The 55,612-nt window shown below is 58.1% G+C and carries 54 protein-coding genes, 4 tRNA genes and 1 pseudogene (1 of these 59 cut by a window edge); 26 read left to right on the forward strand and 33 right to left on the reverse strand.

Going from position 1 to position 55,612, the window contains the following annotated elements; translation table 11 throughout:
* The 3 genes and pseudogenes from ACMXYI_RS14930 to rdgC all read right to left on the reverse strand — a co-directional run.
* On the reverse strand, positions 1-534 hold the 5' portion of the coding sequence (locus ACMXYI_RS14930) for a bile acid:sodium symporter family protein (RefSeq protein WP_415773757.1). The gene continues 432 nt to the left of window position 1, outside the view; the window shows 534 of its 966 coding nt (coding positions 1-534); the start codon lies at positions 532-534; its stop codon lies beyond the left edge, outside the window.
* Positions 535-572: 38 nt separating this feature from the next.
* Positions 573-659 (reverse strand): annotated as a pseudogene (locus tag ACMXYI_RS14935) (metal ABC transporter ATP-binding protein); the annotation flags it as partial.
* Between the two features lie 19 nt (positions 660-678).
* A complete protein-coding gene (gene rdgC, locus ACMXYI_RS14940; protein WP_046049133.1) occupies positions 679-1,599 on the reverse strand; it encodes a recombination-associated protein RdgC in 921 nt (306 codons plus the stop codon).
* Between the two features lie 160 nt (positions 1,600-1,759).
* Between rdgC and ACMXYI_RS14945 the strand changes: the two genes are divergently transcribed.
* The 4 genes from ACMXYI_RS14945 to ACMXYI_RS14960 all read left to right on the forward strand — a co-directional run bounded on the left by ACMXYI_RS14945 (position 1,760) and on the right by ACMXYI_RS14960 (position 2,303).
* Positions 1,760-1,835, forward strand: a tRNA-Val gene (locus ACMXYI_RS14945).
* Between the two features lie 19 nt (positions 1,836-1,854).
* Positions 1,855-1,931 (forward strand) — tRNA-Asp (locus ACMXYI_RS14950).
* Between the two features lie 200 nt (positions 1,932-2,131).
* Positions 2,132-2,207, forward strand: a tRNA-Val gene (locus ACMXYI_RS14955).
* A 19-nt stretch (positions 2,208-2,226) separates the two neighbouring features.
* Positions 2,227-2,303: transfer RNA gene (locus ACMXYI_RS14960), tRNA-Asp, on the forward strand.
* A 141-nt stretch (positions 2,304-2,444) separates the two neighbouring features.
* Here ACMXYI_RS14960 and ACMXYI_RS14965 read toward each other — a convergent pair.
* On the reverse strand, positions 2,445-3,578 hold the full coding sequence (locus tag ACMXYI_RS14965) for a catalase family protein (protein WP_415773758.1): 1,134 nt from the start codon (positions 3,576-3,578) through the stop codon (positions 2,445-2,447).
* Positions 3,575-5,383, reverse strand: coding sequence for a di-heme-cytochrome C peroxidase (locus tag ACMXYI_RS14970; protein WP_415773759.1), 1,809 nt, complete (start codon positions 5,381-5,383; stop codon positions 3,575-3,577). Before ACMXYI_RS14970 ends, ACMXYI_RS14965 begins: the two co-directional genes overlap by 4 nt.
* Before the next feature lie 268 nt (positions 5,384-5,651).
* On the opposite strand from ACMXYI_RS14970, the gene ACMXYI_RS14975 reads away from it, so the two are divergent.
* From ACMXYI_RS14975 to ACMXYI_RS14995, 5 genes are all read left to right on the forward strand, one after another.
* Complete coding sequence (locus ACMXYI_RS14975; protein ID WP_415773760.1) at positions 5,652-6,368, forward strand: FKBP-type peptidyl-prolyl cis-trans isomerase; 717 nt, start codon at positions 5,652-5,654, stop codon at positions 6,366-6,368.
* 294 nt (positions 6,369-6,662) lie between these two features.
* Entirely contained in the window at positions 6,663-7,118 is a 456-nt protein-coding gene (locus ACMXYI_RS14980; protein WP_415773761.1) for a YkvA family protein, read from the forward strand.
* Between the two features lie 113 nt (positions 7,119-7,231).
* Positions 7,232-7,573 carry a helix-turn-helix domain-containing protein gene (locus ACMXYI_RS14985; protein ID WP_033059241.1) on the forward strand — a complete coding sequence of 114 codons (342 nt, stop codon included), beginning with the start codon at positions 7,232-7,234 and terminating at the stop codon, positions 7,571-7,573.
* Positions 7,570-7,941 (forward strand): hypothetical protein, encoded by a 372-nt coding sequence (locus tag ACMXYI_RS14990; protein ID WP_003223109.1) that lies wholly within the window; start codon positions 7,570-7,572, stop codon positions 7,939-7,941. The genes ACMXYI_RS14985 and ACMXYI_RS14990 overlap by 4 nt, the downstream gene beginning before the upstream one ends.
* Positions 7,942-8,361: a sel1 repeat family protein gene (locus ACMXYI_RS14995; RefSeq protein WP_415773762.1), complete on the forward strand. Its 420-nt coding sequence runs from the start codon at positions 7,942-7,944 to the stop codon at positions 8,359-8,361.
* A 49-nt stretch (positions 8,362-8,410) separates the two neighbouring features.
* Here ACMXYI_RS14995 and ACMXYI_RS15000 read toward each other — a convergent pair whose 3' ends face one another.
* Both ACMXYI_RS15000 and ACMXYI_RS15005 read right to left on the reverse strand, forming a co-directional pair.
* A complete protein-coding gene (locus ACMXYI_RS15000) occupies positions 8,411-10,201 on the reverse strand; it encodes a bifunctional diguanylate cyclase/phosphodiesterase (RefSeq protein WP_415773763.1) in 1,791 nt (596 codons plus the stop codon).
* Between the two features lie 147 nt (positions 10,202-10,348).
* Positions 10,349-12,430 (reverse strand): carboxy terminal-processing peptidase, encoded by a 2,082-nt coding sequence (locus ACMXYI_RS15005; RefSeq protein WP_415773764.1) that lies wholly within the window; start codon positions 12,428-12,430, stop codon positions 10,349-10,351.
* A gap of 182 nt (positions 12,431-12,612) precedes the next feature.
* Here ACMXYI_RS15005 and ACMXYI_RS15010 point away from each other — a divergent pair, with 182 nt between their 5' ends.
* On the forward strand, positions 12,613-13,575 hold the full coding sequence (locus tag ACMXYI_RS15010) for a zinc-binding dehydrogenase (protein WP_415773765.1): 963 nt from the start codon (positions 12,613-12,615) through the stop codon (positions 13,573-13,575).
* Positions 13,576-13,622: 47 nt separating this feature from the next.
* Here the strand turns inward: ACMXYI_RS15010 and ACMXYI_RS15015 are convergent, their stop codons facing one another.
* From ACMXYI_RS15015 to ACMXYI_RS15040, 6 genes are all read right to left on the reverse strand, one after another.
* Positions 13,623-14,276: an HAD family hydrolase gene (locus tag ACMXYI_RS15015; RefSeq protein WP_046056551.1), complete on the reverse strand. Its 654-nt coding sequence runs from the start codon at positions 14,274-14,276 to the stop codon at positions 13,623-13,625.
* Between the two features lie 34 nt (positions 14,277-14,310).
* Positions 14,311-15,300 (reverse strand): ABC transporter ATP-binding protein, encoded by a 990-nt coding sequence (locus ACMXYI_RS15020; protein ID WP_415773766.1) that lies wholly within the window; start codon positions 15,298-15,300, stop codon positions 14,311-14,313.
* Positions 15,297-16,097, reverse strand: coding sequence for an ABC transporter permease (locus tag ACMXYI_RS15025; RefSeq protein WP_415773767.1), 801 nt, complete (start codon positions 16,095-16,097; stop codon positions 15,297-15,299). Before ACMXYI_RS15025 ends, ACMXYI_RS15020 begins: the two co-directional genes overlap by 4 nt.
* On the reverse strand, positions 16,084-16,920 hold the full coding sequence (locus ACMXYI_RS15030) for an ABC transporter permease (protein WP_415773902.1): 837 nt from the start codon (positions 16,918-16,920) through the stop codon (positions 16,084-16,086). The genes ACMXYI_RS15025 and ACMXYI_RS15030 overlap by 14 nt, the downstream gene beginning before the upstream one ends.
* Before the next feature lie 5 nt (positions 16,921-16,925).
* Entirely contained in the window at positions 16,926-17,732 is an 807-nt protein-coding gene (locus ACMXYI_RS15035; protein ID WP_415773768.1) for an alkaline phosphatase family protein, read from the reverse strand.
* A gap of 121 nt (positions 17,733-17,853) precedes the next feature.
* Positions 17,854-18,918: an ABC transporter substrate-binding protein gene (locus ACMXYI_RS15040; protein WP_415773769.1), complete on the reverse strand. Its 1,065-nt coding sequence runs from the start codon at positions 18,916-18,918 to the stop codon at positions 17,854-17,856.
* 349 nt (positions 18,919-19,267) lie between these two features.
* Here ACMXYI_RS15040 and ACMXYI_RS15045 point away from each other — a divergent pair, with 349 nt between their 5' ends.
* Entirely contained in the window at positions 19,268-19,981 is a 714-nt protein-coding gene (locus ACMXYI_RS15045; RefSeq protein ID WP_415773771.1) for a UTRA domain-containing protein, read from the forward strand.
* 31 nt (positions 19,982-20,012) lie between these two features.
* Here the strand turns inward: ACMXYI_RS15045 and ACMXYI_RS15050 are convergent, their stop codons facing one another.
* Positions 20,013-20,780 (reverse strand): DODA-type extradiol aromatic ring-opening family dioxygenase, encoded by a 768-nt coding sequence (locus ACMXYI_RS15050; RefSeq protein ID WP_415773773.1) that lies wholly within the window; start codon positions 20,778-20,780, stop codon positions 20,013-20,015.
* Positions 20,781-20,883: 103 nt separating this feature from the next.
* On the opposite strand from ACMXYI_RS15050, the gene ACMXYI_RS15055 reads away from it, so the two are divergent.
* A complete protein-coding gene (locus ACMXYI_RS15055; RefSeq protein WP_415773774.1) occupies positions 20,884-21,537 on the forward strand; it encodes a thiopurine S-methyltransferase in 654 nt (217 codons plus the stop codon).
* A gap of 66 nt (positions 21,538-21,603) precedes the next feature.
* Here ACMXYI_RS15055 and htpX read toward each other — a convergent pair whose 3' ends face one another.
* Entirely contained in the window at positions 21,604-22,491 is an 888-nt protein-coding gene (gene htpX / locus ACMXYI_RS15060; RefSeq protein ID WP_008145865.1) for a protease HtpX, read from the reverse strand.
* 316 nt (positions 22,492-22,807) lie between these two features.
* Positions 22,808-24,019: a pyridoxal phosphate-dependent aminotransferase gene (locus ACMXYI_RS15065; RefSeq protein ID WP_415760804.1), complete on the reverse strand. Its 1,212-nt coding sequence runs from the start codon at positions 24,017-24,019 to the stop codon at positions 22,808-22,810.
* Positions 24,020-24,245: 226 nt separating this feature from the next.
* Between ACMXYI_RS15065 and msrB the strand changes: the two genes are divergently transcribed.
* The 3 genes from msrB to ACMXYI_RS15080 all read left to right on the forward strand — a co-directional run bounded on the left by msrB (position 24,246) and on the right by ACMXYI_RS15080 (position 25,689).
* Positions 24,246-24,641: a peptide-methionine (R)-S-oxide reductase MsrB gene (gene msrB, locus ACMXYI_RS15070; protein ID WP_046049240.1), complete on the forward strand. Its 396-nt coding sequence runs from the start codon at positions 24,246-24,248 to the stop codon at positions 24,639-24,641.
* A 104-nt stretch (positions 24,642-24,745) separates the two neighbouring features.
* A complete protein-coding gene (locus ACMXYI_RS15075) occupies positions 24,746-25,231 on the forward strand; it encodes a glutathione peroxidase (protein ID WP_415773777.1) in 486 nt (161 codons plus the stop codon).
* Positions 25,228-25,689, forward strand: a complete 462-nt coding sequence (locus tag ACMXYI_RS15080) for a MarR family winged helix-turn-helix transcriptional regulator (protein WP_008145868.1) — start codon at positions 25,228-25,230, stop codon at positions 25,687-25,689. Before ACMXYI_RS15075 ends, ACMXYI_RS15080 begins: the two co-directional genes overlap by 4 nt.
* On the opposite strand, the gene ACMXYI_RS15085 is transcribed toward ACMXYI_RS15080, so the two are convergent.
* On the reverse strand, positions 25,673-27,994 hold the full coding sequence (locus ACMXYI_RS15085) for a hybrid sensor histidine kinase/response regulator (protein WP_415773779.1): 2,322 nt from the start codon (positions 27,992-27,994) through the stop codon (positions 25,673-25,675). The genes ACMXYI_RS15080 and ACMXYI_RS15085 overlap by 17 nt on opposite strands.
* Before the next feature lie 166 nt (positions 27,995-28,160).
* Here ACMXYI_RS15085 and ACMXYI_RS15090 point away from each other — a divergent pair, with 166 nt between their 5' ends.
* On the forward strand, positions 28,161-29,051 hold the full coding sequence (locus ACMXYI_RS15090; protein ID WP_415773780.1) for an ATP-binding protein: 891 nt from the start codon (positions 28,161-28,163) through the stop codon (positions 29,049-29,051).
* Complete coding sequence (locus ACMXYI_RS15095; protein ID WP_415773781.1) at positions 29,048-29,530, forward strand: GAF domain-containing protein; 483 nt, start codon at positions 29,048-29,050, stop codon at positions 29,528-29,530. The genes ACMXYI_RS15090 and ACMXYI_RS15095 overlap by 4 nt, the downstream gene beginning before the upstream one ends.
* Here ACMXYI_RS15095 and ACMXYI_RS15100 read toward each other — a convergent pair whose 3' ends face one another.
* The 9 genes from ACMXYI_RS15100 to ACMXYI_RS15140 all read right to left on the reverse strand — a co-directional run bounded on the left by ACMXYI_RS15100 (position 29,531) and on the right by ACMXYI_RS15140 (position 41,467).
* Complete coding sequence (locus tag ACMXYI_RS15100; RefSeq protein WP_415773782.1) at positions 29,531-32,479, reverse strand: HD domain-containing phosphohydrolase; 2,949 nt, start codon at positions 32,477-32,479, stop codon at positions 29,531-29,533. It lies immediately after the preceding gene.
* Between the two features lie 49 nt (positions 32,480-32,528).
* The gene (locus ACMXYI_RS15105; protein WP_415773783.1) at positions 32,529-36,173 is read right to left on the reverse strand and encodes a transporter substrate-binding domain-containing protein; all 3,645 of its coding nucleotides are present in this window, start codon (positions 36,171-36,173) and stop codon (positions 32,529-32,531) included.
* 8 nt (positions 36,174-36,181) lie between these two features.
* The gene (locus tag ACMXYI_RS15110) at positions 36,182-36,808 is read right to left on the reverse strand and encodes a response regulator (RefSeq protein WP_415773784.1); all 627 of its coding nucleotides are present in this window, start codon (positions 36,806-36,808) and stop codon (positions 36,182-36,184) included.
* 255 nt (positions 36,809-37,063) lie between these two features.
* A complete protein-coding gene (locus ACMXYI_RS15115; RefSeq protein WP_095131946.1) occupies positions 37,064-37,456 on the reverse strand; it encodes a response regulator in 393 nt (130 codons plus the stop codon).
* 183 nt (positions 37,457-37,639) lie between these two features.
* Positions 37,640-38,968: a deoxyguanosinetriphosphate triphosphohydrolase gene (locus ACMXYI_RS15120; RefSeq protein ID WP_415773785.1), complete on the reverse strand. Its 1,329-nt coding sequence runs from the start codon at positions 38,966-38,968 to the stop codon at positions 37,640-37,642.
* A gap of 168 nt (positions 38,969-39,136) precedes the next feature.
* The gene (locus ACMXYI_RS15125; RefSeq protein ID WP_415773786.1) at positions 39,137-40,300 is read right to left on the reverse strand and encodes an EAL domain-containing protein; all 1,164 of its coding nucleotides are present in this window, start codon (positions 40,298-40,300) and stop codon (positions 39,137-39,139) included.
* Positions 40,301-40,423: 123 nt separating this feature from the next.
* Positions 40,424-40,765: a hypothetical protein gene (locus ACMXYI_RS15130; RefSeq protein ID WP_415773787.1), complete on the reverse strand. Its 342-nt coding sequence runs from the start codon at positions 40,763-40,765 to the stop codon at positions 40,424-40,426.
* On the reverse strand, positions 40,762-41,151 hold the full coding sequence (locus ACMXYI_RS15135; RefSeq protein ID WP_201182589.1) for a phage holin family protein: 390 nt from the start codon (positions 41,149-41,151) through the stop codon (positions 40,762-40,764). The genes ACMXYI_RS15130 and ACMXYI_RS15135 overlap by 4 nt, the downstream gene beginning before the upstream one ends.
* Before the next feature lies 1 nt (position 41,152).
* The gene (locus ACMXYI_RS15140) at positions 41,153-41,467 is read right to left on the reverse strand and encodes a DUF883 family protein (RefSeq protein ID WP_046049174.1); all 315 of its coding nucleotides are present in this window, start codon (positions 41,465-41,467) and stop codon (positions 41,153-41,155) included.
* Between the two features lie 306 nt (positions 41,468-41,773).
* Between ACMXYI_RS15140 and ACMXYI_RS15145 the strand changes: the two genes are divergently transcribed.
* A complete protein-coding gene (locus ACMXYI_RS15145) occupies positions 41,774-42,982 on the forward strand; it encodes an ammonium transporter (protein WP_415773788.1) in 1,209 nt (402 codons plus the stop codon).
* On the opposite strand, the gene ACMXYI_RS15150 is transcribed toward ACMXYI_RS15145, so the two are convergent.
* A complete protein-coding gene (locus ACMXYI_RS15150; protein WP_415773789.1) occupies positions 42,979-44,691 on the reverse strand; it encodes a cation:proton antiporter in 1,713 nt (570 codons plus the stop codon). The genes ACMXYI_RS15145 and ACMXYI_RS15150 overlap by 4 nt on opposite strands.
* A gap of 208 nt (positions 44,692-44,899) precedes the next feature.
* On the opposite strand from ACMXYI_RS15150, the gene ACMXYI_RS15155 reads away from it, so the two are divergent.
* The 3 genes from ACMXYI_RS15155 to ACMXYI_RS15165 all read left to right on the forward strand — a co-directional run bounded on the left by ACMXYI_RS15155 (position 44,900) and on the right by ACMXYI_RS15165 (position 46,584).
* Positions 44,900-45,136 (forward strand): glutaredoxin family protein, encoded by a 237-nt coding sequence (locus ACMXYI_RS15155; RefSeq protein WP_111452360.1) that lies wholly within the window; start codon positions 44,900-44,902, stop codon positions 45,134-45,136.
* A 168-nt stretch (positions 45,137-45,304) separates the two neighbouring features.
* On the forward strand, positions 45,305-45,622 hold the full coding sequence (locus ACMXYI_RS15160; RefSeq protein WP_008145883.1) for a hypothetical protein: 318 nt from the start codon (positions 45,305-45,307) through the stop codon (positions 45,620-45,622).
* Between the two features lie 71 nt (positions 45,623-45,693).
* Positions 45,694-46,584 (forward strand): pseudouridine synthase, encoded by an 891-nt coding sequence (locus tag ACMXYI_RS15165; protein WP_415773790.1) that lies wholly within the window; start codon positions 45,694-45,696, stop codon positions 46,582-46,584.
* An 88-nt stretch (positions 46,585-46,672) separates the two neighbouring features.
* Here the strand turns inward: ACMXYI_RS15165 and ACMXYI_RS15170 are convergent, their stop codons facing one another.
* Positions 46,673-46,894 carry a YgdI/YgdR family lipoprotein gene (locus tag ACMXYI_RS15170; RefSeq protein WP_033059146.1) on the reverse strand — a complete coding sequence of 74 codons (222 nt, stop codon included), beginning with the start codon at positions 46,892-46,894 and terminating at the stop codon, positions 46,673-46,675.
* Positions 46,895-46,970: 76 nt separating this feature from the next.
* Positions 46,971-47,573, reverse strand: a complete 603-nt coding sequence (gene mobA / locus ACMXYI_RS15175) for a molybdenum cofactor guanylyltransferase MobA (protein WP_046054415.1) — start codon at positions 47,571-47,573, stop codon at positions 46,971-46,973.
* 81 nt (positions 47,574-47,654) lie between these two features.
* Between mobA and moaB the strand changes: the two genes are divergently transcribed.
* Both moaB and ACMXYI_RS15185 read left to right on the forward strand, forming a co-directional pair.
* Positions 47,655-48,194: a molybdenum cofactor biosynthesis protein B gene (moaB, locus tag ACMXYI_RS15180; protein ID WP_415757372.1), complete on the forward strand. Its 540-nt coding sequence runs from the start codon at positions 47,655-47,657 to the stop codon at positions 48,192-48,194.
* The gene (locus tag ACMXYI_RS15185; RefSeq protein ID WP_415773791.1) at positions 48,178-49,404 is read left to right on the forward strand and encodes a molybdopterin molybdotransferase MoeA; all 1,227 of its coding nucleotides are present in this window, start codon (positions 48,178-48,180) and stop codon (positions 49,402-49,404) included. Before moaB ends, ACMXYI_RS15185 begins: the two co-directional genes overlap by 17 nt.
* A 60-nt stretch (positions 49,405-49,464) precedes the next feature.
* On the opposite strand, the gene ACMXYI_RS15190 is transcribed toward ACMXYI_RS15185, so the two are convergent.
* On the reverse strand, positions 49,465-49,779 hold the full coding sequence (locus ACMXYI_RS15190; RefSeq protein ID WP_415773792.1) for a hypothetical protein: 315 nt from the start codon (positions 49,777-49,779) through the stop codon (positions 49,465-49,467).
* Positions 49,780-50,008: 229 nt separating this feature from the next.
* Between ACMXYI_RS15190 and yegS the strand changes: the two genes are divergently transcribed.
* Positions 50,009-50,926, forward strand: coding sequence for a lipid kinase YegS (yegS, locus tag ACMXYI_RS15195; protein WP_415773793.1), 918 nt, complete (start codon positions 50,009-50,011; stop codon positions 50,924-50,926).
* On the opposite strand, the gene ACMXYI_RS15200 is transcribed toward yegS, so the two are convergent.
* From ACMXYI_RS15200 to ACMXYI_RS15210, 3 genes are all read right to left on the reverse strand, one after another.
* Positions 50,910-51,569 (reverse strand): response regulator, encoded by a 660-nt coding sequence (locus ACMXYI_RS15200; protein ID WP_033059158.1) that lies wholly within the window; start codon positions 51,567-51,569, stop codon positions 50,910-50,912. The genes yegS and ACMXYI_RS15200 overlap by 17 nt on opposite strands.
* The gene (locus ACMXYI_RS15205; protein ID WP_415773903.1) at positions 51,566-52,459 is read right to left on the reverse strand and encodes a sensor histidine kinase; all 894 of its coding nucleotides are present in this window, start codon (positions 52,457-52,459) and stop codon (positions 51,566-51,568) included. Before ACMXYI_RS15205 ends, ACMXYI_RS15200 begins: the two co-directional genes overlap by 4 nt.
* A 341-nt stretch (positions 52,460-52,800) precedes the next feature.
* Complete coding sequence (locus tag ACMXYI_RS15210; protein ID WP_415773794.1) at positions 52,801-53,271, reverse strand: hypothetical protein; 471 nt, start codon at positions 53,269-53,271, stop codon at positions 52,801-52,803.
* 462 nt (positions 53,272-53,733) lie between these two features.
* Between ACMXYI_RS15210 and ACMXYI_RS15215 the strand changes: the two genes are divergently transcribed.
* The gene (locus ACMXYI_RS15215; RefSeq protein WP_415773795.1) at positions 53,734-54,669 is read left to right on the forward strand and encodes a chemotaxis protein CheV; all 936 of its coding nucleotides are present in this window, start codon (positions 53,734-53,736) and stop codon (positions 54,667-54,669) included.
* 86 nt (positions 54,670-54,755) lie between these two features.
* Positions 54,756-55,562 (forward strand): MOSC domain-containing protein, encoded by an 807-nt coding sequence (locus ACMXYI_RS15220; protein ID WP_415773796.1) that lies wholly within the window; start codon positions 54,756-54,758, stop codon positions 55,560-55,562.
* The last annotated feature ends 50 nt before the right edge of the window (positions 55,563-55,612 follow it).

Here is a 55,612-nt window from a genome sequence, read left to right on the forward strand (position 1 = left end):
CACGCCAAGCACGATCGGCAACAGCACCACTTGCAGGATCGACCAGAACAACTCCATGAACGACACCGGCAACCAGGCTGAGGCCAGCAGCCAGATCAGCGCCGGGGTCAGCAGCGGGGCGAGGAGGGTGGTGACAGCGGCGATGGCCACCGACAGCGCCAGATCGCCGCGGGCCAGCCAGGTCATCACGTTAGACGAGGTGCCACTAGGGCAGCAGCCGACCAGGATGACGCCGACAGCGATCTCCGGTGGCAAGTGGAAAGCCTGGCAAAGCAACCACGCCACACCGGGCATGATCACGAAATGCGCAACCACGCCCAGAGCCACACGCCATGGATGGCGAGCGACTTCGGCGAAGTCTTCAAGTTTGAGGGTCAGGCCCATGCCGAACATCACCAGCCCCAACAACGGCACGATCGCGCTCTTCAGGCCGATGAACCAGGTCGGTTGCAGGAACGCCACGACGGCAAAAATCAGTACCCAGTAAGCGAAGGTGTTGCCGACAAACCGACTCAATGCAGCCAGTGCGCGCATGGCCTGATCCTTATTTGAGTAACACCATAAAACCAATGTGGGAGCGAGCTTGCTCGCGAAAGCGGTCTGTCATTCAACAATGATGCTGACTGACATGACGCCTTCGCGAGCAGGCTCGCTCCCACAGTTTGAGATCACAAACTTTTAGATACCCTGCGGAGTCTCTTCGCCGCCCAACGCTTCAACCAGCGCCGGCAGGAAGTCACCGAAGGTCAGCATCATCAGGGTGAAGCTGGCGTCCAGTTGGCCGAGGGCTTCTTCGCCACCGTCCTGTTCCGCCTGGTCTTGCAGCAGGTCTTCGAACTTCAGACGCTTGACCACCATCTTGTCGTCAAGTACGAAAGACAGCTTGTCTTGCCAGGCCAGCGACAGCTGAGTGACGACTTTGCCGGTGCTCAGGTGCAGCTGGATTTCTTCGCTGGTCAGGTCCTGGCGCTTGCAACGCACGATGCCGCCGTCTTCGTGGGTATCACGCAGCTCGCACTCGTCCAGCACGAAGAAATCGTCCGCGGCTTTCTGGGTGGTGACCCATTCAGTCATGGTCGCGGTAGGGGACATCTTCACGGTCAGCGGACGTACCGGCAGCGTGCCGATGACTTCACGCAGGGTGGACAACAGGTCTTCGGCACGTTTCGGGCTGGCCGAATTGACCAGGATCAGGCCCTGTTTCGGCGCGATGGCAGCGAAAGTCGACGAACGACGAATAAAGGCGCGCGGCAGGAAGGCCTGGATGATTTCATCCTTGATCTGATCGCGTTCTTTTTTATAGACCTTGCGCATTTGTTCGGCTTCGATCTCTTCGACCTTTTCCTTCACCGCGTCACGCACGACGCTGCCCGGCAGAATGCGCTCTTCTTTACGCGCGGCGATCAGCAGGAAGTCGCCGCTGATGTGCACCAGCGGAGCATCTTCGCCCTTGCCGAATGGCGCGACGAAACCGTAGGTGGTCAACTCCTGGCTTGCACATGAACGCGCCAGTTTGGTGGCCAGTGCAGTTTCCAACGCCTCGGCATCAAAAGGCAGATCTTGGGTCAGGCGATAGATAAGCAGGTTTTTGAACCACATGGGGCGAGTCTCTCCTTTATACAAAGGGGGGCATTATTCTCTTCGCGGCGCCATAGGCCAACCCTTCTCTAAGCCTTTGGAAGGCCTGAAAAAATTAATTAAAAAAGTGCTTGCCAGAGATGTGGTCGCTCCGTAGAATGCGCGCCACACCGAAAGTGAAGGGTGATTAGCTCAGCTGGGAGAGCGTCTGCCTTACAAGCAGAATGTCGGCGGTTCGATCCCGTCATCACCCACCATTCGCTTCCAGTGTTACGCGCAGCGGTAGTTCAGTCGGTTAGAATACCGGCCTGTCACGCCGGGGGTCGCGGGTTCGAGTCCCGTCCGCTGCGCCATATTCGGTTATCTGGAACGCTGAACGCCAGGTCACCACGGAAAAGCCCGCTTAACGCGGGTTTTTTTCTGTCCAACGTTTGTAAGTTGTTCCTGCAGGTCGCGTCGTTTTATGGGTTTTCGGATTTTTTTGAAGAATTATTCAATTAAATCAACACTTTATGAAAATCTGTGGCACAATGCGCCCCGCAACGAAGGTAAAGGGTGATTAGCTCAGCTGGGAGAGCGTCTGCCTTACAAGCAGAATGTCGGCGGTTCGATCCCGTCATCACCCACCACTTACTTTCAACGCTACGCGCAGCGGTAGTTCAGTCGGTTAGAATACCGGCCTGTCACGCCGGGGGTCGCGGGTTCGAGTCCCGTCCGCTGCGCCATATTCGGTCACCTGGAACGCTGAACGCCAGGTCACCACAGAAAGCCCGCTTAATGCGGGCTTTTTGCTGTCTGGGGTTTGGCTTGTGCCGAGGCTCCACCGAGAAAGCGACCTTCGGGTCGCTTTTTTTCGTTCTGCCTTCTTATTGTTCGGCGTTGCGGCTGTGTCGGTAGTCGCTCACGGCTTCGTACACGGCTTTGCGCAACCGGTTTATGCCGCCAATGGGGCGATGAGCCGCGAGGCCAAACCACGGGTTGAACGACTGGTTATCGCATTGCACGTTCAGCGCAGGCGTATCGAAGTCCTGGGCGGGTACGTTGATCCGCGCCACGGTCTCGAACGGAGCATCGCTTTGCTGCCATTCAATGCTCGTGTCTTCGATCGGCATGTACTTGGCCGGGTCCTGGCGCTGTATCTGCAGGACGAAACAGGCCGGCATCCGGTCGGTCGACAGTTGCTGGTTCAACGCATTGCGCAGGAAGTTCGGCAACTTCTGGTTTTGCGCGGACAGGGTGTAGGTCGGGCAGCTTGCCGGATCGGGCATGACGCGGAACTTGGCATTGGCTTCGCCGAATTTGTAGGGCGAAACCGAAAAGTAAGTCGCCTGGGTCGGGCTTTCCGGGGCGGGTGAGAGTGTCGCCAGCGCGATAAACAGATGGCGAACCTGCCAGGTCCGCGGGTCCCAACCTGGAAAGAACGCCATCAGCTTTTTGCCGTCAGCCTGTGCGGCTACATTCTGACGGTACTCGGCGACATCGCTGACGAAGAAGTTCGGATGGCTGAACATCACGAAGTCCTGTTCGCCACGACTCTGTTGATCATGCAGCAGTTGTTTACCGGGCACATCGAGCAACTTGATCGCCATGCCCCGTGCATCGCGGATGCTGTCGAACTGCGGGTAGGCATTGCCGTTGGACAGCCGCATCGTTGCTTGCCAGGTTTTTCCGGGTTCGCTGAACACACCCTGACGCAGTTCGCCCGCCAGATCCGGCAGCACCTGAACCTCGGCCTTCACGCAGCCATGGGCCTTGGCATGGGCGTCGCGCAGGTAGCGGGTGCTTTCACGGTGCTGATCGACGATGCGTACGGCGGTCTGGATGATGTCTTGGGTCATCGCTGATTCGCCATCCGGAATCAGTTCTTCAGCCGAAACCGGGCCGCTGTGCTGCCACGCGAACCATGCCGTGGTCAGTGCCCAGCCGAGCAATCCAAGGCCCAGCGACCACAGCACGGTTTTGCCGAGAAAGGCGCCAAAACGCATCCAGAGTCTACTCATGGCAATTGCGCCTCTAACGGGCCACCCAACACTTTCAGATACTCCAGCAGCGCCCAGCGCTCTTCTGGTTGCAGCAGGCGGCCGATAACGCCGTCGCCACGCTTGCCTGCCCGGAATTCGTGGCCGCTGTTGTGATTGCCGGTGATGCGTGTGTCGAACAAAAATCCATTGGTGAAGGCCTCGGTGCGATAGCCCAGGTGCCTGGGGTCGTACTCGAAAGTGCCTTTGTAGAAGGTGGTTGCGCGTTCATCCTGGGGCGAGAGCAACTGATAAATGCTCGGCACCGAACCGTTATGCAGAAACGGTGCGGTCGCCCAGACTCCCGCCAATGGTCGCGCCTTGTAGGCGCGCAATTCGCGCACGCCAATCGGCAGGCCGAAGCCATCCATGTCCGGTCGTTCTGCTGTAGGAATGTTTGCTTCGCGATAGGCCCGGTTTCCGACGAAAGCGGTGATGTAGGCCAATCCTTTAGCCGATGAGAGCTTGCTCAAATCCAGCGATTCAGTGGGTGTCGGCTGCAACTGCACATCCAGTTGCGCCAGCTCTGCCGGGTCCCATTGCAAGGCTGTGAGGTCGAAGCGATGGTCGGCGATGTTATTGGCCGCGCCCGGGTCTGTACCGATGAACTCCACGGGCAGCATTTTCAGATGTTGCACCCAGCGCCCGTCGCTCTGGACCGATCGAGGTACATGGCAGCCGGCGCAGTTCTCGGTGAATAATTCGCGACCTTTTGCGGCCTGGGTTTTGTCGATGGCGCCCAGCAGTTCTTCCGGCCAGGCCGGTGGTTTGAGCCGTTGCAGGGTTTGTTCGATCAGGTGCAGATCGCGCAAGCGGACACTGGACGGATAACGAGCGTCACCTTTGAGCGGTTGGCCGTTAGCGTCGAAGAAATTCAGCGTGGCGCCCACACCCAAGGCCTCGCCAATGTTGCGGGCCATCGGTTGTTGCGCCGAACCGTTCCACTGCACCCAGTCGAAGGTCCACATGTCCCACAGTTGCGGATAGTCGACCGGAGCGTTGGCCACACGGTAGTTGGCGGGGGAAATCGCATCGCCGAAACTGGCGTTGGCAATGCGCCCGAAAGCGTCGGTGCGGCCGGGGCCTTCTTCGGTGGGATAGAGCCCGCGATGGGTGTCGTTCCAGGCCACCTTCAAGAACGTGTCGAGCGAGACTTTGACGTCTTTGCGCAGTTGTTGATGCCGGGCATCGTAGTCCTGGTCCAACACGTTGCGTGCGAAGCGTTCGAATTTCCACGGGTTGTAGTAAGTCGACGTCAGGCTCGCTACCAGCGCTTGTCCGAAACTGCCGCCGCGCAACGTAGGAACGCTGGATGGCAGAACGTGCTGCGCCGAACCGCCATCAATGCGCACGGCCTGGCCGTTAAAGCGCAGTTCGCCGGTGTGGCAGGCGGCGCAGGTGATGTCCAGAAACTCATCCTGGCTTCCAGGGTTCTGATGACGGGCAAAACCCACGGGCAGATTGCCGGGGTTGTTCGGCGTGGGTCTTTGGCTGGGGTCGATCAGAAAACCGAAGCGGGCGAGGTATTCGGGAACGGCGAATCGCTGTTGCGAGAACGGTAATTCGAGGGCCTTGAACCAGTCATAGCGCAAGCCTTTGACCTGAGTACCCTGGGGCGTGAAGTAGTAAATTTCGCGGTCGCTGGCGCTCCATTGCTCCAGGTAATGCACCTGCTGCACGGGTGACCAGGCCGGTAGCTTCGGATTGGCGACGTAATACAGAACCACGGCGAGGCCCAGCCCCAGCAGCACTGCGAACAGAACCAGCAAGCGAAAGAAGAGGCGCAAGATAAACATCCATGTCGATTTGAAGCTTCCTTATGCCTCAGCACCTGGGATGCGGCAAGTGGCCATTACGCCAGATGCTGGGGTTCTGCTATCGGTCTTTGTGGGCGCAAGATGACAGAAGCTTCATCAGCCCATTCCCGAAATGCGTTAAAACACCTGAACTTATCAGAAGTTTCCTGCTCTCATGCCGGTAGCCATTGGTCGTGGCCGCCTGATAAGCTCGCGGCTTTATTCGATTGCCCTTTAGGCGCATGAACAAGGAAATAGCATGAAACAGCATCGGTTGGCGGCGGCGGTGGCCCTGGTTAGCCTGGTACTTGCGGGTTGTGATTCGCAGACCAGCGTAGAGCTGAAAACCCCGGCGCAAAAAGCTTCCTACGGGATTGGCCTGAACATGGGCAAGAGCCTGGCTCAGGAAGGTATGGATGATCTGGACTCCAAAGCCGTAGCCCAAGGCATCGAAGATGCCGTCGGCAAGAAAGAACAGAAGCTGAAGGATGACGAACTGGTCGAAGCCTTCGCAGCGCTGCAAAAGCGTGCTGAAGAGCGTATGGCCAAAATGAGCGAAGAGTCGGCAGCTGCCGGCAAGAAATTCCTCGAAGACAACGCCAAGAAAGCCGGTGTAACCACCACTGCTTCGGGCCTGCAGTATGAAGTGGTCAAGAAAGCCGAGGGCGCACAGCCTAAGCCGACCGACGTAGTGACCGTTCACTACACCGGCACCCTGACCAACGGCACCGTTTTCGACAGTTCCGTCGAGCGTGGCAGCCCGATCGATCTGCCGGTCAGCGGTGTGATTCCGGGTTGGGTCGAAGGCCTGCAACTGATGCACGTTGGCGAGAAGTACAAACTGTACATCCCTAGCGAGCTGGCTTACGGCGCCCAAAGCCCAAGCCCGGCGATTCCAGCCAACTCGGTGCTGGTATTCGACCTGGAGCTGCTGGCAATCAAGGATCCAGCAAAACAAGACGCTCCTGCCAAGTAATCAGCGTCTGCTCTAAAAACAACGCCTCGCTTAATGCGGGGCGTTGTTGCATCTGGCGTTCAGCAAAGGTAAACAAAGCGAACGGATGCTGTAGGGTGGAGTCATAGCCATTGAGGACGCCTGTGCTAGCCGCGCCAGAGCGCCAAGTCAATGAAATCTTGGGTTTTTTTATGTGAGTAAAAAACGCCCGATCTGAGTTGGGCCCTTATGAAACGGGGCTTTCAGCCGTGAAATGCAGCTCTGTTCACAAGGTTATCCACAATTTGTGTGGATAACATTTCAGTGGGAGGAATGATGAAAACGCCCTGGAATTTCGCTCGTTTCCTGCCTCTGGCCGGACGCCTGCTCGCGCGTGGACGTTTGCCGACCTTGCTCTTCGCGGTGGCCAGCAAAGGTGCCAGCCAGGGTAACCGGCTGGGCAAGCTCAAGGATGATCTACGCCTGTTGCAGGCACTTTGCCTGGCTTACTGGCGCGGTGAGTATCGGGCCATCAGCCCCAAGGCCCTGATATCGGTCGTGGCTGGCCTGATGTACTTCCTCAGTCCGCTGGATGCCATTCCGGACTTCATTCCGGTGTTCGGCATGCTCGATGACATCGCGGTGCTGGCCTGGCTGATGAAAGTTCTCGACGATGAACTCAACGCCTTCCGCGCCTGGCGCAAGCGTCAGTTGCCGGAAAAGCTTGCGGTGGTCGAACGCCTGCCCGATACCCCGGAACAACTTCAACTTCAGGGGCCGAAAAAAAACTGAACTGATTCAATCTCATCCATAGATTGATACCCCCGCGACCTTGGCCGCTGTTAGGATTACACTTCTAGGGAAAAGTGCCGACTCGCTAAGTGTTGTTGTCCTACGGGGTAGTCATGGATATTCAGATAATTACACGCGAAGGAGAGCCCGAGTATGCGGTTCTGCCATGGGCTCAGTATCAGGCTCTACTAAAAGCAGCAGGCATCAATGAACAACCGCCGCAGGTCGCCCCAGAGCGTCACGCGGCAACACCAGACCAGATTCTTCCGGGTCTGGATCAACTACGCAGTTTGCGCGAAGGGAAGGGCATCGCCATCGAGGCGTTGGCCCGCACGGTAGGCATCAGCCCGTCTTATCTGGCCTTGATTGAAAGTGGCGAGCGTCTACCCGACGCTGCGATTCGCCGCAGCCTGGCCTGGGAATTGACGGTGCCAGGGTGGAGGGATGAATCGTGAGCGTACGCATCAGTCGTCAACATTGGGACGGGTTGCTAGGCGAACTGGATCAGGCGCGTCGCCAGCGTCATCTTCTGACATACCGGGCGTTGCTCGAGCGTTTGCAGCTGCCCACACCGGCCATGCAAACCCTGACCGCCGCGCTTGAACATCTGGCCGCGCTGGACGCCAAAGCCGAGCAGCCATTGCGCAGTTCGCTGGTGATCAGCCAGGGCGCCAGCCGCCTGCCGCGCACCGGATTCTTTGAATGTGTCGAACGTCTGGGGCGTTTCTCCGGGCCGTCCGATGGGGTGGCCGCAGCGTCCTGGCATGCCTCGGAAGTGGTGCGGGTGTTCGAATATGAGTACCCGGAATCGGCGGAGGCCTGAGTGTTTTTAAAACTCAAGGCGCGGGCCAGCTACTGGCTGGCTCGCCGCTTGTTTCACTGGTCATGGTTTGTGCGCCAACCGCGTGGCTGGAGCTGGCTCGAAGGCCAGTTCGCACGCATGGCGAACCTGGGTGATGTTGGCGCCCAGAGCTTCTATGGCCACATCCTGACCTTTCGCGGCGTCGGCCTTGGTGCTCGCGAAGAGGGAGTGCGATTGCTGCGCCTGGCGGCGTTGGCGGGGGATGGCAAAGCGGCGTATCAAGTTGGCGTGATCAGTCTCGCCGGAACGCCGAGCAAGGCGCCGGATGCGGTTGAAGCTGCGCGGTTTTGGGGGATCGCTGCGAAGGCGGGGCATCCGCTGGCCGAGCTAAAACTGAAAGAGTTGGCGTCTCGCGGTTCCGAGGCACCGCCCTCAATCTGAGTTGAATGATCGTTCCCACGCAGAGCGTGGGAACGATCAAGATCAGCAATCACCGCTGCCCGACGAGCAATTCTTCTTCGGCTTCAGGCACCGCCAGACTATCAATCACATGCACGCTATACCCCGGCACATTCTTCGCGTGATGCTTGGCCTGCGATGCCATCTCCGCCAACTGGCTTGCATCGAGTTGTCCACAGGCCTGTGGATGTAAATGCACAACACCGATCGACAACGACAGCAACGGAAATTCCTGCCGCACACCCTGACGGTTCGGGGCAATGAAGCAGCCCGCTTCCAGGTGTTCGCTGCGATAAAAGCGTCGGCATTGGCTCTGGAAGTCATCCAGCAACTGGTTCAAGCGTTTGCGCCAGTCTTCCGGGCCGAGCACCAGCAGGAAGTCATCGCCACCGATATGGCCTACAAAGTCGCGGGAAGGGTCGACGCGATCATTCAGGCATTGCGCCAGGCATAGCAGGACTTCGTCCCCACGGCCGTAGCCGTAGATGTCGTTGAAGGGTTTGAAACTGTCGATGTCGACGTAGCAGATCACCGATTCCCGTTGCTGTTGCAGTAGCCGCGTCAGGCATTGCTGGATCGGCACGTTGCCCGGCAACAGGGTCAGCGGGTTGGCGTAACGGGCTTGCTGGATCTTCAGTTCGGTAATCAGTTTAAGTACGTCGATCACTCGGCCCAGTCCCAGGTAACCGCCGTTGAGGGTGATGATGAAGTCTTCTTCGATGCGCTGCCGTGCGCGGCTGGTGATCAGGCGACTCACTTGTTGCAACGACTGGCTCATCTCAACGGCGAGGAAGTCATCACTCATTAAACGGCTGATCGGCTTGCGGGCGAACAAGTCGGTGGCAAAAGGTTTGAGCAGTGCATCGGAGAGCGAATGCCGGTGGACGATGCCGCAGGGCTGGCCTTGCTCGTCGAGCACCGCCAGGGAGTTCAGGTTGGCCTGGCGGCGAAAGGCTTCCAGCACCGTGGCGGTCGGTGTATCGCGACCCACTGCCGGTTGGTCGTTGAGCAGGGCGCTGAGGTCGCTGACTTCATCATTCAACGCCACCACTGTGCTTTCACGTTTGGGCATCAGGGCTCGGGCATCACGAGGTGGATGTTCCTGGGGGCGGCAGAGCAGATAACCCTGAACCAGATCGACGCCCATCTCGGTCAGCACCGCGAGTTCTTCCGGCAGCTCGATACCTTCGGCGATCACTTGTGCCCGCGAGGCCTTGGCGATTTGCAGGATCGAGCCGACGAATTCGCGCTTGAGGGCGTCCTGATGAATGCCGTCGATGAAGTGTCGATCAATCTTCACGTAGTCCGGACGCAATTCGGACCACAGCCGCAAACTCGAATAGCCTGCGCCCAGATCATCCAGAGCAATGGAAAACCCCATCGCTCGATAGTGATGCAGCGCGGTTTGCAGCAGCTCGAAATCGTCGGTCGGGGTTTGTTCAGTCAGTTCGATCACCACCTGACTCGGCGGTATACCGAAGTCCTGCAGCAATTGCAGGGTGCGCCCGGGTTGGTGGGCGGCTTCGAGCAGCGATTCAGGGGAAACGTTGAGGAACAGTTTGCCGGGCAGTTGCTGCTCATTGAAACGTCGGCAGGCACTTTGACGGCAAGCGATTTCCAGCTCGCTCAAGCGGCCGGCCTGACGGGCCACGGCGAACAGTGCGAGAGGGGAGTGCAGCGGACTGTTGGAGGGGCCGCGACTAAGGGCTTCGTAACCGACAATACGTCGCTCAGAGAGGGAAATGATCGGCTGGAACAGGCTGTGCAAACCGCTTTGAGCCAGTATGGAACTCAAGGCACTCAGCTGTTCTGTGGTGGTCATGGCTTTCTCTGGCGATAAAAAAAGGACTGGGAGCACCTCTTGGATAAAGAGGGCTCCCAGTCCTTTATTTCACGACAGAATGATGACTGTTTGATGACGCTCCGGGGAGCGTCAGCATTAAATTGCCATCATCTTGCTTGTAACAACTTAGTGCTTGGCTACCGTGGTATTGAGTTTCAGGTAGTCCAACAGAATCCGCCCGGTTTCGCTCAGGTAGGCATCGTCTTCTGGTTTGGTCTTGTCTGGCTCGGCCGCGATCGCGTCTTCGTCTTCTTTCTTCAGCTCTTTGAGCGGCTCTTCACCCTTGGCCTTGCGACGGATGTTTTCCATGACCAGTTGCTTGGCTTCAATGTCGGCGTGTTGCTTACGACGATCGACTTCGTTGAGGCTGACGGTTTTTTCTTCCATCAGCTTCTGGGCCAGGGCCAACTTGTCGCGGATAAACACAAACTCGGCGTCTTTGGCCGAGCGTGCGTCATGCTCGGATTTAAGCTGCGAAATGTATGGCTTGAACGGGTCGACCGCAGGCTTGATGGCCGCGCGGATGGTGTCCCAAGGCATGGCTTCAGGCAGTGCGCTTTCGCCGATTTCCTTGGTGTCGATGATCGACGGGTAATCGATATCCGGCAGTACGCCCTGATGCTGGGTGCTCTGACCGGAAACCCGGTAGAACTTGGCCAGGGTCAGTTTCAGTTCGCCATGGTTCAGCGGCTGAATGGTCTGCACGGTGCCTTTGCCGAAGGTCTGGCCGCCGATGATCAACGCGCGGTGATAGTCCTGCATGGCGCCGGCAAAAATCTCCGAAGCCGAGGCAGACAAGCGGTTGACCAGCAACGCCATCGGCCCTTTGTAGAAGGCCCCCGGGTTTTCATCTTCCAGTACATCGACCCGGCCATCGGCATTACGCACGAGAACGGTCGGACCTTTGTCGATGAACAGACTGGTCAGCTCGGTGGCTTCCTGCAGGGAACCGCCGCCGTTGTTGCGCAGATCGATGACCACGCCGTCGACCTTGTCTTTCTGCAACTCGGTCAGCAGTTTCTTGACGTCGCGAGTGGTGCTCTTGTAGTCCGGATCGCCAGCACGGAAAGCCTTGAAGTCGAGGTAGAAGGCCGGGATCTCGATGACGCCAAGCTTGTAGTCCTTGCCGTCCTGTTTCAGGTTGAGGACCGACTTCTTCACCGCCTGGTCTTCAAGCTTCACCGCTTCGCGGGTGATCGGGACGATCTTGCTGGTCTGGTCGTTCGGCGCATTGCTGGCCGGGATCACTTCCAGACGCACCACGGTGCCTTTCGGCCCACGGATCAACTTGACCACTTCGTCCAGGCGCCAGCCGACCACGTCCACCATCTCTTTGTTGCCCTGGGCAACGCCGATGATCTTGTCGGCCGGTGCGACTTGTTTGGTCTTGTCGGCCGGGCCGGCAGGCACCAGACGTACGACTTTCACCTGGTCGTTGTCGCTCTGCAACACGGCGCCAATGCCCTCGAGGGACAGGCTCATGTTGATGTCGAAGTTTTCCGCGTTATCCGGCGACAGATAGTTGGTGTGCGGGTCGTAGGACATGGCGAAGGTGTTGATGTACGCCTGGAAGATGTCTTCCGCACGGGTCTGGTCCAGGCGCGCCAACTGGTTCTTGTAGCGCTTGGTCAGGGTTTCCTGAATCTGCTTGGAGTCCTTGCCCGCGATCTTCTGCCGCAAGACTTCGTCCTTGACGCGTTTGCGCCACAGGTCGTCGAGTTCAGTGGTGGACTTGAGCCACGGGGCGTCCTTGCGATCGATCAGCAAGGTTTCCTTGGCGGTGAAGTCGATCTTGTCGACGCCTTTGTTCAACTCGGCAAGTGCGAAGTCCAGACGCGCCTTGACGCGGTCCAGGTAGCGCTTGTAGATGGTGAACCCGGCGTTCAGGTCGCCGCTTTTGAGGAAGTCGTCAAACTGGGTTTTCCACTTGTCGAATTCGGCAATGTCGCTGGCCATGAAATAGCTGCGCGACGGGTCCAGCAGCTTGAGGTAGCTGTCATAGATGATCACGGAGCGCGCGTCATCGAGCGGCGGCTTGCTGTAGTGATGGCGCTTGAGCAACTCGACGACGTTCAGGCTGGCGATCACTTCGTCACGATCAGGCTGAAGCTTGTCCCAGCTATTGGCTGCAAACGAATTGGTCGACATCGGCAACAGACCGATACCAATGAATAGGGCTAGGGCGGTGCTGGGGAAAAAATGCTTCATGCTGATTCGACGCGGGGACAATTGATCACGCATATTAGGCCGTCTTTGAAGTCGCCGGTACCTCCAGGTTCTATACGAAAACTGCCTGCTAGATTTCGTATAGGCCCCAGGGCCGGTCGCATAATGCAAGAAAGCCCGGCGCTACAGCTACGGGCTCAGTCCAGACTCACTATGGAGGCACTGTGAAAGCATTGCAAGGCGTTGAAGGTCGAGTGGAGTGGGTTGAAGAGCCCAGTCCTACATGCGATGTAGGACAAGTTCGGATTCGAGTGGCGGCTGCGGGTCTCAATCGAGCCGATTTGTTACAGAAGGCGGGTCTTTATCCGCCACCGCCGGGAGCCAGTCAGGTACTGGGTCTTGAGTGTTCGGGGGTAATCAGCGAGGTGGGGCCGGGCTCATCCTGGCAAGTCGGGGATCGGGTTTGCGCCTTGCTGGCCGGGGGCGGGATGGCCGAGGAGGTAGTTGTCGACGGACGGCATGTGTTGCCGGTACCCGAAGGTTTGTCCCTGGCTGAGGCGGCAGCGTTGCCAGAAGTGTATGCGACCGTTTGGCTGAATTTGTTTCAACTGGCTGCGCTCAAGCCGGGTGAGAAAGTTCTGCTGCACGCCGGAGCAAGTGGTATCGGTTCAGCTGCCATTCAGCTGTGCAAGGCGTTTGGTAACCCGTGCTGGGTCAGCGTCGGTTCCGCCGAGCGTTTGGCTTACTGCGAAGCGCTGGGAGCCCAAGGAGGGGTTGTTCGCAACGGGGATCTGGACAGCTTGAGCGACCTGGGGCCGTTCGATGTGATTCTCGACCCGGTGGGCGGCAACTACGCCGCGCTGAATCTGAAACTGATGGCGCGCGATGGTCGCTGGGTGCTGATCGGCCTGATGGGCGGTCGTGAGGCGCAGCTGGATCTGGCGCAGGTACTGACCAAGCGCGTGCAACTGCTGGGTTCGACCTTGCGCAGTCGCGACGAACAGTTCAAGGCGGATCTGTTCAGCGATCTCAGCCAGCATGTCTGGCCGTTGTTTACTGAAGGACGTTTGAGTCCGCAGTTGGCCAAGACCTTTCCGATCAAGGACGCCGAAGCGGCGTTTGCGGAGTTGGCGACTAATAAGGTGTCGGGGAAATTGGTGCTGGTGATTGACGAAAGCCTGACTTGATAGATAGATCGTTCCCACGCGGAGCGTGGGAACGATCAGGCCAAGGGTTACTTCCAGAGATGGATCGGCCAGCCGGCCTTTTCGGCGTGCTCAAGCAGCACCGGATCCGGGTTTACCACGTGTGGGAAATCTACTTTCAGCAGCAACGGCAAATCATTGCGTGAGTCGGAGTAGAAACTCGCCCCTTCCAGATTTTCCTCTTCTGCATCCAGCCACTCCAGCAAACGAGTGATCTTGCCTTCGCGGTAGGTCAGCGTGCCAACGGTGTTGCCGCTATAAACCCCATGCGTCACTTCCAGTTCGATGCCGAGAATTTCGTCAATGCCCAAACGATCGGCGATTGGCCTCACCAGATGCGTACCCGATGCCGAAATCACCAATATCCGGTCACCGGCCTTGCGATGGGCCGCAATGGCTTTGGTGGCGTCACTGAAAATGATCGGCTCGATGAAGTCTTCCACCCAAGGCCCTACCAAATGGTCGACCTCTTCCGGTGTGCGCCCGATCATCGGCTCCAGACTGAAGGTCATGTACTCCTCCATCCGCAGTTTGCCGTGGCTGTAGGCGTCCATCAGTTCGTTGTTCTGACGCATGAACGACTCGGGATCGACCCAGCCCAGGCGACCCATTTGCTCGCTCCAGAGGGTGGCGCAGTCGCCGTGGATCAGGGTTTCGTCCAAATCAAAAATTGCCAGGGCCATCAGTGCGGTTCTCTCTTCAACATCAGCAAAGTCATCAGGCTACCTCACACAGGGCCGTCGGATCGATGGAAAGCGCCAGACGCTGACCATCGGGATGCAGATCGGCCGCCGAGCGGTTCAGCACATCCACCACCAATTCCACGCCCCGGGCTTCGACCCGGTAGCGAATCACGTTGCCCAACAGGCTGTGGCTGCGGATTTGCGCGTCGAGTTCGCCGTTCAGGCTCAGTTCGATAGCTTCCGGGCGAATCGCGATGCGGTGGGTAATCGGTCGCTGCAGCAGTTTTGTGGCGCTGTCGGCGTCCAGCAGGTTGTAGTTGCCGATAAAACCTGCGGCAAACACATCCACTGGCGCGGTGTAGAGGGTTTCGGCGTCGCCGCTCTGTACGATCTTTCCCTGATTCATCAGGAAAATCCGGTCAGACATGGTCAGCGCTTCTTCCTGATCGTGTGTGACGAAGATCGTGGTCAAGCCCAGTTCGCGCTGGATCTGACGGATCTGTTCGCGCAAATGCTTGCGAATCCGCGCGTCGAGGGCCGACAACGGTTCATCCAGCAACAGCAACCGTGGTCGCGTGACCAACGAGCGGGCGAGGGCCACACGCTGGCACTGGCCGCCAGACAGTTGATGCGGATAACGGGTGGCAAAGTCTTTCAGTTCCACCAGCCCCAGCACTTCGGCGACACGCTTTTGGCTGTCGTCGGCGTTGACCTTCTGCATGCGCAAACCGAAGGCGACGTTCTGCTCCACGGTCATGTTGGGGAACAGTGCGTAACTCTGGAACACCATGCCGATCCCGCGTTTCTGTGGACTCATCGGCACCAGATCGACACCCTCCAGCAGAATCTTGCCGCCATCGACCGAAGTCAGGCCGGCAATGCAACGCAGCAGCGTGGATTTGCCGCAACCGGATGGGCCAAGCAGGGTGACGAATTCACCCTTTTTGATTTCACAGTTGATGTCGCTGAATACCGTGGTGCCGGCATAGCTTTTTTGCAGGTGTTGGACGCTGACATAGCTCATTCGCTTTTGTCCTTGTTCAAGATATTGGCCGCCCAGGTCAGAACCAGCACAAAGAAGAAGTAGGAGATCACCAGCGCACTGGTGAAGTGGCCGCTGCTGTTACGCATGTTGTTGAGGTAGACCTGCAGGGTTTCGTAGCGGGTGCCGACCAGGATGTTGGCGAACACGAATTCACCGAACAGGAACGAGAACGACAACAGCAACGCCACCATCAAACCCTTGCGCAGGTTCGGCAGCACCACCAGGAACGCGGCTTGCCAGGTATTGGCGCCGAGCAATTGCGCGGCGTCCATCAGGTCGCGCAGGTTGATCGCTTGCAGGTTGTTGGTGATCGCCCGGTACATGAATGGCAGCGCGATGGTGAAGTAGCAGCCGATCAGAATCCACGGCGTACCGACCATCGCAAACGGCCCGGAACCATAGAGCTGCAACAGCCCGACCGAGGACACCACCGGCGGCACCGCGAAGGGCAGCAGGATCAGGATGTTCATCAGCGCATCAAGTTTGGGGAAGTGGTAATGCACCACGAACAGCAGTGGCAGAATCAGCACCACCGCCAGAATCAACGCGCCGACGCACACCAGCAACGACTGCCCGAAGGCATGCAGAAAGCGCGGATCGCTCCACAGCAGGATGTACCACTTGAAGGTAAAGCCGCTAGGCAGAATGGTCGCCGACCAACTGCTGGCGATCGAGTAGATCAACGTCCCGACCAGCGGCAACAACAGGATAGCCAACAGAAGGTACACCACCACCCGGTGATAGACGCCGGCGGCGCCCAGTTCAGCGCGAGACATGGTAGCTCCTCTTCAACAGCAGCTGATGCACGATGGTCACCAGGGTCATCAACGCAACGAGCACCACAGCCAGGGCACTGGCGAGGTTCGGGTCAAGGGAAATGTCGCCGGAAACCATCGCCGCAATGCGGATTGTCAGCACGTTGAAGTTGCCGGTGGTCAGCGCGTAGACCGTTGCGTAGGCGCCAAGAGCGTTGGCCAGCAAGATCACGAAGGTGCCGAGCAGCGCAGGCGTCAGCACCGGCAAACCGATATGGCGCCAGAACTGCCAGCCGTTGGCGCCGAGCAGTTCGGCGGACTCACGCCAGTCTTCACGCAAGGCGTCGAAGGCCGGATAAAGCAGCAACACACCCAATGGAATCTGGAAGTAGGTGTAGAGAATGATCAGCCCGGTTTTCGAATACAGATTGAAATCCTGAATGATCCCGGCCTGCTTGAGCATGATCGTGAAACTGCCGTTGAACCCCAGCAAAATGATGAACGCGAAGGCCAGGGGCACGCCGGAGAAGTTGCTGGTCATGTTGGCAAAGGCGTTAACGAAGTTACGCAGTTTCGAGTCGACCCGGCGCAGGGAATAGGCGCCGAGTACCGCGATGATGATGCCAAATACGCTGGACCAGAAACTGATCTCGAGGCTGTACTGGATCGCCTGCAAATAGAACTTCGAATTGAAGATCTTGGTGAAGTTGGCCAGGCCCCAGCCGAACTCTTCCGATTGCAGGCTGTTGATCATTACCCAGGTCAGCGGGGCGATCTCGAACACGATAAAGAACAAGGCGAAAGGCACCAGGCACAACGCTGCAAGCCATTTGCCGCGAGTCATGGCGTTCACTTGAGCAGCTCCCGGCAGACAGGTTTGTCGTGGGCCACGCCCAGCAGTTCGCAGACGGTGCCGCAGATTTCAGTCTGTTTCGGTGCGGCGTTGGCATTGAAGCTGAAAGCGTCGCCGAGGACGAACAGTGGTACTTCGCGTTCTTCCGGCAGCAGGCCGTTGTGGGAACGGTCGTTGTTCATGCCGTGGTCGGCGGTCACCAGCACCTGGTAACCGGCATCGAGCCAGCCTTGCAGGTAATCCGCGAGGTAGATGTCGGCGAAGCGCGCGCTGTTGCGGTATTGCGGGGTGTCGAGGCCGTGCTTGTGCCCGGCGTCGTCGATGTTCATGGGGTGGATCAACAAGAAGTTCGGCGCGTGCCGCAGGCGCAGGTTTTCGGCGTCGGCGAACAGGTGCGCATCCGGGTAGTGATCGCTCCAGTAGAAGTGCCCGTGCTGGATCGGCAGTTTCGGATCGTCGGTGTGACGATCCCGGGCCGCCACGAACGGCGAACGATTGTACAACTCGCTGACCCAGTGATAGGCCGCGGCGGCAGTCGTCAGGCCGGCATCCGTGGCGTAGTGATAGATGCTGCGCTGGTTGGACAGGCGCGAGACGTTGTTGTGGACGATGCCGCTTTCGATGGGCGGAACGCCGGTGAGGATGCATTCGTAAAGGGGGCGGGACAGGGCCGGCAGTTCGCACTCCAGTTTGTAGAGTGCCGCGCGTCCTGCGCCGACATAAGCCTGCAGGTGCCCCATGGCGTGGCGCGCGACTTCGTAGTTGAGGCCGTCGAGCACGACAAGGATGACGTTGTGCTTCATAGGGGCGATGACTCCGCAACAGGAAACAGATGAATCGAATTCAACTCAATCCACTGTGGGAGCGAGCTTGCTCGCTCCCACAGTGGATCTCCATCAGAGATCCAATCAGGGACTTACAGCATTACTTCATTTCGACGATGACTTCTTCGTTCCACTTCTGCGGCAAAGCCTTGGAAGTTTTTTCCCACGCATCCGCGTCTTTGATCGGCGTGACCTTTTTGTACTGCTCGTTAGGCAGCAGCTTGGCCTGGACGTCAGCCGGCAGCTTGATGTGCTCAGCGCGGATCGGACGGGCGTTGCCTTTCGCCAGATTGATCTGACCGGCATCGCTGAAGATGTATTCGCGGGTCAGCTTGGCGGCGTTCGGGTTTTTCGCGTATTTGTTGATGATGGTGGTGTAACCGGAAATCACCGAGCCATCGGATGGGATCAGCACCACATAGTCATCCGGGTTCGCCATCTTGGCCTTGTAGCTCAGGCCGTTGAAGTCCCACACCACGCCGACTTCGATTTCACCCTTTTCCATCGTGGCGATGGTCGGGTTGGCCATGGACAGGCGGCCTTGTTTGGCAAGGTCTGCGAACAGCAACAGCGCTGGTTGCAGGTTTTTCTCGTCGCCACCATTGGCCAGTGCCGCGGCCAGTACACCGTTGGCGGCCTGGGCGGCGGTGCTCACGTCACCGATGGAAACCTTGTATTTACCGGTTTTCAGATCAGCCCACTTGGTCGGGGCTTCGGAACCGTGCAGCAGCTTCTTGTTGACGATAAACGCGATGGTGCCGGTGTACGCCAGCGCCCAGTTGCCGTCCTTGTCTTTGGCCCAATCCGGGACTTGCGCCCAGGTGCTTGGCTTGTAAGGTTGCACCACGCCTTGTTTAACCGCGATCGGGCCGAAGGCTGCGCCAACGTCGCCGATGTCAGCGCTGGCGTTGTCTTTCTCGGCGGCGAACTTGGCGATTTCCTGCGCCGAGCTCATGTCGGTGTCGATGTGTTTCAGGCCGTACGTCTTGGCCAGGTCTTCCCAGGTGCCTTTCCAGTTGGCCCAGTCATCGGGCATGCCGACGCTATTGACCGCGCCTTCCGCTTTCGCAGCGGCTTCCAGGGTTTTCAAATCATCAGCGGCCATGGCGGCGGTGCACATGGCAATGGTCGAGCCTAACAGTGATGCCAGGAAAAGCTTTTTCATCCGAAGCTCCTTTGGGCGTTTTCAACGCTGCGATTGCGGTTGTGTTGGTCTAGGTCAGCAATACCTGAGCCAATTTAGGCGCCCCTGATGACATTTTGATGTCGACGACTGGTCGGCCTATATTTTTTGAGCTGCAATGCTCAGGCTTCGGAGTAAGCGTAGACCATGGCTAATAGGCTGATATAAAAGGACTTGGCCGTGAAATTGCAGGCGTCTGGAGCAACCGTTCGGCGGCTTTGTCATCTGTCAGTCATGTGCAGTGCCTAGGCTTGTCGGGAGTTGAGGGAACCGATTTGAATCGCGGTTCCGCCCCGAAACAGTGCTGGTCTAGTCCAGATAGGTAACGTTGATGCGCATCGAGACAACCAAAGCGGTGACAGCCATCGGGCAGGTTTTGCAGGAACAGCTCGACCATGGCCTGTTGGCGCCCGGGAGCAAACTGCCGGCCGAGCGCAAGCTCAGTGAGTTGTTCGGGACCACGCGGATCACCGTGCGTGAAGCGTTGTTGCAACTGGAGGCTCAGGGGCAGATTTATCGGGAGGAGCGCCGTGGCTGGTTCGTGTCGCCACCGCGCCTGGCCTACAACCTGATGCAGCGCAGTCACTTTCATGCGATGGTCAGCGCGCAGGGGCGGGAGCCTTCCACCGAGGTGATTTCAGCGCGGTTGCAACCGGCGTCGGCGGCGGTCTGTGCCTGGTTGCAGTTGCCGGCGTTGTCCAGCGTGATTCAGATTTGCCGGGCACGGCGGATTGATGAGCGGCTGGTGTTGTATGTGGAGCACTATTTGAATCCGCAGTTTTTTCCGGGGATTCTGGATTTCGATTTGAATCAGTCGATTACCGAGCTGTATGCGCGACATTACGACTTGCACTATGGGCGGGTGCGTTTCGAGATTGTGCCGACGGCATTGTCGGTGGATGCGGCGGCGGCTTTACGGGTGTCGGTGGGGAGTCCGGGGTTGCGCATCGCTCGGGTCAATTACGATCAGCATGAGCGGTTGATCGATTGTGATCTGGAGTTTTGGCGGCACGATGCGATTCATGTCGGGGTTGATGTGGTCTGAGCCTGGCCGCCACAAACTGTGAGTTTTTACGTTATCCGAAGCGGTAAATGTCCATGCCCAAGGCCCCCATGGTGAATCCCTTGTGGGTCACGCTGAAGTTTCCTCCGGCGCCGCGGGCAAAATACAAAGGCAACAAATGTTCATCACTGGGATGGTTGCGCACCGCATTCGGTGCTTGCTGACGGTAATCGTGCAACGCGGTTTCGTCGTTGGCAGCGAGTTTTTCGATCATCCAGTCACGAAATGCCTGGGCCCAGGGTTCGACGCTTTCCGGGCCGGCATGCCAGTCCAGTTCGCGCAGGTTGTGGGTGATGCTGCCGGAACCGATCAGCAGCACGCCGTGTTCGCGCAGACTGGCCAGGGCATGACCGACGCGGGTCTGCAGGGCCGGGCCGCCGCGGGTGGGCAGCGAGACTTGCACCACGGGGATGTCGGCTTTTGGATACATCAATGACAGCGGCACCCAAACCCCGTGGTCGAATGGCCGCTTAGCGTCGATGGCAGCAGGAAGACCGTTGGCCTTCAGCAGTTCGACAACCTCTGCGGCCAATTGTGGATTGCCGGGCGCAGGGTATTGCACGTCGAATAACGCCTGCGGAAAGCCGCCGAAGTCATGCCAGGTTTCAGGCTGGGGATTGCCGCTGACGAGTAACTCATTGCTTTCCCAATGCGCAGAAACAATTACGATGGCTTTGGGTTTCGGCAATTCTGCGGCCAGGCGAGCGAGGGCGGGCCCGCTGGCGCCCGGTTCCAGTGCCAACATGGGCGAGCCATGGGATATGTACAGGCTGGGGAACATGAATGAGCTCCTGAGGGGTAAGATGGCACCATCTTCAGTCAGATCATTGATCTAAATCTAATATAAGTTTTAGGGTCTTTTGATCGAATTTTCGGGATTAATTATGCAGCCGGAGTTTTGGCACAAGCGGTGGACGTCGAATCAGATCGGCTTCCACCTGCCGGAAGTAAATCCATATCTGCAACGGTACTGGCCGCAGCTGGGCCTGGAAGAGGGCTCGCGCGTACTGGTGCCGCTCTGTGGGAAAAGCCTGGATCTGCTGTGGCTGGCGAAATGCGGTCACGAGGTGCTGGGCATCGAATTGTCGGAAAAAGCGGTGGAAGACTTTTTCCACGAGCATCAATTTGATCCGGACGTCAGCGACCAAGGCCCCTTTACTGTCTATCGGGCGGGCTCGATCGAGATCTGGTGTGGTGATTTCTTCGCGTTGACGGCCGGCGATGTCGCCGATTGCAGTGCGCTGTACGACCGCGCTGCGTTGATCGCCTTGCCACCGAAGATGCGCGAGCAATACGCCGAGCACCTGAAGCGGATTGTGCCGAAGGATTCGCTGGGGCTGCTGATTACCCTGGACTACGACCAGGCACAAATGGAGGGGCCGCCCTTTGCCGTGCTGGATGACGAAGTGCAACGGTTGTTCGGTGCTTCGTGGGAGTTGAAGACTCTGGAGGACCAGGACGTTCTGGGCGAAAGCTGGAAGTTCCTGGAAAGCGGTGTTACGCGGCTTGAAGAGCGGGTTTATCGCTTGATGAGTTGATGGGACAGCAAGGCACAAAAAAGGGGCGATCAGATGATCGCCCCTTTTTGTATCACCGCAGAGCTATCAGCCCCGACGACGCAACGCGTCGATACGCTCTTCCAGCGGCGGGTGGCTCATGAACATGCGGGCGAACCCCTGTTTGATGCCACCGTTGATGCCGAAAGCCGTCAGGGTGTCCGGCATGTGCACCGGCAGCCCCTGTTCGGCACGCAGGCGTTGCAGGGCGCCGATCATTGCGGCGGTGCCGGCCAGACGCGCACCGGCTTCGTCTGCACGGAATTCGCGTTTACGCGAGAACCACATGACGATGGCGCTGGCCAGAATGCCCAGGACCAGTTCGGCGAAGATGGTTGCCACGTAGTAGGCGATGCCCTGGCCTTCTTCGTTCTTGAAGATCACTTTGTCGACAAAGTTGCCGATGATCCGTGCGAAGAACATCACGAAGGTGTTCACCACGCCCTGGACCAATGCCAGGGTGACCATGTCGCCATTGGCTACGTGGCCGATTTCGTGAGCCAGAACGGCCTTCACTTCATCAGGGGAGAAACGCTCGAGCAGCCCTTGGCTGACCGCGACCAACGCGTCGTTCTTGTTCCAGCCGGTGGCAAAGGCGTTCGCCTCGTAGGCCGGGAAAATACCGACTTCGGGCATCTTGATCCCGGCTTCCCGGGACAATTGCTCGACGGTTTGCAGCAGCCATTGCTCGTGACGTGTGCGCGGCTGGCTGATGATTTGGGTGCTGGTGCTCATCTTCGCCATCCACTTGGAGATGAACAGCGAGAACAGCGAGCCGGCGAAACCAAAGACCGCACAGAAAATCAGCAGCTGATTGAGGTTGAGATCAACCCCGTTGGCCGCCATGAACCCGTTGAAGCCGAAAAGGCTCAGGGTGATGCTGGCAATCAGCACGACCGCCAGGTTAGTGGCCAAAAACAGCAGGATGCGCATCATGGTTGTAGAAATCTCCTCATGCTAAAGATGTAGCGTACTGCGGGGTATATAAGGTGCTGACCCGGGCTATTCAACCAGGTGACTATTTCAAACTGTGTCCTACGGCAACAGTCTAGCTGTTTGAAGGGCATTTCCGACGTCGATGCGGGAAGTGTTTGTCAGCCAATTAGCGTCGCAAGCCCCGCCGTTGTTAGACGAGAGCGCGCAACGAGTCATCAGTCAGCGATTGAAGAAGCGATGTTTGGCAGGGCACAAAGAAATGTTGCTGAATCAATCACCGTGCGACTTGCGCAAGCGTCGCACGGTGACAGGCAGGTTACTGACGATAGGACTTGAGGAAGTTGCCGATACGTCCGATGGCCATATCCAGCTCGTCCACGCGCGGCAGGGTCACCACACGGAAGTGGTCCGGCCATGGCCAGTTGAAGGCCGTGCCTTGTACCACGAGCAGCTTCTCGGAGAGCAGCAGGTCGAGCACGAATTTCTCGTCGTTGTGGATCGGGCAGACTTTCGGGTCGATCCGTGGGAACGCATACAGCGCGCCCATGGGCTTGACACAGCTCACGCCGGGAATGTCGTTGAGCAGTTCCCAGGTGCGATTGCGCTGTTCCAACAGTCGTCCGTTGGGCAATATCAGATCATTGATGCTCTGGTAGCCGCCGAGGGCGGTCTGGATCGCATGCTGGCTCGGCACGTTGGCACACAGACGCATGTTGGCCAGCATGTCGATGCCTTCGATATAGCTCTGGGCATGGTGTTTCGGGCCGGAAATGGCGATCCAGCCGGAACGGAAACCCGCCACGCGATAAGACTTGGACAGACCGTTGAACGTCAGGCACAGCAGATCTGGCGCTAGCGATGCCGTGCAGATGTGCACGGCATCGTCGTACAGAATCTTGTCGTAGATCTCGTCGGAAAAAACCACCAGGTTGTGCTGACGGGCCAGTTCCAGCATGCCCAGCAGGACTTCTTTCGAATACACAGCGCCGGTCGGGTTGTTCGGGTTGATGATCACCAGTGCTTTGGTGTTCGGGGTGATCTTGGCCTTGATGTCGGCCAGATCTGGCCACCAGTTGGCCTGCTCGTCGCACAGGTAATGCACCGGGTTGCCGCCCGACAGGCTCACCGCGGCGGTCCACAGCGGGTAGTCCGGGGCCGGGACCAGCACTTCGTCGCCGTTGTTGAGCAGGGCCTGCATCGACATCACGATCAGCTCGGAAACGCCGTTGCCCAAATAGATGTCTTCAATGCCGACGCCTTCTACCTGCTTTTGCTGGTAGTACTGCATCACGGCCTTACGGGCGCTGAACAGACCTTTGGAATCGCTGTAGCCCTGAGCAGTCGGCAGGTTGCGGATGACGTCCTGGAGGATTTCATCCGGCGCTTCGAAACCAAAAGGCGCCGGGTTGCCGATGTTCAGCTTGAGGATGCGATGGCCTTCCTCTTCCAGGCGTTTGGCGTGCTTGAGCACTGGGCCGCGAATGTCGTAGCAGACGTTGGCGAGCTTGTTCGATTTGCTGACCTGCATGGCGATGTGTTCCCGAAAATGAACGATCCAGGCGGTGTTTGAACTACCGTACTGGGAATCCTGCGTATTCACACAGGCCTGACGCCTTGAGAGGCAGCACCCATAAATCTGTTTGAATGCGCGTGGTCTGGCTGCCAGACTGGCGTTTGACGAGGCGCAATCATACGTGCCGCCCGATCCGTGGAAAAGGTACAGATCGGGCTTTTTCAGCTGCTGAGGTGTGATGATGGAAAAGTTGGAAAAAACCCTGGAAGAATGGCGGGCGATGCTCGACCCGGAGCAGTACAACGTTTGCCGCCTCAAAGGCACCGAACGGCCGTTCTCCGGCAAATACAACGACAGCAAGGTCGACGGCATTTACCACTGCATCTGCTGCAACGAGCCGCTGTTTGATTCCAAGACCAAATTCGACTCAGGCTGCGGCTGGCCGAGCTTCTATGCACCGATCGGTGACAGCGCCATGGTCGAGATCCGTGACGTCAGCCACGGCATGATCCGCACCGAAGTGGTCTGCGCCAAATGCGATGCGCACCTGGGGCACGTGTTCCCGGACGGTCCGCCGCCGACCGGCCTGCGTTATTGCATCAACTCGGTGTGCCTGGACCTGGTACCCCGCGGGTAATAAGCCAGAGGGCGATCCGATGATCGCCCTTCGGATATTTAAATTGCACACAATTCAATTGCTCGCTATGTTTACCTCATCTTCCCTCATTTAGAGTCCGAACCATGAGCGACAACCTGCTGAGCATCCCTTGCACCACCATCAAGGGTGAGCAAAAGACCCTGGCGGATTTCGCCGGCAAGGCCGTGTTGGTGGTCAATACCGCGAGCAAATGCGGCTTCACCCCGCAGTACAAAGGCCTTGAAGAGTTGTGGCAGACCTACAAGGATCAAGGCCTGGTGGTGCTGGGTTTTCCGTGTAACCAGTTCGGCAAGCAAGAACCGGGCAACGAAGGGGCGATTTCCGAGTTCTGCGAGTTGAACTTCGGCGTCAGTTTTCCGCTGTTCAAAAAGATTGAAGTCAATGGCGCCGGCGCCCATCCGCTGTTCGTTCAACTGAAAAAACGCGCGCCGGGTGTGCTGGGTTCCCAGGGCATCAAGTGGAACTTCACCAAGTTTCTGATCGGCAAGGATGGCCGGTTGGTCAAGCGCTTCGCTCCCGCGACCAAGCCGCAGGACCTGACCCGCGAGATCGAAGCCCTGCTCAAATGAACACCTTGTCAGTCGATTCCCTGAAGCTTGACAGTCAACTGTGCTTCAAGCTGTACGCCGCTTCCCGGGCGGTGATCCGCGCCTACAAGCCAATGCTCGATCAGCTCGGCCTGACCTACCCGCAATACCTGGCGATGCTGGTGTTGTGGGAATGGCAGGAGGCAGCTCCAGAACAGCCGACGGTCAAGGCGTTGGGCGAACGCCTGGCGCTGGACTCCGGAACGCTGACGCCGTTGCTCAAGCGTCTTGAGCAACTGCAACTGGTTCAGCGTCAGCGCTCGGCGCGGGACGAGCGTGAAGTGCACTTGAGCCTGTCGCCAACCGGCAAGGCCTTGCGCGATCAGGTCGGGCCGCTCAAGGCCCGTCTGTTATGCGACAGCGGTGTGGATCTGGATCGCCTGAACGATCTGCGCGATGGTCTTGATCACCTTTTGGGGCAAATCAAAGCACTGTCGTAGTAGGGACCCACAGGTCCAGCAGGGCAGCCAACTCTTCCCGACGGAAGGGTTTTGCCAGGTAATCGCTCATGCCTGCCGCACGACAGCGTTCGCGCTCTTCGGACATGGCGTTGGCGGTCAAGGCGACGATGGGCAGCTGTGGCCAGCGTCCGCTGCGACGGATTTGCCGACTGGCCTCGTAGCCGTCCATCACCGGCATGTTGCAGTCCATCAGCACCAGATCGAATTCGCTCTGCTCCAGCTGATCCAGCGCCTCGCCACCGTGACCGGCGACAATCACCTCGCAACCGAGTTTTCCGAGCATCCCCTTGGCCACCAGTTGGTTGACCGGATTGTCCTCCACCAACAGCACGCGTCCGCGTCGTTGTGGGGAGAGGGCGTCGAGCCGGGCACCGTTGATCGTGTTGAGTTCCGGCTGCAGGGTTCGCCGCAGCGTCTGGTACAGCGCGTTGCGTGCCAGAGGCCGCGCCTGTTGCTGTAAGGGGGCGAGGGCGAGGGCTTGTTCGCTGGGCATGAAACTGCCGTAGGCGGTGACCAGCAGAATGGGCGCTGTACACGAAGGGCGCAGGCCAAACAGGCATTCGGGGCAATCGGTAATCAGTACATCGGGGTTCAGGCCCAGCAACGAGTCATCGATGGAACGCTGCTCATAGTCGAGCCCCCAGCCGGGCAACACACTGTTCAACAGTTCTGCCAGACCGCTGCTGGCGGCGGTAATGGCGATGACCTTGCCCTGTAAAGAGGCCGGGGGAAGGGCGCGGGTGTGGCTGGGCAGCGGCAGATCCGCACAGAACTGGCTGCCGAAGCCTGCTTCCGAGCTGATGGTGAGGCGCCCTTGCATGGCTTCGCAGAGGTTGTAGGTCAGTGCCAGGCCCAACCCGGTCCCGCCGAATTGCCGGGTAATGCCGGCACCCGCTTGCGTGAAGGGCTGGAAGATCTTGACCTGGGCGTCCTGGGCGATACCGATGCCGGTGTCGCAGACTTCGATTCTGACGCCGTCCTCGAATGTCGACAGGCGCACATCGACGCGACCAAAGCGGGTGAACTTGAGGGCGTTGGACAAGAGGTTGCTGACGATCTGTCGGACCCGGGTCGGATCCCCAAGCACCAGGGCCGGAAAGTGCGGGTCGATCAGGCAGCTCAGCTCGACACTCGGCGCGGCGTTTTGCGATAGCAGGTTGGCGGTGTCCTCGATCAGCGAACCGAGGTCGAACGGAATATGTTCGAGCTCCAGCTGGCCGGCATCGAACTTCGACAAATCGAGAATATCGTTGAGCAGTTCCACCAGTACTTTGCCCGAGTCATGGGCGATGGACAGCTGTTGCTGTTGCTCGGCATTGAGCGGGCCGTCCAGGGAAAGCGCGATCATCCCCAGCAGGCCATTGAGCGGCGTGCGGATCTCGTGGCTCATGTTGGCCAGGAACACCGAGCGCGCTTCGGCCATGTCCAGGGCGGTGCTGCGGGCGACTTCCAGTTCCTGATTGGATTGGCTGAGCCGCGAGTTGATCGCCTTGAGTTCCGCCGTGCGGGCCGAGACGATGTTCTCCAGTTGCCCGAGGTAGTCGGTCAGGCGGTTTTCGGCGTTGCGTCGCTGCTGGATTTCGGTGGCGATGTTTTCGAATTGTTGATTGGCAACCTTGACCAGTACACCGATTTCATCGTTTTCATGATCCGTCGGACACTCCAGAAACGTCGACTCCGCACTGCGCGGGTCGCGAATACTGAGTTCACGGATGACCCGCACCAATGGCTTGGTCAGCATCACATAGAACAGCGCCAGCAGGATGCCGGTCAGCAGCAGGCTGCGAGCGAAGCCATTGAGCAGGGTCACCTCGGCCCGACGCAGGAACCGGTTGCCGAATGAATAGGTGTCGACGTCCAGGCTCAGGGTGCCGAGGGATTCGGTCGGCAAGTGATCCAGGTAGAGACGGTCTTCGAACTGCCGGTTGGCGCCGAACAGGAAGTCGCTGATCACCCTATAGCCGTTTTGCACGCCTGGGCGTTTGACGTTGGCGAGCACGGTACCGTTGTTGTCGGTCAACTGCGCACCGATGATCGCCGGCGAGCGCAACAGGCCCAGGGTCAGTTCCTGAGCGAGTTCGGCGTCGATGTTGTAGGCAATGCGGGACGCGGGGTTGTGGCTGATTTCCAGTAAAGACAGGATTTCTCGGTTGATGGAGGCGTCTTCACTGGCATAATCGATGCCTATTTGCAGCAGACTGAGCAGCGTGCCCAGAATGAAACCGACCAGCACAGTAAGCCTGGCTTGCTTGTAGGACAGCCGGTTGGTGAACTTGATATCCATGGGGTGTTGAACCACTTCCGTTTCCCTTCGCTGCTCAAGCATAGTCGATCATGCATGGATACCGATGTTCTCGCGAGCCCTTGTGCAAAGGGATGAACCGAACACCGAACGCTGTGTTTCGTCGCTGTATCGCCATCATTACTGTGAACGTGCCCGAGGAGAAGACGTGGATTCCCGATTAAATGCTTTTCTTGAACGCGCCGATGCCGTTTTGGCCCGTATCGAACCGTTGCTGCCCACCCCTCGGCAAGTTATCGACTGGAATCATTGCCTTGCCGCGCGCTGGCAACGCGAGGGGCGCAGCGGGTTTCTGTTGCCGCTGGAAGTCAGCCTCGACATGCGTTTGTCCGACCTGATAGGTGTCGACCGGCAACTGGAGCAACTGGGGCGAAATACCCAACAGTTCCTCGATGGCATGCCGGCCAACCACGCATTGCTCTGGGGCGCGCGCGGCACCGGTAAATCGTCGCTGGTTCGCGCCTTGCTGGCCGAACACGCCAAGGCCGGTCTGCGGCTGATCGAGATCGAACGCGATCACCTGGCGGACTTGCCGCGCGTGGTCGAACAGATTGCCAAGCTGCCCCAGCGTTTCGTGTTGTTCTGCGATGACCTGTCGTTCGAGTCGGGCGAGGGTGACTATCGCGTGCTCAAGAGCGTGCTAGACGGCTCACTTGAACAGGCGCCGGATAACGTTTTGCTGTATGCCACGTCCAACCGTCGCCATCTGGTCCCGGAAAAGGAAAGCGATAACGAAAACTGGAAACGCGTTGACGGCGAACTCCATCCCAGCGAGGCGGTGGAAGACAAGATTGCGCTGTCGGATCGTTTCGGATTGTGGCTGTCGTTCTATCCGTTTACCCAGGAACACTTTCTCAACGTCGTCGAACACTGGATCGGTCAACTGGCCGACAAGGCGGGCCTTAAGTGGCAGCGAGACGAAGCACTGGACATCCTCGCGGTACGCTGGGCCACGGGCCGCGGTAATCGCAACGGACGTTGCGCGTATCAATTTGCCCGCTATTGGGTCGGGCTGAAGTTGTTGGAGCACAAGGCATGATCGATTTACAAAAGAGCGGCCAGGGCCTCGAAGGCTACGGCATGTTGTGGGCGCAATTGGAGTCATTGCTGGCGGACGAGCGGGATTTCATTGCCAACGCCGCGCAGTTCTCGGCGTTCCTGTACAACCAGCTCGATGACCTTAACTGGGCCGGGTTCTACCTCAATCGCAACGAAGAGTTGGTGCTTGGCCCGTTTCAGGGACAAATCGCCTGCGTGCGGATACCGTTCGGTCGGGGTGTATGCGGAGCGGCGGCGACCACCTTGCAGACCCAGTTGGTCGAGGACGTGCACGCGTTCCCCGGACACATCGCTTGCGACAGCGCGTCGAACAGCGAACTGGTGGTGCCACTGGTCAAGGAGGGGCGATTGATAGGCGTACTGGACCTCGACAGCCCGAAACTGGCGCGTTTTACCGCTGAAGATCAGGCCGGTATCGAGCAGTTGGCGGCGATTTTCCTGCGCCTGACCGACTGCTGATCATGCCCTCAAGCCTGCCTTGACCAGCAGGCTTGCCGGGTCCACCGCATCGATCTGTTTGGGATCGAGGAATCGATCGGCGTACTGCAAGTAGATTTGCGCGTTGATGAACAGCCCGAACAACTCAGGATCGATGTGGGCATCCCGGCACATGGTGGCCATGATGCCCAGCGCTTCGCTCAAGGACTTGGCTTTCTTGTAGGGGCGATCGGCGGCGGTCAGTGCTTCGAAAATATCGGCAATCGCCATCATCCGCGCCGGCAGGCTCATTTCTTCGCGCTTCAACTGTTTGGGATACCCGGTGCCGTCCATTTTCTCGTGGTGGCCGCCGGCGATCTCCGCGACGTTGGTGAGGTGGCCGGGGAAGGGCAGGTGGCTGAGCATCAGAATCGTCTGCACCATGTGGTGATTGATGATGTAACGCTCCTCGCGGGTCAGGGTGCCTCGGGCAACGCTCAGGTTGTAGAGCTCGCCCCGATTGTACTTGTAGGGCGGCACATCGAGTTTGAACCCCCAGGGATTATCCTCCGGAATCAGTTCGGCTTCGGGCCGTTCGAACAGGTGTTCGGGTTTGTCCGCCAGCAATGGCTCGCTGACCGGCAGTGTCGGTGCCGGGGTCCGCGCCTGACGCCGGTTCTCTTCCCAGGAAACGCCCAGCCGGTCATCCAGGGTTCGGCTCCAGGTGCGTTTGGCAATGCTGCGCAGGCGTTGCTGGTCGGACTCGGCCATCGCCTCGCCACCCAGGTTGCATCGGGCAATAAACGCGAAATCATCGTCCAGTCCCACCAGGGTGGCGTTGCGCAGTTCAGCCAGTTGCTGTTCGTCACCGCCCAGGGCCATGGCTTGCCAATAGCTGATCCAGGCATCGCGCTTGAGCACTTCGAAGCGGGTGCGGATTTCGTGAATACGGTCATTAAGGGTTTCCAGCTTCGTGGCTTTATCGACCACATATTCCGGAGTGGTGACCTTGCCGCAGTCGTGCAGCCAGGCGGCGATGTGCAGCGCTTCCCATTCGTCATCGGTGGGTTGATAGCCACTGAAGGCCGGGTCCTGGCTGGCAGCGGCAGCTTGAGCGAGCATCAGGGTCAGCGCCGGCACTCGCTGGCAGTGACCGCCGGTGTAGGGGCTTTTGGCGTCAATCGCACCCGCCAGCAGTTGAATGAAGGAATCCAGCAGTTGTTTTTGTTTGGCTTGCAGACGCTGACTTTCAATACTCACGGCGGCCGCGCCGGAAACGGCCTGGAGGAACGCGATGCGGTCCGGACGAAGTTTTTCCAGATCGCTCTGGTTGCCGGTATCGGCCAACAGCAGGATCAGCAGGCCCACGGTTTCGTTATGACGATTGTGCAGCCGAATGCCGATCAGATGAACGCGGGGACACTCCAGCGCATGCAACACCTTCTGCAAATCCCCGGCCTCTTCGAAACCAAGCGTGGTGACGACGTTGTCGGCATTCGACAGCTGTTGGAGCCATGCAGGGCTTTGCGGCGCCTGGAGTTCGTGTTCTCGAAGATCAAATGACGGCAATGCCTGTGAGGTGCCGTTGACGACCAGACCATAGGGCTCCATGCGATCGCCATCACTTTCGCGCAGGTAGATCAGACCGGCCTGGGCCTGGCCGATTTTCACGGTTTCAAACAACACCCGTTCCAGCAAGGGGGCGAAGCGAGTCTCGGCGCTCAGGCTGTCGGTGATCTGGAAAAAACTCGCCAGGGTGTCTTTCATGCGCGTCATCGACACGCTCAGTTGGTCGACTTCGAGCACGGGAGAGCGACGTGAGGCCGGAAAGTTGAAGTCAAAACTGCGAACCGCATCGGCCTCCCGCACCAGCGCGCGCAGGGGTTTAACCAGAATTCGCGAGGTCAGCCAGCCCAGCGGCAGGCACAGTAACAACGTGGCCAGGGTAATCAGCGCGCCTTGCCAGCGCATGCGGTAGGCATCGACGAGTAATTCATCTTCCGGCACCAGCAGCGCCAATTGCAGTCCCTGGGGCCCGCCCTCCTGCATGCTGCTGCGGGCAACGATCCATTGACGACCGGCGACATCCAGGCGATTACCTGCGGGGGGATTGTTGAGCAACGCGCCGAGGCCGGGGCTCAGGTCGGCGGCTTTGATCAGGCGGGCAGTCTGGTCGTCGATGATCAGTTTGCTGCTGTCGGGATACGCGATGGCATTCCCTTCGGCATCGAACAGCACAATGTCGGTACTGGGGGTCACGACATGTTTGGCCAGGGTTGCGGAGAGTTCCGCCAGGGTCAGATCGGCACCCATGACGGCCTGTTCGCCACTGCGCCGGGCCAGGGTAGTGCCGACATTGTGGGTGGAGAAAAAGATGTAGGGTTCGGTGGTGATCTGATCGCTGTCACTGCGGGCGTTGGCATACCAGGCGCGGATTCGCGGATCGTAGGTTTCGTCAGGGTTGTCCTGGCGGCTGATGAGGGCCAGATCCTGATCGAAAAACAATGATTGGGAGCGGACCTGACCGCTGTTGCCGGTTCGCTCAATGCTCCATACCTGATAAGCCGCAGTGTCCGGTGCCTTGAGGAGCGTTTTCAGGTCGGGGGTTCGCAAGGGCCGAACCATGAAGAAATCGCCGCTGCCGTAGCCCAGATACAACGAGGCCAGGTCGGGGTTGTCCTTGAGCGACTGGGTGAAGGGTTTGAGTAGCGCCAGGCGTTGCTCCAGGTCAGGTGCCTGGGTCGCCGGATATTCCGCCAGCAGGGACAGCAGATGGCGAATCGGTTCATAAGTGGCATGCAGGTCGAGACGGACGTCCTGCTCGATGCGGTTGAAGAGCTTTTCACTGCTGGAAAGAATGATCTGCGTGGTTTGTCGGTAGTTGAAAAGGCCCAGCACCACGCCAGTCAGCAACAGCAGGAAAGTGAACATCACGCTGATATGGACGTGCAGGGGAAACCGACGTTGATCCGGGCGCAGTGGGCTGGGCATTGCAGGTCTCTCCATGATGGTTAACGCACTGCTCAGCGTCCAAGCATAGTTAAGGCTCTGTCATTCTGCTTTTGTCGTTTTGGCCGATCTGTTGCTGCAATGCTTGCTCCAATTCGAGCATGGCGCGCTCTATGGCCTTGCTGCAATCGGCCACTTCGTCCTGATGGAACACTTCATGGCAGGCCTTTTCCAGCGCCTCGCAGCTGTCGATCACCCGGGACGCCTGGACGATTCGGGCGGCGCCCTTGATTTTGTGGGCCACGTCGAGAAATGGCTGAGGCTCTTTGGAGGGGGACAGCGCCAGTAGTTCTTGTCGGTCCAGACGGTTGCTGTTCAACAGTTCGGTCAACAGTCGCTGGTCCAATACCGGATCGCCACCGGTCAAAAGACGCAGTCCTTGCAGGCTGAACGCGGGATAGCGGACGGTTAGGCTGATACCTTCAAACCACTGACTCAAGGCTGTCAGGGTAAGGGGCTTGAACAGGCAGTCGTCCATCCCGGCTTGTTTGCAGCGTTGTATTTCTTCCGGTTGTGCGTTGGCGGTAAAACCCAGCACGGTACAGGGCGGGCGGTGCGTTTTTTGTTCATGTCGGCGAATGGCGCGGGCCAGTTCGTATCCGTTCATGATCGGCATGTTGCAATCGACAATCACCAGATCGAACGGCTCGGCTTCCCACGCCTGAAATCCCGCCTGGCCATCCGGCGCGACGCTGAATAGGTGGCCCAGAAACGCCAGTTGCTGGCACATGAGCAAGCGATTGGCGGGGTGATCGTCGACCACTAGAACATTCAACGGAGTCGTCGTGGTGCGGATTTGCGCTTCAGCAGTCTCCGGCATCTGTACGAGTGGCAGTGTCGCCAGGTGCAACGACACCTCGACTTGAGTGCCGACACCCGGCTGGCTGCTCAATTGCAGGCTGCCACCCATCATTTCGCACAGGCTGCGGCTGATCACCAGCCCAAGCCCCGCACCACCTCTGGCTAACTGCCCGGAGTGATCGGCCTGAGCGAAAGGTTCGAACAACCGCCGCTGATCCTGTTCACTGATCCCTATGCCGCTGTCGTGAACCTGCAACAGCATCCGGACTCGCTCAGGCTCGGCGGTCGGGTGCAGGTCGACGATAATTCTGATTTGGCCGTGCTCCGTAAACTTGATGGCATTGCTCACCAGATTGGACAAGACCTGCTTGAAGCGCATCGGGTCCAACAGGACATCAAACCCTGGATTGGCAGGGCGGAACTCCAGCAGCAGCCGGAGATTTTTCTGGCGTGCCAGTCCATCGAAGACCCGCACCACTGAGGCCACGATTTCATTTGGATTGACCCGTTCAGGGCTCAGGCTCAAGCGCCCGGATTCAATCCGGGCAATGTCGAGAATGTCCCCGATCAGCTCCAGCAGGTCCTTCGCCGAGTTGTATGCCACCTCGATGGCCGGGCGATCCGGGTGCTCATGATCGATGCGCTTCAGCGTCAGCTCGAGCATGCCGATGACCGCATTCATCGGGGTGCGGATCTCATGGCTCATGGTCGCCAGAAAAGTGGTTTTGGCTCGGTTGGCTTCGTCGGCGCGCTCTTTGGCATAACGCAGATCATCAAACAGTTGCCGCCGTTCGCTGATGTCGATCCAGCCGCCGATGATGCCTTGCACTTCACCGCTCGAATCACGGTAGGGAAGAATCCAGTGGTAAATCGTCAGTCTGCGGCCGCCGATGTGCAGTGCGCGATCGAGAATCAGCGGTATGCCCTCGGCCACGACGCGCTGGTAATCGGCCTGGTATTCCCGGGCTTCGAACGCATTGCTCATGCTGCCCTCGATGACGCTTTTACCGATCACGTCTTCACGTTTCGCGCCGAAGGCTTCCAGGTAACTGTCGTTGCAGCTTTGCAGCAGTCCCTGACGATCGCGGACGTAGATGGGATGAGGCGTGCCGTTGACCAGTGATCGCATGAATTCGAATTGATCGTTCAACGCACGCTCGGCCGCCTGACGCTGCTTTATCTGGCGACGCATGTAAGCGTTCCAGGCAACGGAAATCAGCAGAAGCCCCCCGGCACCGCTAACGATTTGGTAGAACAGTCGATGATAGTTGCGCCAGGTATTTTGCGACGCCGCCGAATAGCCGCGCCAGCGGCTGTTGATGATGCCCAGTTCTTCCGGCGCAATGCTCAGCAACGCCTTGTTGAGGATGGCGTTCAGCTCTTTGGCATCTCGGCCTGTGGCCAGGGAGAACGCGGCCTGCCGGGTGCCGATGGTGGTAGTGATTTGAAGGGTGTGCTCGAAAAGCCGCGATGAGATGAAGTAGTTGGCAATCACCAGTGAGTTCACCGCACCTTCTGCCTTGCCCTCGGCCAGCAACTCCACGGCGCTGAACGTGTCCGGGGTTTCAATCAGCTTGATCCGTGGGAACTCGCTGCGCAGATAATCCACCAGCGGATTGCCTTGAGCGATTGCCAGGCGTTTGTCTTGCAACTGCGCAAGGCTTGTCGGGCTGTCGGCGGCTTTGCGAGTCAGCAGGACAAAGGAGTTTTGCAGATAGGGGCGGGTGAAGTTCAGCGTCGTTTCACGTTGGGCACTGGGGAGCAGGGCGGCGATCAAGTCGGCCTTATTCTCCTTGATCTGCTCGATCATCTCGTCATCGCTGCGGCTGCGATGGACGTCGAAGCGCAAACCGGTGCGCAATCTGATCAGCTCGAGCAAGTCCGCGGTAACCCCACGAAAGTTGCCATCACTGTCGAAAAACGTCAGCGGCGCAAAAGCCTCATTGACCACCACACGCACTACCGGGTGTTGTGCCAGCCAGCGTTCTTCGTTGTCGGTGAGTTGCAGTTTTTGATCGGTGAGCAGTATGTCACTGCCAGCACTCCAGCGTTTGGCGATGTTGTCTCGTTCGCTGGTGGGGATGGCCATGAGCATTGCGTTGATGATCCCGAGCAGTTGCGGGTTGTCCTTGTGCACGGCAAAGCTGAAACCGTGGGCTTCGTGTTTACCGAAGTTGGCCATGCGGACGTTGTTCAGATAACCCTTGTTGATCATGTAATGGGTGGAAATAGTGTCACCCAGAAAAACGTCAGCCTGGTCGAAGGCAACGGCATTGATCGCATTCTGGTAGGACGGAAAGGACGTGATGATCGCCCTCGGATACATTGCCTTGACCTCCTCCAGCGGCAAATAGTGGTACACCATGCTCAGCCGTAGACCGGCCAGTCCATCGGTCAAGGATCTGGTTTCTCCTTCGCGTGTCACCAGAACCGGCTGGTCCACGGCGTAGGGGGTGGAAAGTACGATGTCAGCGTTGTGAGCTTCGAATCCATTGGCGGTCCCCAGCAAATCGATCTCGCCGTTTTCGAGTGCCTCTATAGCGGCCTCCCGGGACGAAAATCTCAGAACCTTGATTTGCAAACCGGTTGTTTTGCCGAGGATGCCCGCGTAATCGGCGGTAAAACCTTCGTAGTCGTGACCACTGATGGTCAGGTCGAAAGGCGGGTAGTCCGGGGCTGACGTGCCCAGGATCAGTGCCCGTTTATTCTCAATCCATTTTCGTTGTGCGTTATCCAGTTGGACTTCCTGGTGTCCGGCCATTGAGCGACTCATCAGGGTGTAGTTCTCGCTGACGGTCTGCGCAGCGGCCACTGAGGCGGTCAGGCATAAACCTGCGGCCATGAGTGTCAGATAATCCTTTATACGACTGGGCATCCTGTTTCTCACACTAACGCGTTACGTTTTGCCATATCGATGAGTTCAACCAGGGATTTGGCTTTGAGTTTCTGCATGAGGCGTTTTTTATAAGTGCTGACAGTCTTGTTGCTCAGAAACATACCTTTGGCAATTTCCTTGTTGGTGCGGCCTTGGGCAAAGAGTTGCAATACCATCAGTTCCCGGTCATTGACTGACTTGAACAGTTCCAGGTCGGCGAATCGCGCGTCATCACAGCGAACAGGATTCAAGGCCTGACTTGGAAAATAGTTGTAACCTGACAATACGGCTTTTATAGCACTGACCAGTTCGCTCAGGTCTTCCTGTTTGCACACATATCCCGATGCACCGGATTGCATGCAGCGAATACCGAAAAGTGTCGGGCATTGTGCTGTTAACACCAATGTTTTCAGGCAGGTACTCATTGCGTTGAAACGGGCGAGAACTTCCAGCCCATCCAGTTTGGGAATGCTGATGTCGAGAATGACCAGGTCAGGCATGCATTCGCGAACCATCTGCATGGCGTCGACCCCATTATCAGTTTCGCCGACGACTTTGTAACCTTCATGTTCAAGCAACATTCTGACGGCAAGGCGGATGACCGGGTGATCGTCGACAATAAAAACGGAGTTCATAATCAAATCCCATACGAGCTCTAATAAAGCGCGCACCTTAGCTCAGATAGTTGAGGTGACGCATGAGCTGACGGACCGGCAGCGGCAATATAGGAACAATCCTACAGCTGAAGAAGAATGGGACTACGTATCAACTAGGTTTTTTATGAAGAAGGGTAAAGGTTGTTGATAGTTAGTCGAGAGGCTGGAAGTATTTAATTGTAAGTTTTGAGTTGTGTTTTGGCTGGATTTTTAGTGCGCTTGTTATGCGATTTTTTACAATGAGGCCAAGGTCAACAAGTTTCTAAATTCGGATTGTTTCAGCGGTTTGATCAAGTACCCCAACAATGGCAGTCCGTGTTCGTTGGCCTTTTTTTCAAGTTCATCCAGTTCGGCGGATGTCAGGCTACTTAACAGTATTGCCTGTCTAATCATCCCCCGGTGGCTGGCGAATTCGACCAGATCAAGCCCGCAGAGGTCGGGCAGACATTGATCGCACAAAAGAATATCAAATGGTTGCACAGCCTTGAGCATTTGTTGCAAGGCGCCATCGGCACTGTCGGTGGTGGTCAGTTGGGTGAAACCGTAACTCTCAAGCAGGTATTGAGTCGCCCGGAGTTGGAAGGGATGATCTTCCACCAGCAAGATACGTAGATCGTCTTTGAACATAGGAGTATTCACGCTTCTTCTGTCGAGCTGAAGGAAGCGAGATTATTTCGCGAGGTTACCGAATAATCGATCAGTTAGCTCAGCGCGTGTTGTAGGGATATTCGGCGAACGTTGAGTGCACTTGGGGTTTGAGAGGAAAATCAACCATTGCAGGCGGCGTAATCGCTGATCACCCAGGTCTTATCAGTGGCTCGAACGACCGGTCATCTCCAGCGCCATTTCACTTGCATAACTGTCGGTCATGCCGGCGATGAAATCAATCATCCGTAGAAACGAGGCGTGCAATGAGCCGTGAGGATCGGGCGCATTGTTACCCAACAGGTCGAGGACTCGGCGACTCTTGAAGGACGGCGTTCGACCGTTGTGCTGTTCCAGTGCCGCGCCGCAGAAGGCGTTGAGCAGGATTTCCAGCGTGGTGTAGGCGCCGATTTCATGCAGGGTCTTGCGCTTGTCCTGGAAGATTTTTTTCCGCGCCATGTCCTTGGCATTCAGGACGCAACGCTTGGCGGGGCCGTGCATGTGCTCCACCAGATCACCGGGCAGCGTACCGGCCAGCAACGCATCTTGTTGCTCGACAAAGGCCCGGGCTGCGGCGTTGGTCAGGTGTTCAATGGCTTTGCCTCGCAGGATCGCCAGTTTGCGCCGCCGCGAATCTTGTGGGCCGAGCTGGCGATAGGTTTCCGGCAGATCGTCACCCACAAGGTCCAGCAACAGGGACTCGACTTCGGCGTATTCCAGCAACTCCATTTCCAGACCGTCTTCCAGATCGATCAGCGCGTAACAGATGTCATCGGCAGCCTCCATCAGATACACCAGTGGATGGCGCGCCCAACGCTGTTCCTCGAGTTGCGGCAGGCCGAGTTTATGGGCAATTTGTTCCAGAAGCGGCAATTCGCTCTGATAGCAGCCGAACTTGTGTTTTTTGTAGCCCAGTGAGTCCGCGTGTTTTGCCGTCCATGGGTACTTCAGATAAGTACCCAGCGTGGCGTAGGTCAGCCGGGTGCCGCCGTCGAACTGGTGATATTCCAGCTGGGTGAGTACCCGGAAACCTTGGGCATTGCCTTCGAAATTGAGGAAATCATTGCGTTCGACTTCGCACATTGCATCCAGCCAGCCACGGCCGGCGGCTTGCTGGAACCAGTGGCGAATCGCGTCTTCGCCGGAATGGCCGAAGGGCGGATTGCCGATGTCATGGGCCAGGCAAGCCGATTGCACCACCATGCCCAGGTCGCTGGGCTCGCACCAGTCAGGCAGGGCGCTGCGGATGGTTTCGCCAACGCGCATGCCCAGCGAACGGCCGACGCAGCTGACTTCCAGCGAATGGGTCAGGCGCGTGTGGATATGATCGTTGCTGGTGACCGGATGGACCTGGGTCTTACGCCCGAGGCGGCGAAACGCGCCCGAGAAAATGATGCGGTCGTGGTCTTTGTGGAAAGGACTGCGGCCGAGTTCTTCCGGGCTGTGCAGAGGCTTTCCGAGGCGTTCGCGGGTAAGCAGGGTTTGCCAATCCAAGGCTGGTTCTCTCCGTCGAGTGACTGAAACCCTAGCTTCCGGGTTCGCGTCAGGACCTGCAAGGGAAAAACACGCACACACCTGTAGGAGCACGGCTTGCCGGCGATGGCGGTGTATCAGGCGCTGCAATATCGAGTGAACTGCCGTCATCGCGAGCAAGCTCGGCTCCTACAGCCCGGCGGCGTCGATATCAATGAGCAGCAGTCGCTCGCCGTGGTCGAAAAATTGCCCGGCGGTGAGGCAGTACTGGTTGCTGGTGGCATCGCGGTAAGTAGTGGAGAGCGTCAGTCTTCGCTCATCCCAACCCTCTGCCAGCAGGTGATAGAAGTAGGGACGCCATGACCAGTTGTGGCCCAGGTAGCGATTGTCGGCCTCCCAACCGTTGTTGCGCCATTCAAGGTTGGGCGTCAGCTGCGTACCGTGGCGGTCGCATTGGTAGAAGCGCAGCAGCCAGGGAAATGCATCCAGTTGTGGCAAGGCGCTGAGCGGTGCTCGGGCCTGAGCCCATGCTTGCAGGATGGTCATCAGCTCGCTGAGTTGCTGGCGCATGATCATCAGGCGACCGCGCTCAGCCAGCTTCTGCTGAACATAGCGCTGACGCAGTTGCGCGAAGCGCTCGACAAAGGCGTCCGTGGTAAAGAAACCGGCTTGCGCCCGGGCGAACAGAAAGCCCTGAACGTAGCGCGAACCGCACTCCAGGGCAAAACTCAGTTGAGCCTCGGTCTCCACCCCTTCGGCGATGATCCAGCAACCGGTTTTCTCCGCCATTTGTGCCAGAGCCTTGACCACGTCGCTGCTCGGTCCACCCAACGCAGCAGCCTGGAACAGGCGCATGTCGAGCTTGAGAATGTCCGGTTGCAGCGCGAGTACGCGATCAAGCTGAGAGTAACCGGCACCGAAGTCATCGATGGCGATCCGCGCGCCGGCCTTTCGATAGCGCGCCACGACGTCGGCCAGGCGCTGAATATCGCCTCCCAGTTCGGTGATCTCGAAGACAATGCGTTGCGGGTCGACGTTGTGCCTGCTCAATTGCTTGAGGCTCGGCAGAGCCTGGTCCTGTCGCAAGCGGTTGATCCAGCGTGGCGATATGTTCAGGCTCAGAAACCAGTCCGAAGGCGCTTCATGCAGGCGGCTCAGCGCGTTATCGCGGATCTGGCGATCCAGACGACGCAGCGCGATGGCGGGCGTTCGCGGGTCGGCGAACAGCGGCCCCACCGAGGTCAGTTGACCGTCGGCCTGGCGCAATCTTCCCAGTGCCTCGACACCAGCGATACGGCCGGTGGCGGTATCGATGAATGGTTGAAAACAGGCGAGCGGTTGCCCGTCGATCACGAGGCCTCCTTGGTCAGGTCTTGTTATTGGATAAAACCTGTTCACCGGGCAGGCACGCAGGATTGAACCCCTCGATAAAGAGGTTCAATCCCGATGTTGCAAGAATGCAGCCAGATAACGGCCTTAGTGGTGACGCGAAGAGCCTTGCATGACCAGCTTGATCAATGGCCCCAGCGTGGCGCCCAGACGAACCAGTCGAGTGAGGCTGCTGACGCCACCGCTCTTGGCGCCCTTACCCGTCAGAAAGCCCAGCAAGGTGACGGCTGCCACGCCCCAGAGTGGAGCGTGCTTGATGCCGAAGCCAGCTTGCAGGTTTTGCGTCATCCCGCGCACACGCTGCAAGGGTTGCAGCAATTCCCGGGATTCGTGGCGGATTTCCTGGCGATGCATTTCCATGCGCAGGCGGATCAGTGCCTTGCGCATTTCGGTGCGCGAGCTGTTGTGAGGCAGTTCAGGCAGGCTCATGGCAGCAGACGCTCCCGATCGTTGGCCAATTCTTCCAGGGTGCCGTGGAAGGGCGACGATTCATCGAAAATCGCCGCTCTCAAGCGCATCCCGCAGAAGACGCATGCAAGGGTGTAGAACACGCAGAGTGCGATGATGGCGGGCAGGCGATAGGTGTCCCAAAACAGGATCATCACTAGCGTCGACAACCCCACCAGCAACAGCAAGGCAAAAACCAGCGCGAGGCCTGCAAACAGCAACAGGCTTACGGTGCGCGCTTTTTGTTCCTGCAATTCGATGCCGAACAGTTCGACATGGCTGTGCAGCAGTCCAAGAAACGCGGCACCCAGGCGACGCGGTGAGGAGCTTGGGCCCGTCGCGGACGAGCCGGATTCGCCGATCGCCATATCAGCGCCGAGTGGCCAGCAAGCCAAGCAGGAAACCCACGCCGGCCGCGATCCCGACCGATTGCCATGGGTTGGCCTGGACATAGTCTTCGGTGGCGGTAACGGCGGCCTTGCTGCGTTCGCGCAGGGAGTCTTCGGTCAATTTCAAGGTTTCGCGGGCACGCAGCAGACTGTCGTGGATTTGCTCGCGCAACTCATCAGCCTGATCGCCGGCCAACGTTGCGGTGTGCTCCAGCAAGCGTTCGGTGTCGCTGACCAGAGTCTGAAAATCATTCATCAGGATTTCTTGAGCAGTCTTTGCCTTGATGCTGGCCATGGGTGGATCTCCGTAAGTGGCTTCTGAAACGTTCGAGTATGAGCCTTGCGCGAAGGTTCAGTACAAATGACTGGTACAACTTTTGCTACGTCGTGGTGCGTCTGGCCTGCGCCGTTGCGCTGTTGCCGGGCAGGATTCGAGCAAAACCTTATCTCAAATAATGAAAACTCGCGCAAAGGTTCCAACCTTGTGCGCCAAAGTGGCTCATCGGGATCACTGGTTGATCCCGGCAAGGTGCAACTTGGTGCATGAATTGTCTGCGCGAACTGCTTTGGTGCTTTTTTAGCCTTCAGGTCTGCCAACCCCATGGAAAATCTGCAAAGCGCTGTGGACACTCTGGTCCATAGCTCCAATACGTTGTTCATTCTGATCGGCGCGGTCATGGTGCTGGCGATGCACGCCGGTTTCGCCTTTCTTGAAGTCGGCACGGTTCGACAAAAGAACCAGGTCAACGCCTTGTCGAAGATCCTCAGCGACTTCGCCATTTCGACCCTAGCCTACTTCTTTATAGGCTATTGGATTTCCTATGGGGTGACCTTCATGCAACCGGCGGCGGTGATCAATGCGGATCATGGCTATGGGCTGGTGAAGTTTTTCTTCCTCCTGACGTTTGCGGCGGCGATACCCGCGATCATCTCCGGCGGCATCGCCGAGCGTGCCCGCTTCGTCCCGCAGTTGTGCGCGACGGCACTGATCGTGGCGTTCATCTATCCGTTCTTCGAGGGCATGATCTGGAACGGTAACTTTGGCCTGCAAGCCTGGTTGCTGGAGCAATTTGGCGCCAGCTTCCATGATTTCGCCGGCTCGGTGGTGGTCCACGCCATGGGTGGTTGGCTGGCTCTGGCGGCGGTGTTGTTGCTCGGGCCGCGCAATGGTCGTTATCGCGAAGGGCGATTGGTGGCGTTCGCGCCCTCGAGCATTCCCTTTTTGGCGCTGGGGTCGTGGATCCTGATCGTTGGCTGGTTCGGTTTCAACGTGATGAGCGCGCAAACCCTGCAAGGTGTCAGCGGGCTGGTGGCGGTGAACTCGCTGATGGCCATGGTCGGCGGTACCGTGGCGGCGCTGATCGTCGGGCGCAACGACCCGGGCTTTCTGCATAACGGCCCGCTGGCCGGACTGGTGGCGATCTGTGCCGGTTCCGATCTGATGCATCCGGTGGGCGCGCTGATCACTGGCGTCATCGCCGGCGCATTGTTTGTCTGGTGCTTCACTGCGGCTCAAGTCAAATGGCGCATCGACGATGTGCTGGGGGTTTGGCCGCTGCATGGTTTGTGTGGCGTCTGGGGCGGGATCGCCTGCGGCATTTTCGGCCAGAGCGCGTTGGGTGGGCTGGGCGGCGTGAGTCTGATCAGCCAGTTGATCGGCACCGCGCTGGGGGTGGTCGTGGCGCTGGCCGGTGGCTTTGCCGTGTATGGCGCGATCAAGGCGTTCCATGGCTTGCGCCTGAGTCAGGAAGAAGAGTATTACGGCGCTGACTTGTCGGTGCACAAGATCGGCGCCGTCAGTCAGGACTAGGTCTCTTCGTCGTCAGCGCCAGGATAGAAACCGTGCAGCAGACGATAGCGGTCGTGCCGAATCTGGTCGGCCCGCTCCTGTACCTGATGCGCGGGTAATCCCAGCATGATCAGCGCGTGGGAGGCGAGCATCAGGCTCGACTCCAGCAGTTCGGGCACGACTTCGCTGGCGCCGGCTGCCTTCAACTCGGCCAGTTGGCTGTCGTCGCGTGTGCGCACCAGAATCGGCACGGTCGCGTTGAGTTGCCGCGCTTCCTTGAGGATCAGTAAAGCGATGTCGGTCTGATCCACGGCGATCACCAACAGCCTGGCGCGCTCCAGCCCTATCGCGACCAGCAGTTCACCGCGACGTGAGTCGCCATAATGCACATAGGTTTCACCCACGGCGGCTTCGTGGACACGCACCGGATCAGTATCCAGTGCGATGTAGGGTTGCTGCGCGTTGCGTAGTGCGCGTCCGATTGACTGGCCTACACGACCATAGCCACAGATCACTACATGGTTATGCAAGTCGGCGTTGAGTGCGCTGATTTCCTCGAGTTTCGCTTCTTCATTGGGCTTGCGATGCAGGCGTGTGGCGATGCGGGGTGCGGCGCGCAGCAACAACGGCGTGACGAGCATTGAACAAAAGGTCGCCGCCAGCAGCAGTCCGCCAAAATCCGCGGGCATCAGTTTGTTCTGCTGCATCTGTGCCATCAGCGCAAAGCAGAACTCGCCGCCCTGGGCCAATGCCAGGCCGCTGCGCCAGGCGGTTTCGCCATCGCTGCCACGCCATTTGACCAGCAGCGCAACGACGCTGCCCTTGAGCACCAACAACCCCAGGGTCAGGCCGAGAATCAGCAGGCCGTGGCTGGCGAACAACTGCAAGTCGATCAGCATGCCGATACTGACGAAGAACAGCCCGAGCAGGATGTCGCGGAACGGGCGGATGTCGGCCTCGATCTGATGCCGGTAGTGGCTTTCCCCCAGCAGCATGCCGGCGAGAAACGCACCCAGGGCAGGGGAGAGACCGAGCAGGTGCGTCAGCCACGCCGTCAGCAGAACAATCACCAGTGCCAGTAGCACGAACAGTTCCGGGGAGCGGGCAGCCGCCACTTCATGGAACAGCCGCGGCAGCAACCAGCGACTGGCCAGCAACAGGCCGACGAACAATACGACGGTTTTACCCAGCGTCAGTGGCAGCGCCCAATACCAGGCCTGGTCGCTGCTGCCAGCGAACACCGGCACCAGGGTCAGCAGCAATACCGCCACGACGTCCTGGAACAGCAACACGGCGATGGCATTCTGGCCCTGACTGCTGAAAATCTCGCCGAGACTGCTCAACTCTTTACTGACAATGGCTGTGGAAGACAGCGACAGGCCGGCGCCGAGTAACAGCGCAGGCGTGATCGGCATGCCGAGCAGCATCAGCAAACCGCCCAGCAGCATCCCGGAGCACAGCACCTGCAGACTGCCCAGTCCAAACACCACTCGGCGCAACACGACCATTTTCGACAGGGAAAACTCCAGCCCAAGGGAGAACAGCAGGAACACCACGCCCAACTCGGCGAGGTCCGGCAGCTCTTCGCTTTCATTCACCCAGTTGAATGCGGTTGGCCCAATCATCAACCCTACGCACAGGTAGCCCAGCACCGGTGGCAATCGCAGGCGCTGGAACAGTGCAATCACCACCAGGGAGGAGGCGAGGATGATCAACAGGTTGGCGAACACAGAAAACTCCGGTGATGGGCGCTGGCAATTCAAGCGTAGAGGCAAATAATCCGTGAGCATCGCGCAATGGGTATTGAAGACGACTGATGTGCGTCAGCGTATTGCTGCGATCCGTTGCCGTTATGGCCCAAGGGTAGAGCATTCAATGGCTCGACGGCTTTTCGGGGCGGGCCTAGAATGATGACTTAATTTTTTAGGTTGAGCGCTCATGCTTCCTGAATGTCAGCTGTTCGGCACCCTTGGGTGTCATCTCTGTGAAGTGGCAGAAGCCATGCTGATGGAATTTGTCGAGCGCGGTCTGCTGGTGGAACTGGTGGATATCGCGGACGACGAAACATGGTTCGAAGCTTACAGTCTGCGTATTCCGGTATTACGGCGGGTCGATACTGGCGCTGAGCTGGGCTGGCCGTTCAGTGCCGATCAGGTAGTGGCGTTCCTGCGTTAAGCGGTTGTTGCGGTGGCGATGGCCCGCCTGTCGAACTTTGCGATGGATCCTCTTGGCTTTACCGGCACTGATCGGATACTGTATGCGCATACAGTTATTCGTAATGCCTGCCTTGCACCCCTGGTTTTCGGGTTTGGGCAGGCGGTCGGGGCGTGAGAGGGATGAATCGTGGTCAATGTCGAACAATTGAAGAACAGCGTGAACCGGATGTCGGCGGACGTGGTGCGCGAGGCTGTCCTCGAATTGCGTCTGGATGGCCTGGTGACAGAAGGAAAAACTCCCTTCAATAAACTGCATTTCAATACCTGTTTCGCCGAAATTGAAGCCTTGTTCCAGCGCGCGGGCTATCACCGGCAGCTGGATGTCGTGGGCTATCAGGGCTTGTTGTATGCGCTTTATGACCCTGGTCGCTGGGAGGCAGTCGATGTGCTGCGCTGGCTCAAGGAGTTCACCGAAGCGGCAGCGCGCACGCAGATACCGGCTTGAGGATTCTCTTCTAGGCTCGTTCCGGCCGCTGTTGGATAATGCCGCCCTGTATTGAGGGTTAGAACTTTCGTATGTCCACTTCATCTTTTTCTGCTGCACACAACCAGGCCAGCACGCTCTACTTGCCGCCTGGTCCGTGGCAGACCGTACTCGATTGTCTGTGCGAACACTTCAGCGCCATCGGTCGTGAACAATGGCTGGACAGAATCGCTCGCGGTCGTGTCCTCGACGGTCACGGCATGCCGATCGCCCTTGATCTGCCTTACAAGGAAGGCTTGCGGATTCATTATTTCCGTGAGGTGCCGGACGAAAAGCCGATCCCGGTGGTCGAGTCGATTCTGTACGCGGATGAGCATCTGGTCGTGGCGGACAAGCCGCATTTTCTGCCAGTGACTCCGGCGGGTGAATACGTGGAGCAGACCCTGTTGCGACGGCTGATCCGTCGACTCGATAACCCGCATCTGGTGCCTTTGCATCGCATTGACCGGCACACAGCGGGGCTGGTGCTGTTTTCCGCCAACCCTCAGAGCCGTTCTGCCTATCAGTCGTTGTTTCCCACGCGGCAGATCGAAAAGCGCTACGAGGCAATTGCCCGAGCGTTGCCTGAACTTTCTTTTCCACTGGTCCATAAGAGTCGGCTCATCGATGGTGAGCCTTTCTTCCGCATGCAGGAAGGTCCGGGCGTCAGCAATACCGAAACGGCTGTCGAAGTCAGGGAGAAGAACGGTGATCTCTGGCGTTATGCACTTTACCCGGTGACGGGCAAGAAGCATCAATTGCGGGTGCACATGACAGCCTTGGGCGCCAGCATCTGCAACGACCCGTTTTATCCGCACGTACTCAAGGATGTTGAGGATGACTATGCCAATCCTTTGAAACTGCTCGCTCAGGGATTACGGTTTGTGGACCCGGTCACCGGCCAGGAAAGAGCATTCGAAAGCAACATCACCCTGCAGTGGTGATCACGAAGTTCAGCGAGTCTGCTGATCTTCAGCCACGAAAAAGCCCGCATAAAGCGGGCTTTTCCATATCCGGTTGTCACCGCAAAAATTACAGCTCTTTGACGGTACGAACCTGATCCTTGTTGATGCGGGTCTGCTTGCCATCCAGTTGTTCGAATTCGTAGAAACCCGAATCCTTATCGAACTTTGGCGCGTCGACAGCCTGGATTTCTCGACCGTCATTCAAGGTGATCACTGTAGGCGATGCGCAACCGGCGAGGGTAGCGAGGCCCAGTGCGAGCATGAAAGTGGCGAGGGTCCGTTGAGTCATGAGTGTGTCTCCGAATATGAATTCTTTTGGTTGCTGAGCTTGAGACGTGTACAGCGCGTGCAAGTTCCTTCTCCTGTCAGTCTGACACAGAGTTGTGGGCACTTAACAGTTCTGGTGTGTTGAGGTTGGCCAGGCGAGGATCATTGTCGGGGCATTGCAGGGCGGTAGCGCCCAGTTTGCGCATGAGGCGACCCGGGCTGCGTTCGCCGTCGTTCCAGGCACTGTCGAAATCTGCCAAGAGTGCCACGGGGATAATGCACAACAAGGGTTCCCAGTGTTCATCATGGCGCAGCATCAGCGGTTGGTCCGGGTGCTGGCTGGCGGCTTCGCGCATGCTATTGAGCAGCGCTGCGTCGATACGCGGCACGTCACAAGGCAGCACCAGCAAATGCGCATGACGGGCGGCCTTCAGGCCTGCGCGAATACCGGCCAGGGGGCCTGGAAAGTCGCCTTCATCGTCATGAACCAGTTGGTCGGCGTAGGGCGCGTACTTTTCCAGGTTTCTGTTGCAGGAGATGATCAGGTCATCGCTCAATGAACGGGTCTTGCGGTGCAAGTGGGCAATCAGTGGCTCGCCGTGCCATTCCAGCAACCCTTTGTCCTGACCGCCCATGCGTTGGCCACGACCACCTGCCAGGAGCAGAATGGAACAGGGCGGCAAATGTGTATTCGAGGTCATGGCAGGTCTCCATGGGGGCGGCGAAAAAATGAGGCGCTGTGATATAACACCGGGCTGTTTCTCCTACAACTGGATGAGCCTATGAAAGCCAAGGCTGATGTACCTTTCGCACCGCTCAACATCGCGGTGCTGACGGTCAGCGATACCCGTACCCTGGAAACCGATACCTCAGGCCAGGTCTTCGTCGACGGTTTGAGCGCTGCCGGCCATAACCTGGCGGCCCGGGTTCTGCTCAAAGATGATCTCTACAAAATTCGCGCGCAAGTCGCCAACTGGATTGCCGACGATGTCGTGCAGGTAGTGCTGATCACTGGCGGCACCGGTTTTACGGGACGCGACAGCACTCCGGAAGCGGTGAGTTGCCTGCTGGACAAACAAGTCGACGGTTTTGGTGAGCTGTTCAGGCAGATATCGGTGGCGGATATTGGCACCTCTACTATTCAGTCCCGTGCCCTGGCCGGCCTGGCTAATGGCACGCTGGTCTGCTGCTTGCCAGGTTCGACCAATGCCGTGCGCACCGGTTGGGATGGCATTCTTGCCGAGCAGCTGGATTCGCGGCACCGCCCGTGCAATTTCGTGGCCCATCTCAAACAGGCGGCACCCTGTGAATCCCGCGGGTAAGCCAGGCAAGACTGGCAGTCTGATGGCTGTCGAAGTGGCACTGGCACGCTTGCTGGCAATGGCCGAAGCCTCACCGATTCGTGAGCGTGAACGCTTGCCATTGGCGCAGGTTCAGGGCCGGGTGCTGGCCGATGATCTGGTCTCGATGCTTGATCTGCCACCGTGGCCCAACAGTGCCATGGACGGCTATGCCTTGCGCGTGGCCGACTGGACTGGAGAGCCACTGGTGGTCAGCCAGAAGATTTTTGCCGGTCAGGCTCCGGAGGCATTGAAGCCTGGCACCTGTGCACGAATCTTCACCGGTGCGCCAGTGCCCGCTGGTGCAGATTGCGTCGAGATGCAGGAAAACACCGAGGTTCAGGCGGATGAGCGAGTACGTTTCACCGAAACCATGGCCCCGGGACAAAACATTCGTCCTCAAGGCCAGGAAGCCACTGTTGGTGAATTGATTCTGCCAGCCGGCACGCGTCTCGGGCCGATCGAACAGGGGTTGGCTGCATCGCTGGGATGCGCAGAGCTGGACGTGATTCGCAAGGTTCGCGTTGCTGTTTTGTCCACCGGGGATGAACTGATTGAACCGGGTCAGGCTCTGGGGCCGGGACAGATCTACAACAGCAATCGAGTGTTGCTGTGCGGTTGGTTGCAGCGCTTGGGCTGTGAGGTGATCGATGCCGGAATTCTTCCGGATGATTTAGCGACCACCCGCACTCAACTGGGTGAATTGAAAGATGTCGATCTGATCCTTTCCACCGGTGGTGTCTCGGTGGGAGAGGCTGACTTTCTGGGCATTGCCTTGCGGGAAGAGGGCGAGTTGACGTTGTGGAAACTCGCCATCAAACCCGGCAAACCGCTGACATTCGGGCATTTTCGCGGCGTACCTGTGATTGGTTTGCCTGGCAATCCGGCTTCAACGCTGGTGACCTTTGCTTTGTTGGCAAGGCCCTATCTCTTGCGCCGACAGGGTGTAAAAGAGGTTGAGCCCCTGAAGTTTCAGGTGCCTGCAGGGTTTGCATGGCCAAAAGCAGGCAATCGGCGCGAGTACTTACGCGGACGTCTGGAGAATGGCCGGGCAATTATCTACAGGAATCAGAGTTCTGGTGTACTGCGTAGCGCTGCCTGGGCGGATGGTCTGGTTGAGGTGATGGAGGATCGCACGTTGATCGAAGGTGACTGCGTGAGCTTCATCCCGCTGAGCGAAGTCCTGAGCTGACTCCTGCCGCTGGCTTACTGCGCAAACCCGGTTGATCGAACCGGGTTTTGCGTTCTTGGCTTACCCTTGGTGAGCCAGGAGTGTCACGACCTGGTCGAAACGGCTATTGGCGATCCAGGCCAGAACCCCGATGACCACGGCTGTTCCGAGAGCCGAATAGGCAAGCCTGTGTTTTATCGATTTGACGTCACTACGGACTTCATCCAGGTCTCGCCGGATGTATTTGAGGTGTGTCTCCAATTCAACGACGCGAGATTCCAAAGCAGCTTCTCCAATGGGCTTTGCGCTGTTTTTGAATTCAGCCTGATGATTGGCGCGTTTTTCTGCGAACGGTACGACCGGAATGACCGGTGACCTGATCTCTTGGCTTTGCATGGCACGTCCCTGTGTAGTTCCTGCTGATGTTTGATAACTGCAGGCGCCAAGGTGTACCAATCGCATGGGTCGGTCAATTGAGCCGATTCCTCACATCTTGTAAGAAAAATTCCCGCCTTGTAGGACGCCATACTGCTTGACTTCAAATAATTCAAATTCTTGCGACTTTTATGTGGAGAGATGAGGTCAACATCTCCCATACGGAATTCAATCATGGGAGTGACAACTAATGAGCGAACGCAAGGCGCTGTTGATTCTGCATGGCAAGCAAGCGCTCAACGAGGCGGTTCGTTCTGCCGTTGCGGACAAGCGCAAACAGGGTTGGGAGCTGGCCGTTCGAGTGACCTGGGAAGCGGGCGACGCGCAGCGGCTGGTGGATGAAGCGCTGGCGGCAGGCTACATGCAGATCATCGCCGGTGGCGGTGACGGTACCTTGCGCGATATTGCCGAAGCCTTGGCGGCGCATTCGACGCAGGCCAGCCTGGTACTGATGCCCTTGGGGACCGCCAATGATTTTGCGCGTGCCGCCGGCGTGCCTCTGGAGCCCGCGCAGGCGCTGGAACTTCTCGACATTGCACCGAGCGCCATTGATCTGGGGGAGGTCGGCGGGCAGGTATTCCTGAATATGGCCACGGGCGGTTTTGGCAGTCAGGTCACGGCAAACACCTCGGAGGACTTGAAAAAAATCCTCGGGGGCGCGGCTTACCTGTTCACCGGTTTATCGCGCTTCAGTGAGTTGCACGCAGCCTATGGCGAGTTGCAGGGGCCTGATTTCCAGTGGAGTGGCGAGCTGTTGGCATTGGGCATCGGCAATGGCCGGCAGGCCGGCGGTGGACATGTGTTGTGTCCAGAAGCGCTGGTTGACGACGGTCTGCTGGACATCAGTATTCTGCCTGCGCCGCAGGAAGTCGTCGGCACCTTGAAAACCCTGCTCGCCGATGGCTTCGGCATCGACAACATGTTTGTGCGAGTCCGGTTGCCGTGGGTCGAAATCAAGGTCTCGGAAGGCCTCTACATCAACCTCGATGGCGAACCTCTGGAAGGTGACAACTTGCGTTTCTCGACACGTCCAGCGGCGCTGCGCGTGCATTTACCTGAAAACTCGCCGCTGCTGGGGTCATCGCAATTGATCAATCATCCAGGCTGATGATCTGCTCGCGAACGGCGAACAGCACCAGGCCTGCCACATCGTAGATCTGCAAGCGCTTCATGATCTGCGAGCGGTGGGTTTCAACGGTCTTGATGCTGAGGCCCAGGCCATTGGCAATTTCCCGGGTGGATTTTCCGCGAACGATCAGCCGAAGGATTTCCAGCTGACGCGCTGTCAGGTTGTGCGAGTCGGCAGGTTCCGGCTGGTTTTTCTGGGTTCGGGTCAGCGCCTGGTTGATGACGGTGTGGGCGATGGCCGGGCTCAGGTAGCGTTCGTTGTTACGCAAGGCATCCAGGGCATGTTCGAGCTCGGTAGCCGTGGTGTCTTTGAGCAGGTAGCCATGTGCACCGGATTCCAGTGCCTGCATGATGAGTGCTGGATCAGTATGCATCGACAGGATCAGCACCTTGCTCTGCGGGCGTACTCGTTTGAGTCGCTGCAAGGCGTCAAGGCCACTGGTTTCCTTCATGGAAATATCCAGCAGGACGATGTCGGGGGACAGCTGCTCGACCATCTCGAGCAACTGCGAGCCGTCATTGGCCTCACCGATTACCGCGTAGCCGGGAATATCCAGCACCAGAGCGCGCACGCCTGCCCTGATAAGCGAGTGGTCATCCACCAGAAGTAAGTTACAAGTCAACGCATAACCTTATTCGTACTGGCCCGTTCGAGCGCACGAGGCGCCCAGGGGAAGAGTGCTTCGATTTGAGTGCCTTTGCCCGGCTCGCTGGTCACGCTCAGTGTGCCTCCCAACTGATTGATCCGTTCCGACATCCCTGCCATTCCGCGTTGCCCTTCACGACCTGGATCGGTCGCGGGCGCGAATCCCAGGCCATCGTCACTGATCAATAGTGTCAGGCCCTGAGGCTGACGTTGCAGGCGGACCAGCAGGTTTTTCGCTTCGGCATGGCGCAATATATTGGTCACCGCTTCCTGAGTAATTCGAAAGGCGGCCAGCGTCATTTCCTCCGGTATACCGGCCAAACGCTGATGGCATTCCAGGCTCCAGTGCACCGGCGTATTGGCCAGCGTCTTGAGTAAATGCGCCCGCAGACTGGCTTCCAGCCCGAGACTGGTCAGCTGCCTCGGATTGAGAATGGCCGATACGTCTCGCACTTTGGCCAGGGTTTCTTCCAGCGTATCGCAGAGCACCGAACACTGGCCCTGAAGTTCTTCGGGCATTCGGCGTTTGAGCCAGTCGCTTTGAAGTTTTGCCGCGGTCAGCAATTGGCCGATATCGTCATGCAGTTCCCGACTGAGCCGGCGACGTTCGTTTTCCTGAACCTCCAACAGCCGGTCAGCCAACTCCTGGGGTTGAAACTTTATCGACTTGCGCGAAAGACAGTACTGCACCCCGACGCAGGTCAATGCCGCAATATTGAGTACCAGCAGACTCAGCGGCAGGGGAGTTGACAGGCTATAAATCAACAGGCAGCCAAGCGCCGAGCAAGTACACAACACAAGCGTGACCAGGCGCGCGTTTTTTCGGGAGGGTGGCTTTAGGGTGATCGACTTGAGGCTGGCGTACATAGCGGATGGAGCCAATGGATGTTCGCTGCGGGAAGACCGGGCATCGTGGATGACGGGTCTCTGTCTGGAGTCACTCTGCCATTAATTGACGTCAACTAATGGGCGGCATAATACCACTTAAGATACCGTTGGTCGCGTTTGGTATATAGGTCTGCCGAGTCAGGAAATAAGCGTTTATGGACAGCAGTTCCATAATGGAAAAAGTTCGCTGGCAAGAATGGTTTATTTGTTTCGAGTTGTCGTAAGCAGGTATGGAATATTCAATTGCGACATGAGCCCGCTAAAGTTAGAGAGGCAATCATCGCAATAAAAATTCGCAGCACGGCATAGGGCCCGATAATTCAGGCTTGCCGACCTGCAAAGGAAACGAGTGTGAACGGTTTGGAATTAGCGGGGGGCTGAAACTGACTTTGTCCGACCTGAAAGGCGAAGGCTTCGATCAGGGATGTCTGTTCGCTGTCATCAAGGCTGAGTTGGCCGGTTTTCTGATCGATAAGCTCGAGTTGCCAGGCGATCAACGTCAGGCAGTCTTTCAGCGCACTCAGGGCCTGGTCGTGTAAATCCATGTGATTCTGGGCATGGCTCAGCAAACCATGAATGTGCAACGAAAATTCCGAAACGGCTGCCAGAGCGAGGGCATCAGCCTTGTTGGCCAGTTTGAGCAGGGTGCTCAGCATGCAGTCGATGGCATCCTTGTCATTGCTGATCAGTTGCAAATGACTCAGGCATTCCTCGGTTTTAACCAGGAGTGTCTCAGCTTCGACGAGAAATTCCGGGAGCCGTTGAGTCCACTCTTTACGATCGTTCGGCATGCTTATCTCCACAACGTCATGTCAAATGCGGGAATGTCGTGTGTGTCGACGGGGACAATCAGAGTCCCCGCATTGCCATGCTGTCGTGAGATCGCGCGCCGGCCTGTCTGGCTGCAGGCTGGGGAACCCGATAGGGTGGATGGCCACTTACCTGCGATCGCACACAAAAGCCTGACTCCGTTCATGCAATGAGAATGGCGTCACATTAATGGCTATTGGATATTGCGAATATCAGGTTGGGCCTGATTGCTACTAGGGGAATCCCTTACACGGGGGAACCAACCGAACGAAACGAGGTCTCGCGGCAGGCAATGATGCAGATGAAATCACGTGGCCAGTAAAGCATGATGTTAATGTGACATCAATGTTTGGTCGTGGCATTTTACACGGGGGTCAAGGTCCAGCGAAAACAGCCGATAACCCCCTTTAGTGAATTCATCAGAACAAGCCCAGGAGTCATTGATGGCCGGCATTCTCGACACGGTAGACCAACGCACGCAACTGGTGGGTGAGAATCGCCTGGAAATTCTCATGTTCCGGCTGGCCGGACGTCAATTGTTCGCGATCAACGTGTTCAAAGTGCAGGAAGTGCTGCAATTGCCGAAGCTGACTTTGATGCCTCAGCGTCATCCGTTTGTCTGCGGCGTGGTTAATCTGCGTGGTCAGACCCTGCCGGTGATCGACCTGTCCCAGGCCATCGGTATGCGTCCGCTGGTGCCGAGCCCGACCAGTACGATCATCGTTACCGAGTACAACCGTTCGGTGCAGGCGTTCCTGGTCGGTGGTGTGGACCGTATCGTCAACATGAACTGGGAAGCCATTCTGCCGCCACCGGCCAGCGCCGGTCGTCAGCATTACTTGACTGCTATCAGCAAGGTCGACGATCAGTTGGTGGAAATCATCGACGTCGAAAAAGTCCTCGCGGAAATCGTCCCGTACAACGCCAAGGTATCGCGCGACAAACTCGACGATCCGGTACTGGAACGTGCCCGTGGCCGTGAAGTGCTGCTGGTGGACGACTCGAACGTGGCGCTGTCGCAATTGCGCGACACCCTGGGTCAGTTGGGCGTGAAGATGCACATCGCCAGCGATGGCTTGAAGGCACTGAACATGCTCAAGGCCTGGGCCGATACCGGTGTGAACATGACCGACAAACTGCTGATGGTCTTTACCGACGCAGAAATGCCGGAAATGGACGGCTATCGCCTGACCACGGAAATCCACAACGACCCACGTCTGCGAGGCCTCTACGTGGTTCTGCATACCTCGTTGTCCGGCAGCTTCAACGACTCGATGGTGAAGAAGGTCGGCTGTGACAACTTTCTCTCCAAATTCCAGCCGGACAAACTCGTCGATGTGGTGCGCCAGCGCTTGATGCTCGATGAAGTGCCTGCCTGACCACAACACGGTCCCACAGTTTTTGGCCTTTGATTCGGCGATCAAGCTCGTATAGGGTGGCGTTTTTGCCCACCAGGGAGCTGGCCATGTTGCGTCTGAGCGCGCTTTATCGTTATCCATTGAAATCCGGCAAGGGCGAGATCCTGCAGCAGGTCAGCCTCGACAAGCTGGGCCTGGACGGTGATCGACGCTGGATGCTGGTAGACGAGGCCAGCGGGCGCTTTCTGACCCAACGTGCGGTGGCGCAGATGAGTCAGCTGTCGGCGTTGTGGAATGCCGACGGTGGCTTGACCCTCAGTTCGCCGGGCCGCTCACCGATCGATATCGCCTTGCCTGCCAGCGACGCGGAACTGCGTGGCGTGACCATCTGGCGCGATACGTTGCGTGTGCCGGATGCCGGTGACGAGGCGGGTGCCTGGGTCAGTGAATTCATCGGCAAACCGACTCGCCTGGTGCAAGTCCCTCTTGAACGCGCACGGACCACCCAGGCCGGCTATGGCAAGGATGACGATCAGGTGGCCTTCGCCGATGGCTTCCCGCTGTTGCTGATCGGACAGGCATCCCTGGAGGACTTGTCGCAAAAAGTCGGCCGCCCGCTGGAAATGCTGCGTTTTCGGCCCAATCTGGTGATCGAGGGCAGCGAGGCGTATGCCGAAGATGGCTGGAAGCGTATCCGCATTGGCGATGTCGAGTTCCGCGTGGTCAAGTCGTGTTCACGTTGCATTCTGACCACCATCGACCCGCAAACCGGCGAACGCAGCGAAGATCGTGAACCTCTGGCCACGTTGCAGAAATACCGTACCGAGGCCGATGGTGCGATGTTCGGACAGAACCTGGTCAACGACAGCAATGGCCAACTTGAAGTCGGTATGCCGGTGACAGTCCTGGAATAAGACAATCTGAACGACTGTCCTTGAATAAAAAATGCCCGTGTCCTTGGACA

Origin of the sequence: Pseudomonas lyxosi, assembly GCF_047758685.1 — a bacterium.
Lineage (GTDB): Bacteria > Pseudomonadota > Gammaproteobacteria > Pseudomonadales > Pseudomonadaceae > Aquipseudomonas > Aquipseudomonas lyxosi.

Bases quoted from the DNA above. Each gene is read 5' to 3' on its own strand.
- ACMXYI_RS15025 (WP_415773767.1), bottom strand. From the start codon at position 16,097: ATGTCTCGCGCTGAACTGGGCGCCGCCGGCGTCTATCACCGGGTGGTG.
- ACMXYI_RS15030 (WP_415773902.1), bottom strand. From the start codon at position 16,920: ATGACTCGCGGCAAATGGCTTGCAGCGTTGTGCCTGGTGCCTTTCGCC.
- ACMXYI_RS15170 (WP_033059146.1), bottom strand. From the start codon at position 46,894: ATGACTCAACGGACCCTCGCCACTTTCATGCTCGCACTGGGCCTCGCT.
- ACMXYI_RS14980 (WP_415773761.1), top strand. From the start codon at position 6,663: ATGAAAACGCCCTGGAATTTCGCTCGTTTCCTGCCTCTGGCCGGACGC.
- ACMXYI_RS15040 (WP_415773769.1), bottom strand. From the start codon at position 18,918: ATGAAAAAGCTTTTCCTGGCATCACTGTTAGGCTCGACCATTGCCATG.
- ACMXYI_RS15035 (WP_415773768.1), bottom strand. From the start codon at position 17,732: ATGAAGCACAACGTCATCCTTGTCGTGCTCGACGGCCTCAACTACGAA.
- ACMXYI_RS14985 (WP_033059241.1), top strand. From the start codon at position 7,232: ATGGATATTCAGATAATTACACGCGAAGGAGAGCCCGAGTATGCGGTT.
- ACMXYI_RS15140 (WP_046049174.1), bottom strand. From the start codon at position 41,467: ATGGCCAGCATCAAGGCAAAGACTGCTCAAGAAATCCTGATGAATGAT.
- ACMXYI_RS14965 (WP_415773758.1), bottom strand. From the start codon at position 3,578: ATGAGTAGACTCTGGATGCGTTTTGGCGCCTTTCTCGGCAAAACCGTG.
- ACMXYI_RS15210 (WP_415773794.1), bottom strand. From the start codon at position 53,271: ATGCCGAACGATCGTAAAGAGTGGACTCAACGGCTCCCGGAATTTCTC.
- ACMXYI_RS15045 (WP_415773771.1), top strand. From the start codon at position 19,268: ATGCGCATCGAGACAACCAAAGCGGTGACAGCCATCGGGCAGGTTTTG.
- ACMXYI_RS15080 (WP_008145868.1), top strand. From the start codon at position 25,228: ATGAACACCTTGTCAGTCGATTCCCTGAAGCTTGACAGTCAACTGTGC.
- ACMXYI_RS15015 (WP_046056551.1), bottom strand. From the start codon at position 14,276: ATGGCCCTGGCAATTTTTGATTTGGACGAAACCCTGATCCACGGCGAC.
- ACMXYI_RS15130 (WP_415773787.1), bottom strand. From the start codon at position 40,765: ATGAGCCTGCCTGAACTGCCTCACAACAGCTCGCGCACCGAAATGCGC.
- ACMXYI_RS15020 (WP_415773766.1), bottom strand. From the start codon at position 15,300: ATGAGCTATGTCAGCGTCCAACACCTGCAAAAAAGCTATGCCGGCACC.
- ACMXYI_RS15165 (WP_415773790.1), top strand. From the start codon at position 45,694: ATGTCCACTTCATCTTTTTCTGCTGCACACAACCAGGCCAGCACGCTC.
- htpX (WP_008145865.1), bottom strand. From the start codon at position 22,491: ATGATGCGCATCCTGCTGTTTTTGGCCACTAACCTGGCGGTCGTGCTG.
- ACMXYI_RS15000 (WP_415773763.1), bottom strand. From the start codon at position 10,201: ATGACCACCACAGAACAGCTGAGTGCCTTGAGTTCCATACTGGCTCAA.
- ACMXYI_RS15215 (WP_415773795.1), top strand. From the start codon at position 53,734: ATGGCCGGCATTCTCGACACGGTAGACCAACGCACGCAACTGGTGGGT.
- ACMXYI_RS15085 (WP_415773779.1), bottom strand. From the start codon at position 27,994: ATGGATATCAAGTTCACCAACCGGCTGTCCTACAAGCAAGCCAGGCTT.
- ACMXYI_RS15055 (WP_415773774.1), top strand. From the start codon at position 20,884: ATGCAGCCGGAGTTTTGGCACAAGCGGTGGACGTCGAATCAGATCGGC.
- msrB (WP_046049240.1), top strand. From the start codon at position 24,246: ATGGAAAAGTTGGAAAAAACCCTGGAAGAATGGCGGGCGATGCTCGAC.
- rdgC (WP_046049133.1), bottom strand. From the start codon at position 1,599: ATGTGGTTCAAAAACCTGCTTATCTATCGCCTGACCCAAGATCTGCCT.
- ACMXYI_RS15145 (WP_415773788.1), top strand. From the start codon at position 41,774: ATGGAAAATCTGCAAAGCGCTGTGGACACTCTGGTCCATAGCTCCAAT.
- yegS (WP_415773793.1), top strand. From the start codon at position 50,009: ATGAGCGAACGCAAGGCGCTGTTGATTCTGCATGGCAAGCAAGCGCTC.
- ACMXYI_RS15135 (WP_201182589.1), bottom strand. From the start codon at position 41,151: ATGGCGATCGGCGAATCCGGCTCGTCCGCGACGGGCCCAAGCTCCTCA.
- ACMXYI_RS15100 (WP_415773782.1), bottom strand. From the start codon at position 32,479: ATGCCCAGCCCACTGCGCCCGGATCAACGTCGGTTTCCCCTGCACGTC.
- ACMXYI_RS15155 (WP_111452360.1), top strand. From the start codon at position 44,900: ATGCTTCCTGAATGTCAGCTGTTCGGCACCCTTGGGTGTCATCTCTGT.
- ACMXYI_RS15220 (WP_415773796.1), top strand. From the start codon at position 54,756: ATGTTGCGTCTGAGCGCGCTTTATCGTTATCCATTGAAATCCGGCAAG.
- ACMXYI_RS15065 (WP_415760804.1), bottom strand. From the start codon at position 24,019: ATGCAGGTCAGCAAATCGAACAAGCTCGCCAACGTCTGCTACGACATT.
- moaB (WP_415757372.1), top strand. From the start codon at position 47,655: ATGAAAGCCAAGGCTGATGTACCTTTCGCACCGCTCAACATCGCGGTG.
- ACMXYI_RS15095 (WP_415773781.1), top strand. From the start codon at position 29,048: ATGATCGATTTACAAAAGAGCGGCCAGGGCCTCGAAGGCTACGGCATG.
- ACMXYI_RS15110 (WP_415773784.1), bottom strand. From the start codon at position 36,808: ATGAACTCCGTTTTTATTGTCGACGATCACCCGGTCATCCGCCTTGCC.
- ACMXYI_RS15115 (WP_095131946.1), bottom strand. From the start codon at position 37,456: ATGTTCAAAGACGATCTACGTATCTTGCTGGTGGAAGATCATCCCTTC.
- ACMXYI_RS15105 (WP_415773783.1), bottom strand. From the start codon at position 36,173: ATGCCCAGTCGTATAAAGGATTATCTGACACTCATGGCCGCAGGTTTA.
- ACMXYI_RS15005 (WP_415773764.1), bottom strand. From the start codon at position 12,430: ATGAAGCATTTTTTCCCCAGCACCGCCCTAGCCCTATTCATTGGTATC.
- ACMXYI_RS15190 (WP_415773792.1), bottom strand. From the start codon at position 49,779: ATGCAAAGCCAAGAGATCAGGTCACCGGTCATTCCGGTCGTACCGTTC.
- ACMXYI_RS15075 (WP_415773777.1), top strand. From the start codon at position 24,746: ATGAGCGACAACCTGCTGAGCATCCCTTGCACCACCATCAAGGGTGAG.
- ACMXYI_RS15205 (WP_415773903.1), bottom strand. From the start codon at position 52,459: ATGTACGCCAGCCTCAAGTCGATCACCCTAAAGCCACCCTCCCGAAAA.
- mobA (WP_046054415.1), bottom strand. From the start codon at position 47,573: ATGACCTCGAATACACATTTGCCGCCCTGTTCCATTCTGCTCCTGGCA.
- ACMXYI_RS14975 (WP_415773760.1), top strand. From the start codon at position 5,652: ATGAAACAGCATCGGTTGGCGGCGGCGGTGGCCCTGGTTAGCCTGGTA.
- ACMXYI_RS15050 (WP_415773773.1), bottom strand. From the start codon at position 20,780: ATGTTCCCCAGCCTGTACATATCCCATGGCTCGCCCATGTTGGCACTG.